Annotated in this window: 40 protein-coding genes and 2 pseudogenes (1 of these 42 running past the window's edge); 20 read left to right on the plus strand and 22 right to left on the minus strand. The window is 61.4% G+C overall.

The genetic code is table 11. The features are described from left to right. From tssM (AC09SL_RS22790) to tagH (AC09SL_RS22810), 5 genes are all read right to left on the minus strand, one after another. Positions 1-1,953: the 5' portion of a type VI secretion system membrane subunit TssM gene (gene tssM, locus AC09SL_RS22790; RefSeq protein ID WP_058542805.1), read on the minus strand. Its footprint begins 1,548 nt before the window's first position; the window shows 1,953 of its 3,501 coding nt (coding positions 1-1,953); its start codon is at positions 1,951-1,953; its stop codon lies off the left edge, out of view. Then, positions 1,950-3,260: a DotU family type VI secretion system protein gene (locus AC09SL_RS22795; protein WP_064106864.1), complete on the minus strand. Its 1,311-nt coding sequence runs from the start codon at positions 3,258-3,260 to the stop codon at positions 1,950-1,952. Before AC09SL_RS22795 ends, tssM (AC09SL_RS22790) begins: the two co-directional genes overlap by 4 nt. Before the next feature lie 6 nt (positions 3,261-3,266). Then, a complete protein-coding gene (tssK, locus tag AC09SL_RS22800) occupies positions 3,267-4,601 on the minus strand; it encodes a type VI secretion system baseplate subunit TssK (protein ID WP_058542700.1) in 1,335 nt (444 codons plus the stop codon). Positions 4,602-4,616: 15 nt separating this feature from the next. Then, positions 4,617-5,117 carry a type VI secretion system lipoprotein TssJ gene (gene tssJ / locus AC09SL_RS22805; protein ID WP_058542701.1) on the minus strand — a complete coding sequence of 167 codons (501 nt, stop codon included), beginning with the start codon at positions 5,115-5,117 and terminating at the stop codon, positions 4,617-4,619. A gap of 68 nt (positions 5,118-5,185) precedes the next feature. Next, the gene (tagH, locus tag AC09SL_RS22810) at positions 5,186-6,679 is read right to left on the minus strand and encodes a type VI secretion system-associated FHA domain protein TagH (protein WP_058542702.1); all 1,494 of its coding nucleotides are present in this window, start codon (positions 6,677-6,679) and stop codon (positions 5,186-5,188) included. A 416-nt stretch (positions 6,680-7,095) separates the two neighbouring features. Between tagH (AC09SL_RS22810) and tssA (AC09SL_RS22815) the strand changes: the two genes are divergently transcribed. The 17 genes from tssA (AC09SL_RS22815) (at position 7,096) to AC09SL_RS22895 (ending at position 31,078) form a co-directional block, all read left to right on the plus strand. Then, positions 7,096-8,133, plus strand: a complete 1,038-nt coding sequence (gene tssA / locus AC09SL_RS22815) for a type VI secretion system protein TssA (RefSeq protein ID WP_058542703.1) — start codon at positions 7,096-7,098, stop codon at positions 8,131-8,133. Between the two features lie 81 nt (positions 8,134-8,214). Then, positions 8,215-8,721 (plus strand): type VI secretion system contractile sheath small subunit, encoded by a 507-nt coding sequence (tssB, locus tag AC09SL_RS22820; RefSeq protein WP_003206923.1) that lies wholly within the window; start codon positions 8,215-8,217, stop codon positions 8,719-8,721. Positions 8,722-8,723: 2 nt separating this feature from the next. Then, positions 8,724-10,220, plus strand: coding sequence for a type VI secretion system contractile sheath large subunit (gene tssC, locus AC09SL_RS22825; RefSeq protein ID WP_058542704.1), 1,497 nt, complete (start codon positions 8,724-8,726; stop codon positions 10,218-10,220). A gap of 220 nt (positions 10,221-10,440) precedes the next feature. Continuing rightward, a complete protein-coding gene (locus AC09SL_RS22830) occupies positions 10,441-10,929 on the plus strand; it encodes an Hcp family type VI secretion system effector (RefSeq protein WP_003206927.1) in 489 nt (162 codons plus the stop codon). 81 nt (positions 10,930-11,010) lie between these two features. Further along, entirely contained in the window at positions 11,011-11,460 is a 450-nt protein-coding gene (locus AC09SL_RS22835; RefSeq protein ID WP_058542705.1) for a type VI secretion system amidase effector protein Tae4, read from the plus strand. After that, positions 11,460-11,897 (plus strand): hypothetical protein, encoded by a 438-nt coding sequence (locus tag AC09SL_RS22840; RefSeq protein ID WP_058542706.1) that lies wholly within the window; start codon positions 11,460-11,462, stop codon positions 11,895-11,897. The genes AC09SL_RS22835 and AC09SL_RS22840 overlap by 1 nt, the downstream gene beginning before the upstream one ends. Continuing rightward, positions 11,891-12,403: a type VI secretion system baseplate subunit TssE gene (gene tssE / locus AC09SL_RS22845; protein ID WP_058542707.1), complete on the plus strand. Its 513-nt coding sequence runs from the start codon at positions 11,891-11,893 to the stop codon at positions 12,401-12,403. The genes AC09SL_RS22840 and tssE (AC09SL_RS22845) overlap by 7 nt, the downstream gene beginning before the upstream one ends. Further along, positions 12,400-14,259 carry a type VI secretion system baseplate subunit TssF gene (gene tssF / locus AC09SL_RS22850; RefSeq protein ID WP_058542708.1) on the plus strand — a complete coding sequence of 620 codons (1,860 nt, stop codon included), beginning with the start codon at positions 12,400-12,402 and terminating at the stop codon, positions 14,257-14,259. Before tssE (AC09SL_RS22845) ends, tssF (AC09SL_RS22850) begins: the two co-directional genes overlap by 4 nt. Continuing rightward, positions 14,223-15,275, plus strand: a complete 1,053-nt coding sequence (gene tssG, locus AC09SL_RS22855; protein WP_058542709.1) for a type VI secretion system baseplate subunit TssG — start codon at positions 14,223-14,225, stop codon at positions 15,273-15,275. The genes tssF (AC09SL_RS22850) and tssG (AC09SL_RS22855) overlap by 37 nt, the downstream gene beginning before the upstream one ends. Further along, on the plus strand, positions 15,268-17,946 hold the full coding sequence (gene tssH / locus AC09SL_RS22860) for a type VI secretion system ATPase TssH (RefSeq protein WP_058542710.1): 2,679 nt from the start codon (positions 15,268-15,270) through the stop codon (positions 17,944-17,946). The genes tssG (AC09SL_RS22855) and tssH (AC09SL_RS22860) overlap by 8 nt, the downstream gene beginning before the upstream one ends. Before the next feature lie 160 nt (positions 17,947-18,106). Continuing rightward, positions 18,107-20,044, plus strand: a complete 1,938-nt coding sequence (locus AC09SL_RS22865; RefSeq protein WP_058545368.1) for a type VI secretion system Vgr family protein — start codon at positions 18,107-18,109, stop codon at positions 20,042-20,044. Between the two features lie 18 nt (positions 20,045-20,062). Next, positions 20,063-20,497, plus strand: a complete 435-nt coding sequence (locus tag AC09SL_RS22870; protein WP_058545367.1) for a DcrB-related protein — start codon at positions 20,063-20,065, stop codon at positions 20,495-20,497. A 12-nt stretch (positions 20,498-20,509) separates the two neighbouring features. After that, entirely contained in the window at positions 20,510-24,949 is a 4,440-nt protein-coding gene (locus AC09SL_RS22875; RefSeq protein WP_064106863.1) for an RHS repeat-associated core domain-containing protein, read from the plus strand. A gap of 1 nt (position 24,950) precedes the next feature. Further along, on the plus strand, positions 24,951-25,229 hold the full coding sequence (locus tag AC09SL_RS22880) for a hypothetical protein (RefSeq protein WP_058545366.1): 279 nt from the start codon (positions 24,951-24,953) through the stop codon (positions 25,227-25,229). A gap of 72 nt (positions 25,230-25,301) precedes the next feature. Continuing rightward, on the plus strand, positions 25,302-29,684 hold the full coding sequence (locus AC09SL_RS22885) for an RHS repeat-associated core domain-containing protein (RefSeq protein WP_081264426.1): 4,383 nt from the start codon (positions 25,302-25,304) through the stop codon (positions 29,682-29,684). Between the two features lie 14 nt (positions 29,685-29,698). Further along, entirely contained in the window at positions 29,699-30,133 is a 435-nt protein-coding gene (locus tag AC09SL_RS22890) for a tetratricopeptide repeat protein (protein ID WP_058545365.1), read from the plus strand. A 585-nt stretch (positions 30,134-30,718) separates the two neighbouring features. Continuing rightward, the gene (locus AC09SL_RS22895) at positions 30,719-31,078 is read left to right on the plus strand and encodes a DUF6124 family protein (RefSeq protein ID WP_058545364.1); all 360 of its coding nucleotides are present in this window, start codon (positions 30,719-30,721) and stop codon (positions 31,076-31,078) included. 311 nt (positions 31,079-31,389) lie between these two features. Here AC09SL_RS22895 and AC09SL_RS22900 read toward each other — a convergent pair whose 3' ends face one another. From AC09SL_RS22900 to tssA (AC09SL_RS22980), 17 genes and pseudogenes are all read right to left on the minus strand, one after another. Next, positions 31,390-31,920 (minus strand): PBECR2 nuclease fold domain-containing protein, encoded by a 531-nt coding sequence (locus AC09SL_RS22900; protein ID WP_058545363.1) that lies wholly within the window; start codon positions 31,918-31,920, stop codon positions 31,390-31,392. Positions 31,921-32,247: 327 nt separating this feature from the next. Continuing rightward, positions 32,248-33,180 (minus strand): serine/threonine-protein kinase, encoded by a 933-nt coding sequence (locus AC09SL_RS22905; RefSeq protein WP_058545362.1) that lies wholly within the window; start codon positions 33,178-33,180, stop codon positions 32,248-32,250. Next, positions 33,177-33,902 carry a PP2C family protein-serine/threonine phosphatase gene (locus AC09SL_RS22910; RefSeq protein ID WP_058545361.1) on the minus strand — a complete coding sequence of 242 codons (726 nt, stop codon included), beginning with the start codon at positions 33,900-33,902 and terminating at the stop codon, positions 33,177-33,179. Before AC09SL_RS22910 ends, AC09SL_RS22905 begins: the two co-directional genes overlap by 4 nt. Beyond that, entirely contained in the window at positions 33,899-37,342 is a 3,444-nt protein-coding gene (gene tssM, locus AC09SL_RS22915; protein ID WP_058545360.1) for a type VI secretion system membrane subunit TssM, read from the minus strand. Before tssM (AC09SL_RS22915) ends, AC09SL_RS22910 begins: the two co-directional genes overlap by 4 nt. Positions 37,343-37,355: 13 nt before the next feature. After that, positions 37,356-38,219: a type IVB secretion system protein IcmH/DotU gene (gene icmH / locus AC09SL_RS22920; RefSeq protein WP_058545359.1), complete on the minus strand. Its 864-nt coding sequence runs from the start codon at positions 38,217-38,219 to the stop codon at positions 37,356-37,358. A 5-nt stretch (positions 38,220-38,224) separates the two neighbouring features. Next, complete coding sequence (tssK, locus tag AC09SL_RS22925) at positions 38,225-39,556, minus strand: type VI secretion system baseplate subunit TssK (RefSeq protein WP_058545358.1); 1,332 nt, start codon at positions 39,554-39,556, stop codon at positions 38,225-38,227. Further along, positions 39,553-40,056 carry a type VI secretion system lipoprotein TssJ gene (gene tssJ / locus AC09SL_RS22930; RefSeq protein WP_058545357.1) on the minus strand — a complete coding sequence of 168 codons (504 nt, stop codon included), beginning with the start codon at positions 40,054-40,056 and terminating at the stop codon, positions 39,553-39,555. Before tssJ (AC09SL_RS22930) ends, tssK (AC09SL_RS22925) begins: the two co-directional genes overlap by 4 nt. 59 nt (positions 40,057-40,115) lie before the next feature. Continuing rightward, a pseudogene (gene tagH / locus AC09SL_RS22935) lies at positions 40,116-40,907 on the minus strand (type VI secretion system-associated FHA domain protein TagH); the annotation flags it as partial. 19 nt (positions 40,908-40,926) lie between these two features. Next, positions 40,927-41,067: a type VI secretion protein gene (locus tag AC09SL_RS22940; protein ID WP_081264425.1), complete on the minus strand. Its 141-nt coding sequence runs from the start codon at positions 41,065-41,067 to the stop codon at positions 40,927-40,929. A gap of 52 nt (positions 41,068-41,119) precedes the next feature. Further along, positions 41,120-42,637 carry a sigma-54 interaction domain-containing protein gene (locus AC09SL_RS22945; protein ID WP_058545355.1) on the minus strand — a complete coding sequence of 506 codons (1,518 nt, stop codon included), beginning with the start codon at positions 42,635-42,637 and terminating at the stop codon, positions 41,120-41,122. A gap of 10 nt (positions 42,638-42,647) precedes the next feature. Next, a complete protein-coding gene (gene tssH, locus AC09SL_RS22950) occupies positions 42,648-45,233 on the minus strand; it encodes a type VI secretion system ATPase TssH (protein WP_064106862.1) in 2,586 nt (861 codons plus the stop codon). A gap of 11 nt (positions 45,234-45,244) precedes the next feature. Next, positions 45,245-46,249: a type VI secretion system baseplate subunit TssG gene (tssG, locus tag AC09SL_RS22955; protein WP_058542664.1), complete on the minus strand. Its 1,005-nt coding sequence runs from the start codon at positions 46,247-46,249 to the stop codon at positions 45,245-45,247. Further along, on the minus strand, positions 46,213-48,000 hold the full coding sequence (gene tssF / locus AC09SL_RS22960; protein WP_058542665.1) for a type VI secretion system baseplate subunit TssF: 1,788 nt from the start codon (positions 47,998-48,000) through the stop codon (positions 46,213-46,215). The genes tssG (AC09SL_RS22955) and tssF (AC09SL_RS22960) overlap by 37 nt, the downstream gene beginning before the upstream one ends. Positions 48,001-48,006: 6 nt before the next feature. Continuing rightward, a complete protein-coding gene (gene tssE / locus AC09SL_RS22965) occupies positions 48,007-48,417 on the minus strand; it encodes a type VI secretion system baseplate subunit TssE (protein WP_058542666.1) in 411 nt (136 codons plus the stop codon). An 8-nt stretch (positions 48,418-48,425) separates the two neighbouring features. After that, the gene (gene tssC / locus AC09SL_RS22970) at positions 48,426-49,901 is read right to left on the minus strand and encodes a type VI secretion system contractile sheath large subunit (protein ID WP_058542667.1); all 1,476 of its coding nucleotides are present in this window, start codon (positions 49,899-49,901) and stop codon (positions 48,426-48,428) included. Positions 49,902-49,926: 25 nt separating this feature from the next. Next, complete coding sequence (gene tssB / locus AC09SL_RS22975) at positions 49,927-50,430, minus strand: type VI secretion system contractile sheath small subunit (RefSeq protein WP_058542668.1); 504 nt, start codon at positions 50,428-50,430, stop codon at positions 49,927-49,929. 32 nt (positions 50,431-50,462) lie between these two features. Continuing rightward, positions 50,463-52,019 carry a type VI secretion system protein TssA gene (tssA, locus tag AC09SL_RS22980; protein ID WP_058542669.1) on the minus strand — a complete coding sequence of 519 codons (1,557 nt, stop codon included), beginning with the start codon at positions 52,017-52,019 and terminating at the stop codon, positions 50,463-50,465. Between the two features lie 428 nt (positions 52,020-52,447). Between tssA (AC09SL_RS22980) and AC09SL_RS22985 the strand changes: the two genes are divergently transcribed. The 3 genes and pseudogenes from AC09SL_RS22985 to AC09SL_RS22995 form a co-directional block, all read left to right on the plus strand. Continuing rightward, positions 52,448-54,511, plus strand: a complete 2,064-nt coding sequence (locus AC09SL_RS22985; RefSeq protein WP_058542670.1) for a type VI secretion system Vgr family protein — start codon at positions 52,448-52,450, stop codon at positions 54,509-54,511. Beyond that, the gene (locus AC09SL_RS22990; protein ID WP_058542671.1) at positions 54,508-55,362 is read left to right on the plus strand and encodes a DUF4123 domain-containing protein; all 855 of its coding nucleotides are present in this window, start codon (positions 54,508-54,510) and stop codon (positions 55,360-55,362) included. Before AC09SL_RS22985 ends, AC09SL_RS22990 begins: the two co-directional genes overlap by 4 nt. Beyond that, a pseudogene (locus AC09SL_RS22995) lies at positions 55,359-55,626 on the plus strand (hypothetical protein); the annotation flags it as partial. The gene AC09SL_RS22990 and the pseudogene AC09SL_RS22995, both read left to right, overlap by 4 nt.

Below are 55,626 nucleotides of genomic sequence, written 5' to 3' on the forward strand. Positions count from 1 at the left end.
GATCCGGTCATAGACTCGCTGGGCCACTGGCATTTGCTGCAACTGGCGGCGCAGGTCTTCGACCAGGCGCGGGTCCAGGCGCGCGACAGGTGGACGCCGCTCGAACAGCGCCTGCAAATGCGCGGTCAGGGCCTGGCGCTGCTCGGCCGGCAAATCGCGCGGCAGGCTGCGGTCCCAATCCAGGGCGATCCAGGCCTTGATGAAGTCGGCATCGTAATGCTCGGTGTCGGCGAGCATCAGGTAGGCTTTCAAACCTTCGTAGAGGAAATCCGAATTGCCGCCGCTGTGCAGTTGCTCTTCGATGCGCGTCAGCAGGCGTGGCGCGAACACCGCGATCAGCAGCTTGCGATAGACGCTGCCGGACTCGGCTTCGAGCATGTCACCCTGGTACAGCCCGAGGCCTTCGGCCCAGTCGGGGGCGTCGCCGGCCAAGTGTTTCACGGCGTTGAGCAACGGCAACACCGCGAGGACGTCGCGTTGCGCCGGGCTGAGGTTCTGCACGGTTTGCCCCAATGGCGCGACCTTCTGGTCGACCTGGGCGATGTAGGCCTGGTTGGCGCGGTAGCTGACCCACCACAACGTGCTGACCACCAGCACCAGCACCACGGTGGAGGCCAGAACGCCGCGGGCGATCCACTTGCGCCGCCGCTCGACTTTCGGATCGACACCCACCAGCCCGCGCTCGGCAAAAGCCACGGCGGTGAAGAGTTTTTCGATGAAGTAGCTGCGCCCGGTGCCGGTCTGGCGCGCCAGGTGCTGACGGTCCAGGTTCATGCTCTGGGCCATGGAGCCGATCAGGCGATCGATCGGGCTGCCTTCCTGGGTGCCGCTGGTGAAATACACGCCGCGCAGTAACACGCGCTCTTCGAAGGCGTTGGGTTTGAACACGCCTTCGAGGAAGCTTTGCAGGCAATCTTTCAAGGCGCCGAACTGCTGTGGGAAGCCGTAGATCAGATCGCGCCGCGCCGGGTCGCGCTCTTGTTGCAGGCGTTCGACCAAGCGGTCGTTGAGGCGCTGCTCAAGGCCGGTGAATTCACTTTGCAGGTGCGCCAGTGGGCTGTCGCTGCTCTTGCCATCGTCCAGGGCGAAAGTCATGCCCCAGACCTGGGCGCGCTCTTCCTTGCTCAGGGTATCGAAATACTCCATGAACCCGGGCACCAGGTCGAGCTTGGTCAGCATCAGGTAGATCGGGAAGCGCACGCCCAGTTGGGTGTACAGCTCCTGGATCCGCAAGCGAATCGCCGCGGCATGGGCAGCGCGCTCGGCGTCGCTGCCCAGCAGCAGGTCGGACAGGCTGATGGCGATGAACGCACCGTCAATCGGGCGCCGGGCCCGCTGTTTTTTCAACAGACCCAGGAAGCCCAGCCATGCAGCCTTGTCGATGGTCGCGTCGCTGTCCTGGGTGGTGTAGCGGCCGGCGGTGTCGAGCAGGACAGCCTGGTCGGTGAACCACCAATCGCAATTGCGCGTGCCGCCCACGCCGCGTACCGCACCGGCGCCCAGTTGCGCGGCCAGTGGGAAATGCAGCCCGGAGTTGACCAGTGCGGTGGTCTTGCCCGAACCCGGCGGGCCGATGATCACATACCACGGCAGCTCGTAGAGGTTACGACGCTCATCACCGCCCAGCTTGGCTTTCTTGAGCAGGGCCAAGGCTTCGTCCATGCGCTGGCGCAGGGTTTCGAGCTCTTCGGCGGTGGCGATGCTGGTCGGGTCGGGCGGGGTTTGCGCGGCCAGGCTGCGCATCACTTCGGCAGCCTGCCGGCGGGCCTGGATGATGCGCAACAGCCGATAGGCGATCCACACCGCGAACACCAGGATGATCAAGGCCCAGCGGCGGCCTTCGGGCACCAGCCAATCGAGCAGCGGGCCCACGAACCAGATGATCAGGCTCAGGGCGATCAGCCCCAGCACCGGGATGACCCAGCGGGTCATGAAACTGAAAAACGCCTTCACTCGACCCCCTCCGCCAATACTGTGATTTCAACCCGACGATTGCGCGCACGCCCCTCTGTGGTGGCGTTGGACGCCAACGGCTCGGTGTCGCTGCGGCCTTCGGCGCTGAAGCGCTCGGGCTGGCCGGTCTTGGCCGAAAGAATGTCCAGCACCGACCTGGCCCGCGCCTCGGACAACGCCCAGTTGGACGGAAACCTGAGGGTGGCGATCGGCCGATTGTCGCTGTGGCCGGTGACCACGACTTGGCCCTTGACCTTGCGCACCGCATCGGCGATGCGCAGCATCAGCGGCTGGAAATCGTCCTTGATGCTGGCGCTGCCCGAGGCGAACAGTTCATCGCCGCGGATGGTCACCACCGAGCGGTCGACGGCGTCTTCCACGGCGATCCGGTTGGCCCGGATTTCATCGGCGAGGAAGCCGGCCAGGCGTGGGCGCTCGATCACCTTCGGCTGCACCACCGGACGGTCGATGGTCTGCACCGGGATTTCACCGAGGAAATGAATGTTCTTGAACACCGGCTCGGCATCGGACGCCAGCTTCATGCGCAGGCCGAACAGCAGCGCCAGCAACAGCGCCGCGCCGATGGCCACGGCGATCCACGGTGGCATGAATTGCGCCAGTCGATCACGAGCCACAGTGACACCGCGCCAGTGCGGCGACAGTTCGCGCTCGTAGTCGCCACGGGCGCTGCGGATGACGGCGGCGGTGCGCTCACGCAACGCTTCCAGTTGGCTGCGACCGTCGTTCATCACCCGGTAGCGCCCTTCGAAACCCAGGCACATGCACAGGTACAAAAGCTCCAGCAGGTACAGGCGCTCGCGCGGGCTTTGCAGACAATGCTCCAGCAGCTGGAACACCTTCTCGCCGCCCCAGGCTTCGTTGTGCACGGTGATCAACAGGCTTTGCTTGCCCCAATCGCTGGTGCCGCCCCACGGGGTGCTCAACACCGCTTCGTCCAGCGCGGTGCACAAGGCGTAGCGGGCCAGCAACACATCGTTGCGCACCACGCCGGCGGCCTCGGCGCGCTCTTCGAACTGGCGCAGGTAGGCCAGCAGTTGTGCGCGCAAACTGGCTGGCGCCGGGTGGGCAATGGTGCTGCGCAGGCGCGTCAGCAGGGCCAGCAGCGGGCCGGCGGCGCTTTCCAGCGGGTTGAGGCCTTGGGCCTTGCCGGTCAGGACCGGCGCGGCCGGCATCGACAGCGGTGCGGGCGCAGGCGTCGGCTGTGGGCGGCCGGCGTCCGGGCGGAAGGGATCTCCACCGCGGCCACCGGGCGTCGGCATGAACTGGGTACGATCGTCGTTACTCATCGCGGTTTATCCTCGGATCGCCCAGAAGGCCAGGTTCAGCCCCGGGAACTGGCCGGCGATGTGGAACGCAAAGCCGCCGGAGTTGCTCAACTGCTGCCAGTGATCGCTGCCCCGGTCGAGCTCGTAGTAGGTGGAGCCGGCGTGGTACGGCAACTGGCGTGGCGCCACCGGCAACGGCAGCAGGCCGATGCCCGGCAGTTGCAGGTTGACCAGGTCGCGGATGTGCTCCACCGAACCGACCTTGCTCTGCTGGCCGAAGCGGCCGCGCAGGGTTTCGGCCGGCACGTCGGCGCGCACCACCAGGATGAAACTGGCGCTGTCGAGCAGGGTCTTGTCGGCCAGCATTGCCACGTGGATACCGTAGGCTTTCTCGACAATCGGAATCGGCGTCGCCTTGCTGTCGATCAGCATCGACAGGGCTTCGCGCAGGGCCTGCATCACGGGCGCGTAGCTGAGCGCCAGATCATCGTGCTGGTAAGGCGGGTATTGCTGCGGTCGCCGCCCGGACGCGGTGAACGTGGAGAACTCCCCGGCCAGGCTCACCAGCTCGCTGTAGAAGCGCTCAGGATGCAGCGGGCTCAACTGGCTCAGGTGCTGGATCAATGGCTGGGCACGGTTGACCAGTTGCAACAGCATGAAATCGGCAATCTCCGAAGCGCCACCGGCACCGGACGCCACCACCCGCCCGGCCAGGGCTTCGCCGCGTTGATGCAACAGGCCCAGCAGTTCGCTGCGAAACGCCGCCAGCGGCTTGGAGGCGACCACATCCAGCAGCGGCGGGATGTAGACGTCGTCGAGTACCAAGGCACGGTCGGCGCGTTTTTCCTTGATGCGCACCACGCCGATCGCGGCGTAGTCGCCGATGCCATCCTGCTCGGTCAACAGCCGCAGCGCCCGGGAGCCGAGGGCCACCGGTGCGCGGTTTTCGAACGGTGCGTTGTCGTCGCGCACTTCGCACACCTGGCTCACGTAACGCGCAGCGCCGAGGTCTTCGCCTTCGTCCACGGTGTCCCGGGCGCCGGCGCGCTTGAGCGGCAAGGCCAGGTACACCAGGCCATCGCGCAGGTTGTCGTCGACGTTCAGCGGGGTTGGCGCCAGGTCATCCTGGGGAATATTGAACGGTGTGCCGTCCGGCAACAGGCCGCGCGCCGAGATGATCGCCAGCTTGCCCTGGGCCAGCAGGCCCTGGTCGATCAGCAATTCGGAAAAACCCCAGGCGCCGGCCGACAAGGGGCGGCTGCGTGCGTCGATGAGGTTTTCCAGGTAACGGTCGTGCTGTTGGAAGTGCTGCGTTCCAATGAACATGCCTTCCGACCAGACCACGCGATTGTTCCAGGACATGGGGGCTCCGATTGCTTATTGGGCAGGGCTGGATGGGGGGACGACGACGGCGCTGCGCACGGCGCGCACATCGAGGCTGATCTGGTATTCGGTGTATTCGCGCGCCGGGACATTCATCACCGTGCGCCACAGCGACTGATCCAGCTCGCGATAGCCCACCAGTATTCCGATATGCCGCGTGGCCGGGTCGAGGTCGCGTTGCAGGCTCAGTTGCTGGCCGGGCTGGACCAGCACCTCGTCCTGGTCGATCAGGTCGGCACCCAGCGTGGCCTGGGCCCGTTCGGCGAGGGCGAAATAATCGGAACGGCCGAAAGTCGCGGCATTTTTCAGTTCGAAAATGCGCACCCGGACCGGGGCCGGATGGCCGGTGGCGCCGGGGTTGAGCCCGGCGATGGCATGGAAGTGCAACTCGACGGCGGCGGTATCAGCCTCTTCGGGCTGGGTATTGGCCGCATCCTTGGCGCACGCCGTCAGCAGAAGCACGGTGGCGACTGCGAGTAAAAACCTGGGAATCATCCTGCGTCCTCAATGACGTTTGAGCTATCCGTTGTGTGCTGATCAATCTTGTTATGGGGCGGCGCCGCTTAGCGGCGTCGCTGTCGCGTACTGTGTTCCTCGTAGGCGCGGCTGAACTCGCGACCGAACAGGTCCTGGAAATCCTCTTGGGCTTCCCGGGAAATGTTGCTGTAGAGCTCGGTGAACTGCTGCCAGTACTGGGCCTGTCGCGAGCCGCTGAAAATACCCGAGAGCCCACCGGGCTTGGCCATGCGCTCTTCCAGTTGCGCCGGTTCGAAACGCGTCAGCAAATGCTTGATGGCCGCTTCCACACCGGCCATCACCGCCAGTTGGTGGGCACGCAAGTCATCGAAACTGTCACGCACCGCCGCGTCCGGGGCCATGAACGCCTGATTGCCGTGGCGCAACAGCAACAACAGGGCTTCATCGACGTTGGGAGCGAATTTGAGCGGGTTGTTTTCCACCGGCTGGATCATCGTCTGCTGGATACGGAACTCACCCTTGAGGCTGCTGCGGGCGCGCAGGACATCGATCAGGCCTTCGACCATCAACCGATAGCTGCGCCCGATGCTTTCCATCTGTGCTTCGGCCTGGGCCTTGTCCAGGCGTAACTGATCCAGCCCGGCGCCGCGCAGGAAGGCTTGCAGTAAATCGGGTTGGTTGGCCTCGACTGGAGCAACTGGAGCAACCGGCGGTGCGACCGGCGGCTCGACGTGGGTCATCGACGCTTCAGGCGCGGGTGCCGGTGCCGGTGCCGGTGGCGCTGCACTGACTTGAGCAAAGATGTCGGCGAGCGGAGCCTGCGCAACAGGCGTCGCGACCGGCTCGACCACCGGCGGTAGCGGCACCGGCTGCGGGGCTACCGCCACCGGCACGGGCTTGTCGCTGAAGGGGTCCCAGTCGTCCGGAATCACCGAGGCAGACGGCGGTATCACGGGTTCGACCACGGGCGGCGGGCTCGGCCGGGGAATGGGCGTCGGCGGGCGAAAATCGTGTTGCTCGGCCGGCACATGGTCAGGCTGGGTGGCCGGCGGGACACTGGCTGGGGTCAAGAAATCGAACAGGTCCGGCAGGGTGTCCATGGCCGACCCACCCTGGAAATGCGCGGGCGCAGCCACTTGAATCGGCGATGGCGTATGAAGCGGCGACGGCGTTTGCACGGCGGCGCCTTGGCGCCCCATCAAGGCCTCGAAACTGCTGGGCGATTCGGCAAACGGGTTGCTGTCGGTGACCGGCAGGCTGAAATCGACGCGCGCCTGGATTTCATAATCGCCGATGCGGATCACTTCGCCGTCTTGCAGTGGCTCGCTGTTGCCCTTGCGCAGGCGCACGCCGGCCTTAACCAATTCCACACCATTAGTACTGTTATCGGTTAAGTAATAACGCCCATCTTTGTATTGGATAACGCAATGTTTACCGGAAACCAGACGCTCAGGATCCGGCAATACCCAATCATTATCGGAATTACGGCCAATTGCCATCACCCCCTGATCCATGGACTTTTCCGAACACTGGCCTGGGGTAATCTTGTGATAACTAGTGATAGTCAAACACAGCGGCATCTTGCCTCCTTGCTGAATACATCCCGCGCGGGTGGGTGACGTGAGGCTCCAGGCCCTGACTACCCACCAACAACCTTGCCAACCACCGCGAAACGGCTTTTTGCCAGCATGATTGCTGATCATAACCGGCTTGCGTGACAAAAACCCCCCGTCAGTTGCCGCTTCGACCGATGAGTCGAGCAGGCTGTTAAGCGCATCACAACTGTTACATAGGGGCTACACTGGCGAAATAGCTTACCTTGACAAGCGATAAGTACTACACCAAAAATGCACAACTTCTTGAATATAGATGATGGCACTTTAAAATCATTGCAGGCCTAAAGAGCCATTACCGTCAAGGAACATGCGAAGTTTCATCCGAAACTTGCATGTGAACTGCCCGACTTCTTCAGCGGGCGATAGGGAGATCGATTCAAGTGGATGTGCCTTTGTTGCTCGCCGCCGTTTCCGCGACTTCGCCATGCGGAGAAGACCTGGAATATGACGCGGATTTCTTGCGCCTGGAGCGCGACTCCCGGGGCCAGCCCGAGCGCAGCATGGGCGATTCGATCCTGCCTGCCGAGCCTCCTGAGTGGCGCAGCATCCAGCAGCAGAGCCTGGACTTGCTGCAGCGCAGCAAAGACCTGCGCATCACCCATTTCCTGTTGCAAAGCGCCCTGGCCCTCGAAGGCCTGCCGGGCATGGCTCGGGTGCTGACGCTGATCAGCGAACTGCTCAAGCAGTACTGGGCCGAGTTGCATCCGCGCCTGGACGCCGATGACGACAACGACCCCACCGTGCGCATCAATGCCCTCGCCGGCCTGACGTCCGACGTCACCATTCGCCTGCTGCGCGAGAGCATCCTGGCCCGCTCGCGGACCTTCGGTGCCGTCAGCCTGCGCGCCGCCGCCAACGCCAGCGGCCTGCAAAGTTTCCCGGATGAAAACCTCGGCGCCGAACAGCTCGCCGGAGCCCTGCTCGACAGCGACCCCGAGCAGCTGGAAATCACCCGCGCCGCCCTGCTGGAAGCCCGCAGCGCCGCCGAGGCCATCGAACAACAAGTCAGCGACCAGGTCGGTTCCGCCCAGGGCGTGGACCTTGGCCCGCTGAAGCAACCGCTGAAGATGGCCCTGCAGATTCTCGGCCAGTTCGCCCCGCAGAGCGGCGACAGCGCCCTGTCCGATCCCGTCAACGACGACAGTACCGCGACTGCTGAATATGCCAGCGCGCCAAGCACACCGCGCAACACCAGCACGAGCGCCGTCAGCGGCGAAATCAACAACCGCGACGACGTGCTGCGCAGCCTGGACCGGATTCTCGCTTACTACACCCGTCATGAGCCCTCCAGCCCGCTGCCGGTGCTGTTGAACCGGGCCAAGAACCTGGTGCACGCCGACTTCGCGGCCATCGTGCGCAACTTGATTCCCGACGGCATGAGTCAATTTGAAAACCTGCGCGGCCCAGACAGCGAATAAAAAGCGAACGGATCACGCAGTCACGTCACCGGTACCCCCGATGACGCCAACACCGTCGCTCAAGCGACCAGGAGCAGCAACGTGGCGAAGCAAAGTTCTCAGAAATTCATCGCGCGCAACCGCGCGCCTCGAGTGCAGATCGAGTACGACGTCGAGCTCTACGGCGCCGAGAAAAAGGTCCAGTTGCCCTTCGTCATGGGCGTGATGGCCGACCTCGCCGGCAAGCCCGCCGAGCCTCTGGCAGCCGTGGCCGACCGCAAGTTCCTTGAGATCGACGTCGACAATTTCGACTCGCGCCTCAAGGCCATGCAGCCGCGCGTGGCGTTCCATGTGCCTAACGAATTGACCGGCGAAGGCAACCTGAGCCTGGACCTGACGTTCGAAAGCATGGACGACTTCAGCCCGGCGGCCGTGGCCCGCAAGGTCGACTCGCTGAACAAACTGCTCGAAGCGCGCACCCAGTTGGCCAACCTGCTGACCTACATGGACGGCAAGACCGGCGCCGAAGAAATCATCATGAAGGCGATCAAGGACCCAGCGCTGTTGCAGGCCCTGGCGAGTGCGCCGAAGCCAGCACAGGACCAATGATCATGACTGACAATACAGCCCGCGAAGGCGTGCAGAACCTGGGCGCAACGCAAGAAACCAGCGAGTTCGCGTCCCTGCTGCTGCAAGAATTCAAACCCAAGACCGAACGCGCCCGCGAAGCCGTCGAAACGGCCGTGCGCACCCTGGCCGAGCAGGCCCTGGCGCAGACCGACCTGGTGTCCAACGACGCCATCAAGTCGATCGAATCGATCATCGCCGCCATCGACGCCAAGCTCACCGCCCAGGTCAACCAGGTCATCCACCACCCCGACTTCCAGCAACTGGAAAGCGCCTGGCGTGGCCTGCACTACCTGGTCAACAACACCGAGTCCGATGAGCAGCTCAAGATCCGTGTGCTCAACATCTCCAAGACCGATCTGCACAAGACCCTGAAGAAATTCAAGGGCACCGCGTGGGACCAGAGCCCGATCTTCAAGAAGATGTACGAAGAAGAATACGGCCAGTTCGGCGGCGAACCTTACGGCTGCCTGGTGGGCGACTACTACTTCGACCAGTCGCCACCGGATGTCGAGCTGCTGGGCGAACTGTCGAAAGTCTGCGCGGCCATGCACTCGCCGTTCATCGCTGCGGCATCGCCGACCGTGATGGGCATGGGCTCGTGGCAGGAACTGTCGAACCCGCGCGACTTGACCAAAATCTTCACCACCCCGGAATACGCCGGCTGGCGCTCGCTGCGTGAATCGGAAGACTCGCGCTACATCGGCCTGACCATGCCACGCTTCCTGGCGCGCCTGCCGTACGGCGCCAAGACCGACCCGGTGGAAGCCTTCGCCTTCGAAGAAAACACCGACGGTGCCGACAGCTCCAAGTACACCTGGGCCAACGCCGCCTACGCGATGGCGGTGAACATCAACCGTTCGTTCAAACACTTCGGCTGGTGCTCGCGCATCCGTGGCGTGGAATCCGGCGGCGAAGTGGAAAACCTGCCAGCCCACACCTTCCCGACCGACGACGGTGGCGTGGACATGAAGTGCCCAACCGAAATCGCCATCTCGGACCGCCGTGAAGCGGAACTGGCGAAGAACGGTTTCATGCCGCTGTTGCACAAGAAAAACACTGACTTCGCCGCGTTCATCGGCGCCCAGTCGCTGCAGAAACCGGCCGAATACGACGACCCGGACGCCACCGCCAACGCCAACCTGGCCGCGCGCCTGCCGTACCTGTTCGCCACTTGCCGTTTCGCTCACTACCTCAAGTGCATCGTGCGCGACAAGATCGGTTCCTTCAAAGAGAAGGACGAGATGCAGCGCTGGTTGCAGGACTGGATCCTCAACTACGTCGACGGTGACCCGGCGCACTCCACCGAGACCACCAAGGCCCAGCACCCGTTGGCCGCAGCCGAAGTGATCGTCGAAGAAGTCGAAGGCAACCCGGGGTACTACAACTCCAAGTTCTACCTGCGCCCGCACTACCAGCTCGAAGGGCTGACCGTGTCGCTGCGCCTGGTATCGAAACTGCCGTCGGCCAAGGGCGCGTAAAAATTTACTGAACGGTGCAAGGCCAATGTGGGAGCGAGCTTGCTCGCGATGGCGGTGGATCAGTTGTCATGCGTACGTCTGACACTCTGCTATCGCGAGCAAGCTCGCTCCCACAGGGGATCTTCAGTGGGTTGGAGATCATTGGGTCCGTTCGGCACACATAATTTCGCAAGGTCAGCGTCAACCAAACAATGTGGTAGAGACCACACAGGGAGAAAACATGGCTGTTGATATTTTCATCAAGATCGGCGACATCAAGGGCGAGTCCATGGACAAGGCCCACAAGGACGAGATCGATGTCCTGAACTGGAGCTGGGGCATGTCCCAGTCCGGCAACATGCACGTGGGCAGCGGCGGTGGTGCGGGCAAGGTCAACGTCCAGGACCTGTCCCTGACCAAGTACGTCGACAAGGCGTCGCCGAACCTGATGATGCACTGCGCCAGCGGCAAGCACATCGACAAGGTCAAGCTGACCGTGCGCAAGGCCGGTGGTGAAAGCCAGGTCGAGTACATGATCATCAACCTGGAAGAAGTGCTGGTCACGTCCCTGAGCACCGGCGGCTCGGGCGGCGATGATCGCCTGACCGAAAACGTCACCCTGAACTTCGCCAAGGTGCTGGTGGACTACCAGCCACAGAAAGCCGACGGCACCAAGGAAGGCGGTCCGGTCAAGTTCGGCTGGAACATCCGTCAGAACGTCAAGGTGTAATCGAACACGCCCCCGGTGCCACGCGCCGGGGGTGTTTGGTGCTTGCTCGAATCCAATTCTTTCCTACGTGGTATCTGAGTCATGGCCAAGCCTTCGTTTGTCAATTTGTGGAACAGCTATCCGCCCTACCCCTCCGCCAGTCCGGTTTGCGACGGTCCCTATATCAACCAGTGCGCCATTCGTATGAGCATCGCCTTGTGCGGGGAAAAGACCTTTCCGGTCAACACTTCGACTTATACGCTGGATCCCAAATGCGCCCATGGACATGCCCGCGGCGCGGAGTCATTGGCCAACTGGCTATGGAAGAAGAACCGCCTCGGCCCGCCGAAGGTCTACACCACCAGCGTGGCAGACCGCACAACACTGATGGGCAAGACCGGGATCATCTTCTTCAAGGACTGCTACCAACAAAATAGCGACACTGCCGGCCGACCTACTGGCGATCACATCGACCTGTGGAACCGTGGCCTGACCAAGAGCGGTGATCTGTTCTCAAGATCCAAGGCCATCTGGTTCTGGGAGCTTTCGTGATGCGCAGCCCTTTGTTTCTTGCGGCGCTGGCGGCAAGCCTCGTCAGTCTAAGCGCGTGCGCCGGGCAGGAAACAGTCGCTCCGGCAGCCCCGACTCAAGCAGTTTTCGTCGGACATCCGGTGGGCCTGATCGACGTTCAAGGCCGCTGTACGCTCGTAAAACCTGACCAGGGCCACCTGACGCTCGATATGGAATGGCCTTGCCAGTTCAGCCTGGGTCCGGACAAGCAACTGCGTGTGGAGACTTTCAACCAAGTGCCGATTTTCTTGGTCGAACGCAGCGAACACATGCCCGCTCCCAGTCGCGATTGCTTGACCAAAATTCAAGCTGTACGCCTGGTCAAGGAAACATTGGAGGTCTCGGATGTGAGCCAGTTCGCCTCCTGCGGCCCTGGCCAATGGGATCAAAAAATGTATACGGCGCTCTTTCGGTGGTAACCGAAATTGCCACGCGCGATCGCCTGCAACCGTCCCTGCTGGACCGGTTGACCGACGACGATCCGACCAACCCCAAGGAAAGCGCCGACAAGCGCGTGCTCTCCCTGACCCAATTGAAAGCCTCGGTGCTGCGTGACCTGGCGTGGCTGCTCAACACCACCTCGTTGCTCGACGCGGACGCCACGCTGCATACCCCGGCGGGCACCTCGGTGGTGAATTTCGGCCTGCCGGCACTGGCCGGCAACAGCGCGTCGAACGTCGATGTCTCGGCCCTGGAAACCTTGATCCACCAGGCCATTGCCACCTTTGAACCGCGCATCCTGCGCCACACCCTGCGGGTGCGGGCCCGGGCGACAGCCGAGATGAACCACAACGCGTTGAGTTTCGAGATCGAAGGCGATCTCTGGGCCCAGCCCGTGCCGCTGCGCCTGATGCTGCAAACCGACCTGGACCTGGAAACCGGCCATGTGCGCGTGGTCAACGCCGACCAGCGGAGACGCTCATGAACCCACGCCTGCTGGAGCTGTACAACCAGGAACTGCACCACGTGCGCGAAAGCGCGGCGGAGTTCGCCAAGGAATACCCCAAGATCGCCAGTCGGCTGAGCTTGTCCGGCATGGACTGCGCCGACCCGTATGTCGAGCGCCTGCTGGAAGGCTTCGCCTATTTGACGGCGCGGGTGCAGCTCAAGCTCGACGCCGAGTATCCGACCTTCACCCACAACCTGCTGGAAATCGCCTACCCGCATTACCTGGCGCCGACGCCGTCGATGACCGTGGTGCAACTGCAGACCGACCCGGACGAAGGCTCGCTGAGCAGTGGTTTCCCGCTGCCGCGCGATACCGTCCTGCGGGCTGCCCTGGGGCGTGAAACCCAGACCTGCTGCGAGTACCGCACCGCCCACGCGGTGACGTTGTGGCCGTTGCAGGTCAGCCAGGCCGAATACTTCGGCAACCCCTCCGCGGTGCTCGGGCGCCTGGCCGCCAGCGAACCGAAAGCCAAGGCCGGGCTGCGCATCACACTGCGCACCGGCGCCGAACTGCCGTTCAACAGCCTGGCCCTGGACAACCTGCCGCTGTACTTGAGTGGCGCCGACGAACAGCCCTTCCGCCTCTACGAACAACTGCTGGGCAATGCCTGCGCGGTGTTCGCCCGCAAGCCCGGCGGCGACTGGGTGGAACGGCTGCCCCAGGATGCGTTGCGCTCGCGCGGTTTCGACGATGCCGACGCCGCGCTGCCGGTGGTGCCGCGCGCCTTCCAGGGCTATCGCCTGTTGCAGGAATACTTCGCCCTGCCCCACCGTTTCCTGTTCGTCGACTTCACCCAGTTGAGCCGTGCGGTCAAGCGTTGCGACGGCCAGGAGCTGGAGCTGATCGTGCTGTTCGACCGTCACGACCCGAGCCTGGAGGGCAGCGTCGGCGCTTCGCAGTTCCTGCCGTTCTGCACCCCGGCCATCAACCTGTTTCCCAAACGGCTGGATCGCATTCACTTGTCGGATCGGGTCAACGAGCACCACGTGATCGCCGACCGTACCCGGCCGATGGATTTCGAAGTGCATTCGCTGAGCGGCCTCACCGGCCACGGCACCGGGCCGGAGCAGCCGTTTTTGCCGTTCTACGCGGTGCGCGATCCGTCCCGTTATGGCCGCGACCAGGCCTACTACACGGTGCGGCGCGAACCGCGCGTGCTGTCCAGCGATCAACGGCGCAACGGCCCGCGCTCGACCTACATCGGCAGCGAAACCTTCGTCAGCCTGGTGGACAGCCAGCAAGCGCCCTATCGCCACGACCTGCGCCAACTGGGCGTGACCGCGCTGTGTACCAACCGCGACCTGCCGCTGTTCATGAGCGTGGGCAGCGGCAAGACCGACTTCACCCTGGCCGACAGTGCGCCGGTTGGCGCGGTTCGCTGCGTGGCAGGTCCCAGTCGCCCACGGGCCAGCCATGCCCACGACGCCAAGGCCTGGCGACTGATCAGCCAGTTGTCGCTGAACTACTTGTCGTTGAGCGAACAAGGCCAAGGCGCGGCCGCCCTGCGTGAACTGCTGCGCCTGTACGGCGACAGCAACGACGCGGCGCTGCAATTGCAGATCGAAGGCCTGCGCGAAGTCAGCAGCAAGGCCTGCACCCGGCGCTTGCCGATGCCCGGCCCGATCGTGTTCGGTCGTGGCCTGGAGATCACTCTGGAATTTGATGAAAACGCGTTTCGCGGCACCGGGGTGTTCCTGCTCGGCGCCGTGTTCGAGCGCTTCCTGGCACGCTACGTGTCGATCAACAGTTTTACCGAGACGGTGATCCGTACCACCGAACGCGGCGAGATCATGCGATGGAAAGCCAAGCCCGGACGTCGTCCGACCCTGTGAGTACCCTGGAGGCGATGCACCAGGAACCCTGGGAATACGATTTCTTCCAGGCGTTGCGGCGCATCGAGTGCGAGTCCCCCGAGCTGCCGCGCCTGGGCCATTCCCTGCGCCTGGCCGACGACCCGCTGCGCCTCGGGCAACAGGCCGAATGCACTTTCGCGCCAGCCACCCTCGCCTCGGTGCAACCGGGCAGCGACGGTGCGCCGGCACGCCTGGAGCAATTTTTCTTCGGCCTCGGCGGGCCCAACGGCCCGATGCCGCTGCACATCACCGAATACGTGCGCGAACGCCAGCGCAACAACGCCGACAGCACCAGCAAGCGCTTCCTCGATGTGTTCCACCATCGCCTGCTCAGCCTGTTTTATCGGGCCTGGGCCGAAGCGCGGCCAACGGTCAGCCATGATCGCCCGGACGATGACTATTGGTCGGCGCGCCTGGCGGCACTGAGTGGCCGGGGCATGCCGAGCCTGCTCAACCAGGGGCTGATCCCCGACACGGCGAAGCTGCACTACAGCGGCCACCTGTCGGCGCAAACCCGCTACCCCGACGGTTTGAAAGCGATCCTCAACGAGTACTTCGGCCTGCCGGTGGAGATCGAAGAATACGTCGGCCAATGGCTGGAACTGCCCGAGCGCAGCCGCGTCGGGGTCAGTGCTCATCAATTGGGCGTGGACTTCTGCCTGGGTCGCTTCGTGTGGGATCGCCAGCACAAGTTCCGCATTCGCCTGGGGCCACTCAAGCTCGTTGACTACATGGGCATGCTGCCCGGCAGCCAACCGTTCAACGAACTGGTGGCCTGGGTCGCCGAGTACCTGGGCCATGAACTGGACTGGGACCTGAACCTGGTCCTGGAGCAGCCCGAAGTCCCGGCGCTACAACTCAACGGTCGCTTCCGCCTGGGCTTCAACACCTGGCTGGGCCGCCCCGAAACAGATGCCAACGATCTAATACTGGCCAGGCATTACGCCGAACAGGCCAACACCTCACAGACCTCAAGGAGCCATGAGCATGGGTGAAATCAGTCGCGCCGCGTTGTTCGGCAAACTCAACAGCGTGGCCTACAAAGCCATCGAAGCCGCCACCGTGTTCTGCAAGTTGCGCGGTAACCCTTATGTGGAACTGGCCCACTGGTTTCACCAGTTGCTGCAACTGCAGGACTCGGACCTGCACCGCATCATCCGCCAGTTCAACATCGAGCCGGCGCGCCTGGCCCGTGACCTGACCGAAGCCCTGGATCGCCTGCCTCGGGGTTCGACGTCCATCACCGACCTGTCGTCCCACGTGGAAGAAGCCGTGGAACGCGGCTGGGTCTACGGCAGCCTGATGTTCGGCGAAAGCCAGGTGCGCACCGGTTACCTGGTGCTGGGCATCCTCAAGACGCCGAGCCTGCGCCACGCGCTGCTGGGCCTGTCGTCGGAGTTCGACAAGGTCAAGGTCGAAGCCCTGAGCGAACGGTTTGACGAATACGTCGGCGACTCGCCGGAAAACGCCCTGACCGCCAGCGACGGTTTCAACGCCGGCGCCGTGCCGGGCGAAGCCAGCGGCGCCATGGCCCCCAGCGCCATGGGCAAGCAGGAAGCCCTCAAGCGCTTTACCGTCGACCTCACCGAGCAGGCCCGCAGCGGCAAGCTCGACCCCATCGTCGGCCGTGACGAAGAGATCCGCCAACTGGTGGACATCCTCATGCGCCGCCGGCAGAACAACCCGATCCTCACCGGTGAAGCCGGCGTGGGCAAGACCGCCGTGGTCGAAGGCTTTGCCCTGCGCATTGTCGCCGGCGACGTACCGCCGGCCCTCAAGGACGTGGAACTGCGCAGCCTCGACGTTGGCTTGTTGCAGGCCGGCGCGAGCATGAAAGGCGAATTCGAACAGCGCCTGCGCCAGGTCATCGAAGACGTCCAGGCCTCGCCCAAGCCGATCATCCTGTTCATCGACGAAGCCCACACCCTGGTGGGAGCCGGTGGCGCCGCCGGCACGGGCGATGCGGCCAACCTGCTCAAGCCGGCGTTGGCCCGCGGCACCTTGCGTACCGTGGCTGCCACCACCTGGGCCGAGTACAAGAAGCACATCGAAAAAGACCCGGCCCTGACCCGGCGTTTCCAAGTGGTACAAGTGGCCGAGCCGTCGGAAGACAAGGCCCTGCTGATGATGCGCGGCGTGGCTTCGACCATGGAAAAACACCACCAGGTGCAGATCCTCGACGAAGCCCTGGAAGCCTCGGTCAAGCTGTCACACCGCTACATTCCCGCGCGCCAGCTGCCGGACAAATCCGTGAGCCTGCTGGACACCGCTTGCGCCCGCGTCGCCATCAGCCTGCACGCCGTACCGGCCGAAGTGGACGACAGCCGTCGGCGCATCGAAGCGCTGGAAACCGAGCTGCAAATCATCGCCCGCGAACACGCGATTGGCGTGGTCATCGGCACTCGCCAGACCCAGAGCGAAAACCTGCTGAGCGCCGAGCGCGAACGCCTGGCCGAACTGGAAGGTCGCTGGGCCGAAGAGAAAACCCTGGTGGACGAACTGCTCGCTACCCGCGCCACCTTGCGCGAACGCGTTGGCGTGGTGGACAGCGAGGATGGCAGCGAAACCAGCCATGAACTGCGCGAGAAACTGGTGGACCTGCAACAGCGCCTGACCGCCCTGCAAGGCGAAACCCCGCTGATCCTGCCCACCGTGGATTACCAGGCCGTGGCCTCGGTGGTCGCCGACTGGACCGGTATCCCGGTGGGCCGCATGGCCCGCAACGAACTGGAAACCGTGCTCAACCTCGACCAGCACCTGAAAAAACGCATCATCGGCCAGGACCATGCCTTGCAGATGATCGCCAAGCGCATCCAGACCTCCCGCGCCGGCCTCGACAATCCAAGCAAGCCGATTGGCGTGTTCATGCTCGCCGGCACCTCCGGCGTGGGCAAGACCGAAACCGCCCTGGCCCTGGCCGAAGCCATGTACGGCGGCGAGCAGAACGTCATCACCATCAACATGAGCGAGTTCCAGGAAGCCCACACCGTGTCGACCCTCAAGGGCGCACCGCCGGGCTACATCGGCTACGGCGAAGGCGGCGTGCTGACCGAAGCCGTGCGGCGCAAACCGTACAGCGTGGTGCTGCTGGACGAGGTGGAAAAGGCTCACCCGGACGTGCATGAGATCTTCTTCCAGGTGTTCGACAAAGGCGTGATGGAGGACGGCGAAGGCCGGGTGATCGACTTCAAGAACACCTTGATCCTGCTGACCACCAACGCCGGCACCGAGTTGATTGCCCAGGTCTGCAAAGACCCGCAGAACGTGCCCGAGCCGGAAGACATCGCCAAGGCCCTGCGCCAGCCGCTGCTGGAGATTTTCCCGCCGGCGCTGCTGGGCCGCCTGGTGACGATCCCGTACTACCCGCTCAGCGACGAGATGCTCAAGGCCATCACCCGCCTGCAACTCAACCGCATCAAGAAGCGCGTGGAGAGCACCCACAAAGTCGCCTTCGACTACGACGACGCGGTGATCGACCTGATCGTCTCGCGCTGCACCGAAACCGAAAGCGGCGGGCGCATGATCGACACCATCCTGACCAACAGCCTGCTGCCGGACATGAGCCGCGAGTTCCTGACCCGCATGCTCGAAGGCAAGGCCTTGGCCGGGGTGCGGATCAGCGCCGTGGACAACGAATTGCAGTACGACTTCAGCGACGCGGCTTGACGGTAAGGAACACTGTAAAACCCTGTGGGAGCGAGCTTGCTCGCGATAGCGCAGTCACATTCAACATCCATGTTGACTGACACACCGCCATCGCGAGCAAGCTCGCTCCCACAGTGGGTATTCAGCTCCGCCAGTTACTACAACCTGCACGAGACCCTCGATGTTATTCAACCAAGCCTCACGCCTGGCCAAGATCACCAGCCCCCTGGGACCTGAGGTACTGCTGCTCAAGGACATGGGCGGCGGCGAAGAACTGGGGCGGCTGTTCAACTACGAGTTGCAGTTGCACTCACTGGACAATGCCATCGACCTCAACCAGCTGCTCGGCAAGCCCATGTGCGTGAGCCTGCAGCTCGATGGCGGTGGCGAACGCTACTTCCATGGCATCGTCGCCCGTTGCAGTCAGAACGTCGACCAGGGCCAGTTCGCCAGCTACCAGGCCACCCTGCGCCCGTGGTTCTGGCTGCTGACCCGCACCTCCGATTGCCGGATTTTCCAGAACCTCACCATTCCGCAGATCATCAAGCAGGTGTTCCGCGACCTGGGCTTTTCCGATTTCGAAGACGCCCTGAGCAGGCCTTATCGCGAGTGGGAATACTGCGTGCAGTATCGCGAGACCAGCTTCGATTTCGTCAGTCGCCTGATGGAACAGGAAGGGATCTACTACTTCTTCCGCCATGAGCAGGGCCGCCATGTGCTGGTGCTGGCCGATGCCTATGGCGCCCACACCACGGCCCCCGGCTACGGCTCGGTGCCCTACTACCCCAAGAACGAGCAGCAGCGCGAGCGTGACCACATCCACGACTGGCACCTGGCCCAGGAAGTCCAGCCCGGCTCGCTGGAGCTCAACGACTACGACTTCCAACGCCCCAGCGCACGCATCGACGTACGCTCGGCCATGCCCCGCCCACACACGGCCGGCGACTATCCGCTATACGACTACCCCGGCACCTACGTGCAGAGCCAGGACGGCGAACACTATGCCCGCACCCGCATCGAAGCCTTGCAGACCCAGCACGAACAGGTCGAGCTGGCCGGTAACGCCCGGGGCCTGGGCTCGGGGCATCTGTTCAGCCTCACCGGCTTCAGCCGCCAGGACCAGAACCGCGAATACCTGATCGTCGGCGCCCGCTACTACCTCTCCCAGGAAAGCGGCGAAACCGGTGGCGGCGCGCCGGCCGCGCAGTTCGAAAGCAGCCTGACCTGCATCGACGCCCAGCAAAGCTATCGGCCACTGCCCATCACCCATCGCCCTATCGTCAAAGGCCCGCAGACAGCGTTGGTGGTGGGCCCCAAGGGCGAGGAAATCTGGACCGATCAGTTCGGCCGGGTGAAGGTGCACTTCTATTGGGATCGGCACGACCAGTCCAACGAAAACAGCTCGTGCTGGATTCGCGTGTCGCAGGCATGGGCCGGCAAGAATTGGGGCTCGATGCAGATCCCGCGCATTGGCCAGGAAGTGATCGTCAGTTTCCTCGAAGGCGACCCGGACCGGCCGATCATCACCGGTCGCGTCTACAACGCCGAACAGACCGTGCCCTATGACTTGCCTGCCAATGCCACCCAGAGCGGCATGAAAAGCCGTTCGAGCAAGGGCGGCACGCCAGCGAATTTCAACGAAATCCGCATGGAAGACAAGAAAGGTGCCGAGCAGCTGTACATCCATGCCGAGCGCAACCAGGACATCGTGGTCGAGGTGGATGAAAGCCACTCGGTGGGCCATGACCGCAACAAGAGCATAGGCCACAACGAGACGGTGACCATCGGCAACAACCGCCTGCGCATCGTCAAGCAGGAGGACATCCTCTGCGTCGGCCAGCGCAAGACCGACAGCATCAGCCAGAGCTATGTGATTGAAGTGGGCGAAAACCTGCGCCTGGTGTGCGGCGAAAGCATCCTGGAGCTCAACGCCAGCGGCCAGATCAACCTGACCGGCGTGCAGATCAGCTTCTACGCCAGCGGCGATGCCGAGTTCAACACCGGCGGCGTGCTGCACCTGAACAATGGTGGCGGCCCCGGTGCCACGCCGGACGGCCAGGGCGTCAAGGCCAGCATCGATGCCAACATCAACGCCGCGTTCCCGTCGCCCAAGGGCTAACCTCGAGATTTATGCGCCATGACTTATCGCCTCAATGAATTCCAGCTCCAGTTGCCGCCCAGCCAATTGCTGGACGCGACAATCAACATCCTCAAGTTCCCCGAACTGGGCACGTCCCTGATCGTCAGCCGCAGCTTGCTGGCCGACGGCGAGACCCTGCAAAGCAACCTCGACGACCAGCTCAAGCGCCTGGAAAAACAGGTCCAGGACCTGCGCTGCCAACCGGGCGCCACCGTGCGCGTGGGCGCCAACCAGGAAGTCGAAGCCATCGAACTGCGCAGCCAGTTCAACAAAGGCAATGAAAAAGTCTTCCAGTTCCAACTGGCCCTGGTACTGCCCGGGACCCGCAAAATGCTTGCCCTGAGCTATGTGAAAGCCGAGAAACTGGGCGATGCCGAAGCCGCGCATTGGGCGACGATCAAGGGGTCGCTGCTGTTCGACGTCTTGGCTTGATGAGCACCTTGCATGTCTGACGCACTTTGGGCTGCTCGACTAGGCGATGCGCTGAACCACACCTCGATGATGGCCGATATCCTCGGTGGCGTCCTGGAAGTGGCCGCGAACATTGCGATCACCGCGGTGGCGACGGCTGCCGTGGTAGCCGCCACGGGCATTACCGTTGCCACTGGCGGCTTGGGTTGCTTCCTGCTCGGCGCGGTGGTGGGCGCCGTGGTCGGCCTTGCCATGAGCAAGACCGGGGCCGACAAGGGGTTAAGCGATATCTGCGAGGGCATCGGCAACGCCCTCTTCCCGCCCACGGTGCAGGCCAACATCCTCACCGGCTCCACCAACACCTTGACCAACAACATCCCTGCCGCCCGCGCCGCCGGGGCGATCGAGTCCCATGTCGCGCCGGCCGGCACCGAACTTGAAGCACCCGAAGCCGAACCCAGCTACCTGGACATGGCCGAGAATTTCTTCTCGCAGATGTGGCGTCCCACCGTCGCCGTGCCCGCGCCCGGTGCCGTGCCCAAGCCGCTGGACATGATCACCTGCATGAAACACCCGCCAATGCCGCCGCAGTTCCTGGCCGAAGGCTCGGACAAAGTCACCATCAACGGCCAGCCCGCCGTGCGCAGCGGCGACCGCAGCACCTGCGATGCGACCGTGGTGTCGGCCGGGCTGATTTCACCTGACGTGACCATTGGCGGCGGTTCGGTGGTGGTGCGCGAGATCCGCAGCGGCAAGACCCCGGGCGTCGGGCTGGCGGTCACGGCGCTGCTGATGCTAAAGGGCGGCAAGGGTAAATTCCTCAGTAACCTGCCGTGCATGTTGGTCGGCGGTGCGGCGTCGATGGCGGTCAGTAGCGCGATGGGCGCCGCGGCCAACGCCGCGATGGGCTCCTCGAACCCCGTGCACGCCGCCACCGGGGCCAAAGTGTTGGGCGATGTCGAGGAGATGGACTTCGTCCTGCCCGGCATCTTGCCGATCGACTGGCAACGCTTCTACAACAGCCGCGACGAACGCCGCGACGGGTTGTTCGGTGCCGGTTGGAGCGTGCCCTATGAGGTACGCGTCGAAATCCTGCCCCATCCAGACGGCGGCGAAACCCTGGTTTATAGCGACGAACAGGGCCGACGCATCGACATGGGTTCCATCCCGTTGGGCGGCGCCGTGTTCAGTGCCGGTGAAGGCCTCAGCGTGCGACGGCATGCCAACGGCGAGCTGCTGATAGAGAGCGCGGACGGACTGTACCGCTTGTTCGAGCCCACGCCAGCCAATGCAGCGCTGCTGCGCCTGAACCAACTGGGTGACCGCAACGACAACCGTATCTACCTGGACTACGACGACAACGGACGCCTGGCGCAACTGCGTGACACCTTCGACCTGACCCGCATCGCACTGGCGTATGACGAGCGCTGGCCACAACGAGTCAGCCGGATCGACCGCCAATATGCCGATCAACGCCGGGAAGTGCTGATGCACTATGGCTACGACGGCCAGGGCGATCTGGCGCAGGTCCGTCAGTCCAACGATCAGGTAAAACGTCGCTACGCCTACGACGCCGGGCGGCGAATGGTGGAACACCAACTGCCTACCGGGCTTCGCTGTTTCTATGAATGGGCGTTGGTTGAAAACCTGGAATGGCGCGTGGTTCGCCACTGGACCGACGCGGGCGACGCCTACACCTTCGATTACGACCTGGCCGCCGGGACCACGCGCATCACCGACGGCTTGCAGCGCATCAGCACCCGTCGCTGGGATAGCCGCTATCAGATCATCGAAGCCACCGACGCGCTGGATCGCACCTGGACCTTCCAGTGGAACGACGAAAGCCAGTTGCTAGGGGCCACCGACCCCAACGGCGGACAACATCAGTTCAGCTATGACGAAGCGGGCAACCTCTGCGAAACCCGCGACCCGCTAGGGCGCAGTGAGTCAACCCTGTGGCTCGAACACTGGGCCCTGCCCCTGGCTGAAACCGACGCCGCGGGAAATACCTGGCAGTACCGCTATGACGCGCGGGGCAACCGCATCCGCGAAACCGACCCGCTGGGCCACGTCACCCGCTATCGCCACGACGCCCACGGCCAAGTGGTGGAGGTCATCGACGCCACCGACAAAAGCAAGACCATGCGCTGGACGGCGCTTGGGCAACTGAGCGAACACACCGATTGCTCCGGTTACACCACACGGCTGAGCTATTGCGAACGCGGGCTGTTGCTCAGCAGCACCGACGCACTGGGAGAGCGGACGCTTTTCAGCTACGACGACCAGGGGCGACTGCTGAGCAAGCAACTGCCGGACGGGCGCACCGAGCATTATCAGCGTGACGCAAGCGGACAGTTGATCGGCTATAGCGACCCGGCCGGGCACACGACAAATTTCCAACACACCCTAACCGGTCAACTGCGGGTGCGCACCGACGCCCATGGCCGTCGGGTGGAGCTGAGCTACGACAACTACGGGCGCCTGCTGGCCCTGACCAACGAAAACGGTGAGCACTACCGGTTTGCCTGGGACGCCGCCGACCGCTTGACCGCCCAACACAGCCTGGACGGCAGCCTCAAGCGCTACGCCTACGACCCGCTGGACAACGTCACCCGCGTGGAAGCGCTCGCGGTGCCCGGCAGCACCGACCTGGACCTCTCGCCCCAAGCCCCCATCATTCATGAGCTCGAGCGCGATGCGATGGGGCGACTGGTGGCGAAAGTCACCGCAGACGGGCGCACCGAGTACCGCTATGACGCGCTCGACCAGGTCAACGCGATCACCTTCACCAGCCAGACCGGTGAAGTACAAAGCCTGGGCTTGCGTTACGACGCCCTGGGGCAATTGATTACCGAGCAAGGCTGGGCGGGGAACCTCGAACATCGCTATGACGAACTGGGCAACCTGACCCAGACGCTGCTTCCCGACGGTCGTTGGCTGAACCGCCTGCACTACGGCAGCGGTCACCTGCACCAGATCAACCTCGACGGCCAGGTCATCAGCGATTTCGAGCGCGACCGCCTGCACCGCGAAGTGCTGCGCACCCAGGGGCGCCTGAGCACCCGCAGCGAATACGACCGCAGTGGCCGCCTGCGGGCCCGCCAGCGCCGGCAACAGGGTCAATCCACGCTGCTGCCGCCTGTGGCGCAATCGCTGTTTGGCTATGACGCCAGCGATCAGCGGGTGGAGCGCTTCGACAGCCAGCCCGAAGCGTCCCATCGCCAATTGCTGCACTATGACGCCACCGGCCGCATTCTCGCCAGCCAGGACAACCTTCAAGGCCAGCGTGAAAGCTTCGCCTATGACCCGGCCGCCAACCTGCTGGACGGGCTGGGCACAGGCCAGGTCGCGCATAACCGCTTGTTGACCTACCAGGACAAGCGCTACCGCTATGACGGTTTCGGTCGCATGGTGGAAAAACGCAGCGCCCGCCGTGGCGTCCAGCGTTTTCGCTACGATGCTGAACAGCGCCTGGTGGAAGTGCGCAACGATAACGGCTCGGTCGTAAAAATGACTTATGACCCGTTGGGTCGACGCATCGAAAAAGCCGAGTACGACCGCCACGCCACGCTGCTCAACCGCACCCGTTTCACCTGGGATGCGCTGCAACTTTTGCAGGAACACCGCGACAGCCAGACCAGCCTCTACATCTACGCCGACGACAGCCACGAACCCCTGGCGAGGGTCGACGGCCTGGGCGATCAGCAGAAGGTCCGCTACTACCACAACGACTTCAACGGCCTGCCCGAACAGCTCTCGGAAGCCGACGGCCACACACTCTGGCGAGCCCGTTACCAAGTGTGGGGCAACACCGCCGAAGAGCTGCGCGAACCGTATTACATCGAAGAGCAGAACCTGCGCTTCCAAGGCCAATACCTGGACCGCGAAACCGGGCTGCACTACAACACCCTGCGTTTCTACGACCCGGACATCGGCCGCTTCACCACACCGGACCCGATCGGTTTGGCCGGTGGGCTGAACCTCTACCAGTACGCGCCGAACCCGGTGAGTTGGATCGACCCCTTCGGGCTGATGAAATGCTCGACGCCGCCCAAGGGGCGCAAGGTCAACCGAACGGTGTATCGCTTTGAAGAGCCAGGGCGGATCAGCACGACGTGGACAGCGCACAAGTGGAACGTCGCCTCCAGACACCGTTACACCGCCCCCGGCCTGGGTGGCGTCTATGGCGCCAACTCACGCAAGACCGCCATGGGCGAAGTCAATCACTGGGGCGTGGACCTGTCCACACGGGTGCTGGTGAGCAAGAAAGTGCAGCTCAACAACGTCCTGGACCTGACCCGGGCCGATGTTCGCAAGCAATTGGGGGTTTCCCTCAAGAGCATTACCGGCAACAAATACACCCAGACCCATCAAATCGGCGCCTGGGCCAAGGCTAATGGCTATGATGGGATCCTGGCACCGTCGGCGCGAAACCCGACCGGCAGCAACTTGATTTCCTTTGCAGGTTTTTAGAATGGGACTGGAAGACGAATACGTTGGTGACGCCGATTGGCAGACGTTCGTGCAGCTGTACGCAGAGGACTACCTCGACGACAACGCCCGCACGCTGGCCAAGGCCATGAACGACCACCTCGACATGGCCGTGGTGCTCTACGGCAAAAGAGGGCTCAAGGAAGGCTTATGGTGGCTGGAACAGACCGTGCCCGCCCTGGGCAACAAACGCCCGGCCGATTGCCTCAAGACCCCGAAACTGATCAAGCGCCTGAGAATGGCCTTGATGAGCATGCCGTAACCGACCAGGAAAAATAGCCAATGGAAGGCCTCGCATCACGTAGGCGCGCAGCCGCTTGCATGAGTATTCGGCATGTCTGACGCGCTCTGGGCGGCCCGCCTGGGCGATGCACTCAACCACACTTCGATGATGGCCGACATCCTCGGCGGCGTATTGGAGGTGGCGGCCAACATCGCGATCACCGCCCTGGCGACCGCCGCCGTGGTCGCGGCCACGGGCATCACCGTTGCCACTGGCGGCCTGGGTTGCTTCGTCCTGGGCCTGGTGGTGGGCACCATCGTCGGCCTGGCCATGAGCAAGACCGGGGCCGACAAAGGCCTGAGCAATTTATGCGAGGGCATCGGCAACGCCCTCTTTCCGCCCACGGTGCAGGCCAACATCCTCACCGGATCCAAGGACACCTTCACCAACAACATCCCCTCGGCCCGCGCCGCCGGCGCTGTTGTTTCCCATGTCGCACCGGCCGGCACCGAACTGGAAATGCCCGAGCCGGAAGAAGAACCCAGTTACCTGGACATGGCCGGGAATTTCTTCTCGCAGATGTGGCGCCCCACTGTCGCCTCGCCCGCCCCCGGTACGCAGACCCGACCGGAAGACCTGGTGATCTGCACCAAGCACCCACCCATGCCACCGCAGTTCATGGCCGAAGGCTCGGACAAGGTCACCATCAACGGCCAGCCCGCCGTGCGCAGCGGCGACCGCAGCACCTGCGATGCGACGGTAGTGTCGGCCGGGCTGATCTCGCCCAACGTGACCATCGGCGGCGGCTCGGTGGTGGTGCGCGAGATTCGCAGCGGCAAGACACCCGGCGTGGGCCTGGCGGTCACCGCACTGCTGATGCTCAAGGGCGGCAAGGGCAAGTTCTTCAGCAAACTGCCGTGCATGCTGGTGGGCGGCGCGGTATCCATGGCCGCCAGCAGTGCGGCGAACGCGGCCGCCAACGCCGCCATGGGTTCGTCGAACCCGGTGCATGCCGCCACGGGCGCCAAAGTATTGGGCGGTGACGAGGACCTGGATTTCGTCTTGCCCGGCATCCTGCCGATTGACTGGCAGCGCGTGTACAACAGCCGCGACGAACGCCACGACAGCCTGTTCGGCGCCGGCTGGAGCGTCGCCTACGAAGTCCAGGTGCAAATCCTGCCCCACCCCGAGGGCGGCGAAACCCTGGTCTACACCGACGAACAAGGCCGGCCCATCGACATGGGTTCCATCCCCTTGGGCGGCGCGGTATTCAGTGCCGGCGAAGGCCTGGCCGTGCGTCGCCACGTGAACGGGCAATTGCTGATCGAAAGCGACGACGGCCTATACCGCTTGTTCCAACCTTCGCCAGCCAACCCTTCGCACCTGCGCCTGAGCCAACTGGGCGACCGCAACGACAACCGCATCCACCTCGACTACGACGACGCCGGACGCCTGGTGCGGCTGCGCGACACCTTCGACCTGGTGCAAGTCGAGCTGATCCGCGCAGGCGAATGCGTCACCCACATCGAACGCCTCTACCCCGACCAATCGCGGGAAGTGCTGGTCAGCTACGCCTACGACGCGGCGAACACCCTCGCCGAAGTGCGCGACGCCACCGGCCAGGTGCAACGGCGCTTCAGCTACGACGCCGGGCAGCGGATGGTCGAGCACCAGTTGCCCAGCGGCCTGCATTGCTTCTACGAATGGGCCCTGATCGACGACCAGGAATGGCGCGTGGTCCGCCACTGGACCGACGAAGGCGACGCCTACCAGTTCGACTATGACCTCAAGGCTGGCATCACCCGCATCAGCGACAGCCTGCAACGCGTCAGCACCCGGCACTGGAACAGCCAGCACCAGATCACCCAGTTCACTGACAACCTCGGCCAGACGTGGTTGTTCGAATGGAACGATGAGCGCCAGTTGCTCAGCGCCACCGATCCACAGGGCGGCCAGTACACATTCAGCTACGACGAAGCCGGCAACCTCATCAGCGAAACCGACCCGTTGGGCCGTAGCGAATCCACCCTCTGGCTCGAACACTGGGCCCTGCCGCTGGTGGACACCGACGCCGCCGGCCACAGCTGGAAATACCGCTACGATCAACGCGGCAACTGCACCGCCGAAACCGACCCGCTGGGCCACATCACCCGCTACCGCTACGACACCCACGGCCAGGTCGTGGAAATCATCGACGCCACCGGCAAGAGCAAAAAACTGCGCTGGAACCCGTTCGGGCAATTGGTGGAACATGTGGATTGCTCGGGTTACCCGACGCGTTTCAGCTACGACGCGCGCGGTTACCTGCACACCATCACCGACGCCCTCGGCGAGCGCACCCAATTCAGCTACGACGCCCAGGGGCGCCTGCTCAGCAGCCAATTGCCGGACGGTCGCACCGAGCACTACCAGCGCGACACCGCCGGCCAACTCACCGGCTACACCGACCCGGCCGGGCACACCACGCTCTACCAACACAACCGCCGCGGACAGGTCCGCCAACGCACCGACGCCCAGGGCCGGCAAGTGCAGTTCGCCTATGACAGCTTCGGCCGGCTGCAAGCGCTGACCAACGAGAATGGCGAGAGCTACCGGTTTGCCTGGGATGCCGGGGATCGGTTGACCGAACAACAAGACCTGGATGGCAGCGCCAAACGCTACGACTACGACCGCCTCGACAACGTCGCGGCGGTGACGGCGATGCCTGCGCCGTACGGCACGGGCCTGGCACTCATTCCCGAAACACCGCCGGCGCCCATCGTCCATCGCCTGGAACGCGACGCCGTGGGCCGCCTGATCGCCAAAGTCACCGACGACGGCCGCACCGAATACCGCTACGACCCGCTGGACCAACTCACCGCCGTCACTTTCACCGACCTGCAGGGCAACGCGCAAACCCTGAGCTTCGCCTACGATGCCACCGGCCAGCTGCTCGCCGAAAACAGCGCCGCCGGCAGCCTGCAACACCACTACGACGAACTCGGCAACCTGATCCAGACCCAACTGCCCGATGGCCGCTGGGTCAACCGCCTGTACTACGGCAGCGGCCACCTGCACCAGATCAACCTCGACGGCCAGGTCATCAGCGACTTCGAACGCGACCGCCTGCACCGCGAAGTGCTGCGCACCCAAGGGCAGCTCAGCACCCGCAGCGAATACGACCGCAGCGGTCGCCTGCGCGCACGGCAACGCCGTCACAGCAGCCAACCCTCGCTGTTGCCGGCGGCGGTGCAAAAACACTTCGAGTACGACCCCGCCGACAACCTCATCGGCAAACTCGACCAACAACCCGCCGCACAACAGCGCCAGCTCCTGCACTACGACGCCACCGGCCGCATCATCGCCACCCAGGACAGCCTGCACGGCCAGCGCGAAACCTTCACCTACGACGCCGCCGCCAACCTGCTGGACGGCCCGGCCCCCGGCGTAGGATTGGTGGTGCACAACAAACTGCTGACCTACCAGGACAAGCGCTACCGCTACGACGCCTTCGGCCGGATGATCGAAAAACGCAGCGCCAAACGTGGCGTGCAGCACTTCGCCTACGACGCCGAAAGCCGCTTGATCGAGGTGCGCAACGACAACGGCAGCGTGGTGAAAATGGCCTACGACCCGCTGGGCCGGCGCATCGAAAAAACCGAACACGACAGCAATGGTTACCCGCTGGGCGAAACTCGCTTCACCTGGGACGGCCTGCGCCTGTTGCAGGAACACCGCCACCAGCAAACCAGCCTGTACCTCTACGAAGACGACGGCTACGAACCCCTGGCCCGCGTCGACGGCAGCGGCCCGCTGCAAAAGATCCGCTACTACCACAACGACCTCAACGGCCTGCCGGAACAACTCACCGAAGCCGACGGACACAATGTGTGGCAGGCGACGTATCGGGTGTGGGGCAATACGCTGGAGGAAGTGCGCGAGCCGTATTACATCGAAGAGCAGAATCTGCGGTTCCAGGGGCAGTACCTGGACCGGGAAACCGGGCTGCATTTCAATACGTTCAGGTTTTATGATCCGGATGTGGGGCGGTTTACTACGCCGGATCCGATTGGGTTGAACGGTGGTCTGAATTTTTACGCCTACAGTCCCAACCCCTTTGGATGGATCGATCCATTGGGTCTATCTTGTCGCCTGAACTCTGTAGGCAGAACCCCTGGGAAGAGCAGCCGTACCGGCAAAGCGGTGATCGCGCGGATGAGAGCCGAAGGTAAAATAATCGGCACCGGGAAAAACATGAGATTCCAGAGCACCGACAAGAAATGGTATTCCATTAAAGACGCCGACATGGCCCATAAAACGGATGCCGTTAAATACTGGAACTCCAAAGGCGGTTTCCATGGGGCTAAAACCAAAGAAGTGAGGGGATGGATGCGCGACCCTGACAATTATGAGCTGGAATATTATTCCCATAACCGCTCCAAAGGCGCGCTCCTGACGGATCGATATAGGGACCCCGGCGATTTTATTGGTCCCGCAGAAAAGCCCATTTACTAGTAAAGGAACGTCATATGAAAGACTTGGCAGATAAAAGCCCGACGCTGGCAGACGAAATAATGCGCATCATGGCGTCGGGTAATGAGCTCGATGAGCAAAACAAAAAAAATGAAGCTCAAGCCCTGTACCAAAAAGCTTGGGAATTGCTTCCTGAACCGAAGCTGGAATGGACACCTTTGTCAGCCTGGGTCACAGGTTCTTTTTTCAACCTGCATTTTGACAATGGGGATTTCGAGGCTGCTAAAGACTGGGCACAAAAGACCTTGAATGGCCGGGAATCGGATATCGATACAGGGCCGCTGATTAACCTGGGAATGGTCTATTTTGAGCTGGGAGACCACGCGCAGGCTTATAGGTACTTTGATGACGCCTACAGCTTCGGCAAAGCTCGAGCCTTTCAAGAAAGACCCAAAAAATATCTGAAGTTTTACTTGGAAAAAAAGGCCTGACCAAAGCATGGCTCTAGAGCCCTCGGTTTCTAGCCCGGACAAGCTTTGACATTTATATGCCGATCGAGCCAACACCACAGGGCCTGATCCAAAACACAGATCCCGTGGCGAGGGAGCTTGCTCCCGCTGGGCGGCGAAGCCGCCCCAAAAAGGCCGGCGCATTCCTACAGAAAAACCGCTGCGCCACCGAGCAAGAGCACGCTTCCTCGCCCCGAATCCTGGGCATTACGAAGGCTTGTTTATTCTCCCTCCGCAACGCTTCCACCAAGCTACGCATCCTTGCGCCATTGCCTACAACTACGCCAGAATTCACCCGCTTGTGCGCCTTGCTCATGGGTTCTATCGTTTCCCTGCCACTGCCCATCAGTGGTCGGGCTTGGCGGCCCGGTACACGAAAGGCGCAACAGCCCCCAATATGATTGCAATGCCTCTGGCATTTGGCACTCCTATGTTATGGCGGGTGCGCAAGGATCCCTTCGGGGATGCCGGGTTCCTTTCGTTCCGGTCCGCCAACCTTGCGTAACCCGTCACCCCACCTGCTTGGCGGCAGACGGTGATGGTTCCTCTTACGAAAGGAGCTGCACCATGTTCAAAATTACACCGAATCCCCCCGAAGCAGAGCGCACCTCTGCGTCCACTCAATCCAAAACGAAGAAACAAGACGAAGCAGAAAAGCGCGCCTTGGATTACTACCTGCTACCGAAACCGGAAAAGTCCGAAGATGCATCCAAACCGGACCAGCTCTTCACCGTGGCAAAAAACGCCGACAACGAATGCCTGCTCGCCAACCTCAGCGAAAACCTGGCATCCGCTGACGCGATGATCAGCAACCTCGCCTTCGACCTGGAAGGCCCCCGCCGCCACATTGCCCTCGGCATCCAGCAACTGATCGAACTGAGTTCAATGCTGGCCAGCCGTGTGCTGGATAACGTCGACCCACGATAGCCACCAGGGCAGTTCGCAATAGCTCGGTTTGAGCGCATTAAAGGGCGCTCGCGAGTTAAGAAAAAATCCGCATAGCCCAGAAAAACACGGCCATTCATCAAGTTTGATTGACGGTACGCTCAAAGGCGAATAGCCTTATCCCTGAGCGCGAAACCAGTTGCCTCCCAGCGGCTATAACTGGCGTAGGAACCCCGTCGATGGTTGGGACATCAGCGTAGGGTGAGACCTCCACACCCCTGCTTGAGGGTGTGTATATGAATATCAAGCTTAAAATTCGAGGGCTACTGTCAAGTAGCCCTTTTCTTTGCCTGTCACAAAAGCGTGTAGCGCTTGTACAGCAGCTCGCCATGGCGGTGCTTGTTGAGCGACTTCGCGTCAGTGTGCATGAAGTTCCACAGCATTTGCCCCTCGAAGAACACAACGCTTACTAACATCTGCCGCTTTGACTCATACGCGCCGATGAACGCCAGACGATCAGTGCCGTCAGTAAAGGCCACTTTCCACACTTCCAATGGCCCTGTGAGCGTATCTAGAGCAAGCCTCACGTAGCGCTCACGGGCATCCAGCCGCTTTTCGACAATGTGATAAATGCTGCTACGCAGAATGGTCACGTCGCCCAAGGGCGTCTCGACGGTTAGGGACAAGATCGCTGGGTCAATAAACCCCAGGTACTGAGCCGTCACCTCGATGGCGTCCTCATGGTTGGTCGCCGCAATCACTTCCTCAAGGGCATGTGTACGCAACTCACGCGCCAGGGTACGCAAGTCGGGGAGATTGCTATCACCCCAAGTGGGCTGGCCTTTTACTTCAGAAATTTTAGGTAGAAGAGTGTCCGTGCTCAAACGTCGTCGCTCAATCTTGGCGGTGGTTAGGTCACCGTTGTGCCATGCCCAGAGAAAGATGTTCGCAACAGTCCGGCGCCACCGATAAGGGCCAGATGGGCCGGGTAGGTGATACACGGCCCACGCTGAGAGGAAACGCAAAACTGTCGCAACCTACGCAGTTCATCGTCACATCGCCATGCGGGGCTGCGCCCGTAGCTGTCGAGTGCAACGAGGCGGCGATCTTTCTCCAGACACTTAAGCCGCAAGCGAACGATCAAAAAATCGCAGGCTTCGCCAGCTCCTACAGAGCCGAGCGGGAGCAAGCTCGCTCCCACAGAGAAAATGTCACCACCAGGACGACACACCCCCTAAGGCATCACGTAACCGAGCCGCCCCCATACGCCGCTGCCCCGGATCAAATGCCAACGCCATCCGCAGCGCCGGCCAGCAACGCCTGGGCAGGTTGCGCGGTGCCTTGAGCGCGCGTTCCAACCGGGCATCGCGAGCCTGGGTGGAAGGTAGCCGTCGGAACGGGTGTTGGCCGCTCGCCAGTTCATACAGCACGCAAGCCACAGCGTAGACATCGGCACCCGCTGACAGGGGCGCACCTTCAAGCAGTTCAGGCGCCGCGTAACCTGGGGTCCAGGCGTTGAGGCACTCACGGTTCAGGTTGGGCAGATGCTGAGAAGGCCCTTCCTCGGCCCGGCCCAAACCGAAATCGAACAGGCGCAGGCCTTCTTCGCTCAACATGATGTTGCTTGGCTTCATGTCGCCGTGCAGTACGCCACGGCTGTGGGCATACGCCAGGGCATCGAGCAGCGGCACGGCGATAGCCTTGAGCTCAGGCCAAGGCAACCCGCGGGGGCGTTCGCAAAGCAGTTTGTCCAAGGTCAGGCCACGCATCAGCTCCATGGTGATGAAGGCCCGTTGTTGAGCGGTATCCACTTCGAAGGTGTAGGGGCGCAAAATATTCGGGTGGTGCAATCGCCGCATCAGGGCGAACTCGCTGTAGAGCAGCGCACTCGCATCGGGTGACGCGTCGAATGCCTCGCTGAGCATCTTCAAGGCAAGGTACGGATCGGGGTCAGCGAATTGTTCGTGCAGCAGATCCCGCGCGCGGTAGACAACACCCATGCCACCCGCCCCAAGCAAGCGTTCAAGGCGATAGCGTCCTGCGAGTATGTCCGGTGTTTCGCTGACGCAACGCTGGCTGGATGTCACAGCAGGCGCAGCGTTGGCGAAGGTGGAATAGGTGGGATGGCCGCCCTCTGCATTCATGGGCGGACCACTACGGCCGTCAGGTTATCCCGCGCCGGGCCACGCAGAACATCGTCGAAAAGATGCTCCAACGCCAGGCTTGGCGAAGCCAGGCCCAGGGCATTGCCAAGGGCTTGCGCGCCAAGGCCTTGGTACAGGCCGTCACTGCACAACAAGAACGTATCGCCCGGGTGAACCTCCAGCTCCAGCACCTCCAGCGTCAACTCTGGGGCGGCACCGACCGCGCGAGTCAGCGCCTTGGCCGCAGGATGGGCACAGGCCTCATCGCGACTGATGTGTTGTGTGTCGATCAGTTGCTGTTGCAGTGAGTGGTCCTTGGTCAGTTGGTACAGTCGCCGACCGCGCCACAGGTAACAACGGCTGTCGCCCGCCCAGATGCAGACCCCGCGATTTCCTTCCAACAACAGCGCCACCACAGTACTGCCAATAATGCCGGGATGATCTTCGGTGACGGTAAGCTCCTGGCTAAGTCGTCGGTTGGTCCAGCGCAGGCATTGGCGCACCGCTTTCGAACGTTCAGCCAAGTCCCGGTACAACGGCAGTTCCGTCAGGTTGGCAACGATCAACTGACTGGCAATGTCCCCCCCCCAGTGGCCCCCCATGCCGTCGGCCACCGCCCACACCCCCTGTTGCGGGCAGTCGAGAAATGCATCCTCATTACGTGGCCGGGTCTTGCCAGGGTCCGTGCGCGCGGCGCTGTACCAGGGGCCGGCCTCCATCAAAGCTGCACCGGCAGGCGAAATGTGCGCAGCACACTCATGTCGAAAGGGTTCGGCGTGCGCTGGCTCGTCAGCAGATAGTTGGCGCGCAGGCCACCCAAGTCCGCCTTCAATACGCGTACATCGCGCCCGGTCAGGTATTCACTCTGCATCAGGTCGAACAACCGAAACAGCGACCACGGCCCGGTATTTTTCTCGATGCCCACGCCTCGTCCAACCATTTTGTCAAGCACCAGGGCGGTTCGGCCATTCTGCGCGTCGCTTGGCCAGGTAAACGCCACCGGCAGGATCGGACCGTGGCGGTATTCAAGCATCTGGTCACCGAAACGGAATTCAGCCCGGCTTACCGCCGGGTCCAGGGTGTACGGCTCCAGCTTGAACAGCACTTGCGGCTCGGTCGGGTTTTCGGCAAAAAAGCTTCGGCGAATGGTGTGCGCGGTTGCCATCTGATCGAGATAGACCCGGGACATCGGCAAGCTCTGACCGTCGATGCTGCGCAGACGGTAGTGTCCCGCAGGACCGCTGACGAAGGGCTGCAGGTAATTGTCGAAGAATCGATCGACGATGCCCTGGTCCTTGAAGAATTCCCGGAAGTCATTGAGCGCGACGTCGCTGGCACTGTGGGCGCTGAACGGGTAACGCTTGTTGATTGCCTTGCCGTAAAAGCTGTACAGCTCGCTCTGATAACGCTGGTTCAGGTAACGATAAGAATCATTGAGCACCAAACGCCAGCTGTCCTCGGCCAGCACGTTGAACCACGTACCGACCGGCCGCGGCAGGCGGGCAGACGCACTGCGCAGGTGACTCAACGCATCGCGCTGACCGCTCATTCGGTGCCTGGCCAGCTCGAACGCCGCTTGTTCCGGTGCACTGGCGCGGGCCAGGTTCGCCAGTTGCAATTGCACCTCATCAAGGGCTCGCAAGGCCTGGACCAGATCAGCCGTCGGAGCATTGTCCGGGTCCAGCAGGCGATGCAGGGGTTCGAAACGCCGTCGCAAGGATTTTTGCGCGGTGTCCGGCAGATTTTCGGTCAAGGACACAGCGACTTTCCCAGCCACGGCGGCGAGTTTTGCAACGGCATGTCCACCGTTCCCTGGCGCTTGTGTCAAGTCGTCGATTTGCTCGGCAGCAGCCTGGATTCGAGTGTGTTCGCGCACTTGCACCAGCATTCGCAGAATCGGCGAGTGAGCCGAGGTCAGCCCCGCGAGTTGCTCGGCGCCCTCACCTGCCTTGCTGATGGTTTGCAGGGCGACCTGGCCGATCGCTTCGCTCCAGTGGTCGGCATAATCACGAAAATACAGCTGTTGGAGTTCGACCATCAGGCGACGCATGTCCATGCCGCTGAGGCCCTCACCTTCACCCAATACCCAGTTGTCCCGCAGCAATTCGGTGACCAGGGCCGCGCCTTGAACCGAAAAATAGCGTTCGTAACCCTGACGGGTATAGAAACCGGGAATCACATGATCGGTGCCGACCAACAACGCACCTTGCGAGCCCAGGTGCTGGCTGAGGCGGTATTGCGGCAAATGGCTGGCCTGTTCGTGCAGCATTCTGTACACGACAGCCGCCAGGGATTCGCGGCGCAAGGCTTCCCGGGCCTGGGCCACCAGCGGTTCGTTGAGCGTATGGATAAAGGGCAGCTCCAACAGGCGCTCGAAGTGGGCATTCAGGCCCTCCTGTAGCGCCGTGTTGCCGGGGTAACGAAGCGACCCATCGTTGGCCAGCCAATCCTTGAGCCAGGCAATATCGCGACGCTCTTGCAAGCCCAGCATCAAGTACGCGCGCAGGCTGTTGAGCAGTTGCTCACGGTCATTCCAGTTGTTGCGGACATGCGCTTCCAGCCTCTGCGCAACCTTCGGCAGCAGTTGCGCCTGCAATTCACGCTCGTAGGCGTCGGTCACCGCAGGGTTGCTCGCGTCGCCCTGGTACAGACCGACGCGTTCATGCAAAGGCACCGCCCTGTCGGGAGGGAAAACCTGGGTGGCCTTAAAACGGATATCCAGGGATTCGAGCATCGCGGTCCAGTCATCCGCCGTCATCTGGGTCGATTGCTGCTGATCCCAGCGTTGCGCCAACGTACGCAAGTTGTCCAGACGCTCGTGGTTGGCCGAAAAACCAACCGCCCACAACACCCCACACAAGCCAATGACCGTCAGCGCTCCGGAATATAAGGCTCGCTGCCCCCAATGGAGACGACGGCGCTCGCGCTGAACGAGGTCAGTCAGATCGGCTTCCGGAAAAATCACCCGGCTGATCAAGTGATGAATGAACCGCGAGCGCCCGCCAGGCGCGGTATGGGTTCGGCCCGGCGGCGCTGCGCTAGTCAAATAGAAACCACGCAACGTACCGACGTTGCCGGTAAACGCCTGCTCGACCAGCAGACACAGGCCGGCGCCCAGTTGTCCCAGTTGGTGAGGGAAATCAAGCATGCAGCTACGACGCAGCGGGTCGCGCTCCTGATGCATGCGCATGATCACCTGGCTGTTGAGGCGATGCAGCAGCGCCTCGAACTCGGCACGTAGCACGGCCACATCACTGCCGCGCTGGTCTCGACTGAAACTTGCACCCAATACCTGGTCGTTTTCTTCGCGAGTCAGCGAATCAAAGAACTCATTGAAACCTGGCACGCCGTCCGCTTTGCTCAGGACCAGGTAGATCGGGACATCGATGTGCAGTCGTCTTTGCAGTTCCTGCAGGCGGCCACGAATCTGGCAGGCCAGCGTGGTCACTTCGTCCTCGCTGCCCAGCAACAGGACCTCGGTCGGCACCGTCACCAGTACGCCGCTCAACGGACGAGTGCGCCGACGCTTGCGCAGACGTTCGAGCAATACGGCCCAGGCGCTGCTGTCGACATCACTGTCCGTTTGGGTCAGGTAGCGCCCGGCAGTGTCGATCAGCACAGCGTGCTCGGCAAAATACCAATCGCAATGACGGGTACCCGATGTGTCGCCGATTGGCTTGCGCTCCAGCCTGTCGAGAGCGAACTCCAGGCCCGAGCAATCCAGCAGGCGGGTCTTGCCGCTGGCAGGCGGGCCGATCAGCAGATACCACGGCAGATCGTTGCGCCAGCGTTCGCTGCGGCCGGGATAAAGGCTCGATGACCTTAGCGTGGTTAACGCCTGCTTGAAGCGCGAGCGCACTTCGCGCTGCTCATCATCAATGCTGGCCTGATGCAAGGTCCGAGCCTGCTCGGGGGTGTGTTGCTGGGGATTCGCGCTTGAACCGGCGCGCCCATGGACGAAAACCATGGCCAGGCCCCAGCCCAGCAGAAGCACGCTGACGGTCAACAACCGCGCCGTCGGGCTTGCCCAGAACTTGTAGTCATTGACGGCCAGGAGTGGCCCGGCGAACCACACCAGCAACGCGATACAAAGCACCGCCAGCAGCGTCCAAATCCACGTCTGGCGCACCCAGGCACCGGCTTTCCTGAAAAGCAATTTCATGACACGTCCCTGTTTACGGCAGCGGCTGAGCGGCGACCGGCTCTGACAGTTGATAAGGTTGCAGTACGCTTCGGCGTTGCTCGTCCAATACCCAGGCGAAACTCGAGTACATCACCCCCAGGCAGACCAGCGTAAAAACCGTCACCGTCCAGGCCGGGACAATGCGCACCGGGCTGCGTCGCGCGCCTTCGAAGCCTTCCCAGTGGGGCGACAGTTCACGAGGGGTGTCGCCGCGTGTCTGACAAATCAGCCGGTACAGGGCGTCGCGCAGGCTTTCGAGCTCGACCATCCCACGGGTCTGCACCCGATACTTGCCCTCGAAGCCCAGGGACAGGCACAGATACAACAATTCAAGCATCGACAGGTGCTTGATGGGGTTTTTCGACAAGCGCTCAATCAATTGAAAAACCTTCTCGCCGCCGAAGGTTTCGTTGTGGAAAGTGCTGAGCAGGCTTATCTGTGACCAGCCACCGCCATAGCCCCACGGCGTGGTGACGATCGCCTCGTCGATCGCTGAGCAGAGCACGTAGCGCGCTGCAATCAACTGACTGTTTTCAACACCATCCTGCAAGGCACAGGCTTCGAACTGCTCCAGACCTCGCCTCAGTTCGCTTTTTAGGGCATGCAGGTCCCCCCGTTCGCGGCCGTGCTTGAGCTGCACCATTTGCGACAACAATCCAGACGCCGCCGCGACCAGCGGATTGAGACTGACATTGAGGGTCTGGGACCGCGGCAGGTGCGCCGCGTAGATCATTCGCTCTTGCAACTGTTCGAAACGCGGCGGCGCAGCCGCGTCGGTCAAGGGCCCGGAAGCAGGACGTTGCCCATGGTGGTCGAGCAGGACGGTCGTTTCGTCCTGGGGATTTTCCTTATCCATTTCGTTCAATTCCTGATGGCCCAAAAGTTCAGTTCAAGCTCGGAGAAATCACCGCACACATGGAACGCGAAGCCCGCCGAGCGCTTCAGTTGCGCCAGGTCTTCGGCGCTGGGCTCCAAAATGAAATAGGTTTTGTTGGCATGGAATGCGATCTGCCGCGGAGCCACGGGCAGAGGCCTGATCTTGATACCGGGCAGATGCAGGTTGACCAACTGGCGGATGCGCTCCACCGAGCCAACCTTGAGGTTCGACGGCAGTCGATGACGCAGTTCTTCGCTGTCACAGTTGGCACTCGCCGCCAGTACGAATGACGCCGTATCCAGCAGGGTGAGGTCCTGCATCGGCGAGACGGTGATTCCATATTGGCGCGGCTGCAATGGCAGCTCGATAGCGTGCTGCTCGAGCACCATCGACAGCACCTGGCGGATCGCTTGCATCAGGCTTCGAAAACATGCGCCCTGGTCGCTGTGCTGGTAGCGGTTGGTGAGTGGTGGGCGCTTGCTGTCACTGGAGAACGTCGCCAGCTCACCCAACAGGGCCAGTAGCGTTCGGTAGAGCGTTTCGGGATGAACTTGCTCCAGGTCCAGGTAATGACGCAGCAACAGTTCGCTACGGTTGATCAGTTGCAACATCATGAAATCGCCGACTTGCGCACCACCTGCCTTGCCATTGAAACGGATCCGCTCGGCAAGGCTTTCACCCCGATGGGCAAGCATGCCGATGATCTCCTTGAGGCACGACAGCAAATAATGGGATGAGCGGGCCTGGATGAAGGTCGGCACAAAGTCCGGATCGAGCCTGATCACCCCATCGGCCGTGGTATCGAGCACCTCACAGAGCTTGAGCTTCACAAACGCATGGTCGCTCTGTTGCTCGCCCAATAGCAGGCGCAGGTCCGGTCGGCCGCAACTGATCTGGCTCCCGCCGGAATCACCGGCGTTGGAATCGGTCACCTGCGCGTCGTAGATGGTGTAGCGCGCCAGTACGTCGGATTGCTCGGGACGACGGGACTCGATGTGATTGCCAGTCACCAATGGCAGCGCGAGGTAGATCGGTGTATTGCTGGTATTGGACGGCACTTCCAGGGCCAACGGCTCGCGGTTGCCACCGAGTTCGAACAGACTGCCGTCCGGCAGGACCCCACTGGCCTGGCTGACCACCAGTTGGCCCATGTTGAGAAATTGCAGATCGATTTCCAGCGCCAGCAATCCCCAGGCGTAACTGGCCAGCAAGCGGGTACGAACCTTCAACTGGTGGTCGAAGTAACGATCGTTGTGTTGCAGATGTTGCGGACGCAACAACATGCCTTCTTGCCAGATGACTTTATCGTGATTCATCGGTCATCTACCTTGGCCTGTCTTTCAAGCGTGTTGGCGATCCCATCCTGGTCGAGGGTCAGGTTCGCTTCGGTCAACTGCGTCGCAGCCACTGGCAGTGTGTAGCGCCAGCGGGCGTGTGGCAGGTCTCGGTACGCCGCGAGTATGCCGACGTAACGGCCATCCCCAGTGATACCGAGCCTGAGCTCGACGGTTTCACCTGGGCGCAATTCCAGCTCTTCGCTGGAAACCAGATCAGGGGCCAGTGTTTCCCTCGCGCGCTCATAGAGGCTGAAGAAATCCGAGTTTTCAAAGGCTACTGGATGCCTGAGTTCGAACAACCGCACCACCACTGGCGATGGTCGCCCATTGAGATCAGGGTTGAGCCGATCACTGGCCGTCAGGGCAAGGTTGAGCTTGGTCATCGTCGAAAAGGGTGACAGCGTGGTGCAACCGCCCAACAACAGGGTCGTGGCCAGCGCCGTCAACGTCTTGAATAAGTGCATCGTGCAGTGCGACATGGACGTCATCCGTGGTGATCGATTTGCAGGCTGGCAATCAGACGAACCTGTTCTTCATAGGTCTGGGCCAGGCGCGGTTCGCCTTTCAACCCCGAGCGAATGCGCACGCTCTGCTGCAAACCATGGATGCTTTGCTTGAGCAGCTGCGCGGCGTTGATCGCCAGGGTTTCGCGGGCTTCGCTATCAAGGCTTTCGGGATCCATGCCCAAGGCCATAGCAAAGCGCTCCCAAAAACCTTCGCGCGGGTGATCCATAACGTCGGCGGGCAGGATGGGCGCAGGCCTTGGTTCAACGAGCTCTTCGACCAACTCCGGCACCAGCAGGCTTTCCATGTCGATACGCGCATAATCTGGGCGCCCAAGGGCGTCTGGCGGTACGGCAGTGGGATTTATCAACTCATCGATGTCCAGCAAGACCCGCTCCTGTTGGTCCAGCGCTTTCAGCGGGTCGAGTTCCAGAAAGGCATCGTCCGGAATGAGACTGTCGACCGGCATCGAGCGACCGGCTTCGGCAATGCTTTTCGACGGCCCGCCGACCAACCGCGCCAGGACCTCGAATTCGCCCATGATGTAGGCATCTCCGTCCTGTATCCGTACCGGCTCGCCCTTGGGCAGGCGTGCGCCGCTTTCGCGGTGGGTTGTACCGTTGCCACTGGTATCAGTCAGGAAAAACGCACCCTCACGGAAGCTGACCTGCGCGTGGCACTTGGACAACAGGCGATCGCGGTCAGGAATCATCCAGTGGCAACCTTCGCCCCGCCCAATCACTCCGCCGGCCGGTCCGAAGGTCTTGTGACACAGCCGTACCGGGACGAACTGGTTGGCGTTCAGCATTTCGAATACGAGATCCATCTATTAAAGGCTCCTTGGGTCACTTACCGCGACTGACCGCCTGTGGATCACCCAGAGGGCGATAATCACTGTCATTGAATTTGTAGTTACCACTACAACCGCCGAGGGCAAATGACACGAGGAGCGTCAGCAGGACGGCTCGCCAGGCAAAAACAGGCATCGAAATTTCTCCAGAAATGACCGGGCTGGAAGGGCTACGAACAAGGTGAGGATCAATCATTGAAATCACTACGCTGTACCTTCAGGCGCGCAAGGCGATAGACCAGCGTGCGCAACGGCAGGCCAAGTTCTCGGGCGGCACGCGCCTTGTTGCCCGATGTCTCGCGCAGGCAATCGATCAGCAAGCCACGTTCGATCTGCTCCATCCGTTCACGCAAGCTCACGCGACCACGCTCGGCTGGGGTCTGTATGTGCAGTGAAAAATGCTCGACGAGCAGTTCGCCGCTCTCACACAAGAGCACGGCCCTTTCTACGATGCTCTTGAGTTCACGCACGTTTCCCGGGAAGTCGTAGGCAGCCAGGTGATCGAGCGCCGCGTCTGACCAGCGCACCGGATCGCGCTGCAGGAGCGTGCAAGCCTTGTCGGCAAAATGCCGCGCCAGCTCAATGATGTCGCCGTCGCGCTGGCGCAACGCCGGTAACGGAATGGGGAACTGCGCAAGGCGGTAATACAGGTCTTCGCGGAACTTGCCCTCCTCCATCAGTTGCTTCAGGTCACGGTGAGTGGCGGCAATGATGCGCACGTCGACATGGTGAGTGTCGTTGGACCCCAACGGCCGGATTTCACCTTCCTGCAACACTCGCAACAACTTGGCTTGCAGGGATAACGGCATGTCGCCGATTTCATCGAGCAACAGCGTGCCGCCATTGGCCGCGTCGAACAGTCCGGCACGGTCCCGGTCGGCACCGGTGAACGCCCCCTTGCGATAGCCGAAAAGCTCACTTTCCAGCAGGTTCTCGGGAACCGCCGCGCAGTTCTGCACGACAAACGCCTTGGATCGACGCGGGCCGTATTCATGGAGGACCCGGGCCACCACCTCCTTGCCGGTACCGGTCTCACCCCGCAGCAGGACGGTATAGGGGCTGTGCAGCACTTTACTGAGCAATGAGCAGGTCTTGCGCATGGCCATGCTCTTGCCGATCAGGCCGTAACTGATGCCGCTTGGCAGGCTTGTGGTATCAGGCACCGACCCGTCGACAGGGCCGCGCAGGCGCTGCAACCGATGCATCTGGCCAAGCGCGAAGATACCAAGATGCCCCAAGGACTCGGCGACCCCATGCAAGTCGAGGTGCTGAATACTGGCGCAAAGCAACAAGCCCCTGACTCCGTCCTGCGGGTTGGCCAGTGGGATACAAAGCAGCGACTGCCAGGGCGCGGCGCGCGCTGGCAGGAAACGGGTTTCATGCACGCTGTCGCTTAACGCGCCGAGGCACACCACACGGTTCTGGCACAGGGAAAATTGCAACAACTGCTCAGCGTGATAATCGGAGGGCAGGCTTTGCGGGTCACGAAATTGCAACTGGCCTTCCAGGCACTCGGTGTTCATTTCCAGGCGGGTGCGAGTGGCATCGAGCAGGTACAACTGCACTAGTTCACAGCCACTGAGGCGTGCTGCACCCTGGACGAAACTCCCCACCAGCTCAGCACCGTCCGTCAAACGTGAAAGGTTGGAAAACTGCGCCAGAAGTGCTTCGGCATACTCCAACGGTTGCGAGAGTTTCTTGAACATGGCGCCCACCTCAGGAGAACTCACAAGCGACGCCGGCATCGCCGTTGAGCACGGCGTGTACATGCCGTAGCTGTTCACCACCGGCCATGGCCGCGAGCAACCGGTCGGTAACCAGCGGCATCAGGTGCAGGTCAAGCAATTGGTCAATCAGTCGCGCGCCACGATCGTTACGACGGCAACGCTCGACCAGGTGGTTCACAAGATGTCCGCAATAACTGAAGCCCAATTGACGACGGCGCAGCCTCTCGCCCAGGCGGTCGAGTTTGATTTCCACCAGCTCACGCAACACCGGCCCGCTGACCGGGTAATACGGCACCACGCACATGCGGGCCAACAGCGCGGGTTTGAAATGTTGGCTGAGTATTGGGCGAATGGATTCTTCAAGGTATTCGGCACTGGGTGTTGCGCCGTTTTTGCACAACTCGTCGATGCGTTCGCTGCCCAGGTTCGACGTCATCAGGATCAGGGTGTTACGAAAATCAATCTGCCGCCCTTCTCCGTCGTTGGCCAGGCCCTTGTCGAATATCTGGTAAAACAGATTCAACACATCCGGGTCGGCTTTTTCGACTTCATCGAGCAACACCACGCAATAGGGCTTTTGCCGCACGGCTTCGGTGAGCATGCCGCCTTCGCCAAAACCGACGTAGCCCGGCGGCGCGCCGATCAGCCGGGAAACCGTATGTTTCTCCTGGAACTCAGTCATGTTGAGCGTGGTGATAAAACGATCACCGCCATAGAGCAGGTCGGCCAGGGCATGCGCCGTCTCAGTCTTGCCGACGCCGCTGGGCCCTACCAACAGAAACACGCCCACCGGGGCGTCGGGTTTGTTCAGGCCCGCAGCGGCAGCACGCATCGCGCGATCAAGCGCCTGCACAGCAGGCTCCTGACCCCGAATACGAGCACGCAGGTCCGTCGCGAAACTGGCGACTTTCAAATTGTGCTCTCGCGCCAGTTGCGCCAGCGGTACACCGGTCCAGGCATTGATGACTTCGGCGACCAGTCGTGGGCAAACTTCGAAGCTGACCAGGCGTTCCTGGGCTTGCATAGCCACCAATGTACGGTGTGTTTCATGCAACGCCGCTTCCAGGGTTTCAACGCTGAGGGGGTGATCCACCGCGGTTTCCCGCGCCTTGGCCAATTGCTGGCGAAGCGACAAAAGGCGCTCGGCAAGAATGCGTTGCTCGGTCCATTGGATTTCCAGCGTTCGGCGCTCGTTTTCGATGGCCTCCAGGCGTGCCTCCAGCGCTTGCAGCGCCTGAAGATCAATCGATAGGCCGGCCTGCGCATCACGACGCAGCGCTTGGCGCTGGCGCTCGCCTTCGGCCAACTCGCCGCGCAATCGCTCCAGGCTTTGCGGCGCAGCGGCCAGGCTGATGCGCACACGGGCGCAGGCAGTGTCCAGCACATCCACAGCCTTGTCTGGCAACTGACGACCCGCCAGGTAGCGGGCCGACAATTGCGCCGCCGCGACCACCGCATCGTCACGCACGTAAATGCCGTGACTGTTTTCGTAGACCCGGGCCAGGCCACGCAGGATGGTCACTGCCTCGCTGACGGTCGGCTCGTGCAATTGCACCGGCTGGAAACGACGGGCCAGGGCCGGGTCTTTCTCGAAATATTTTTTGTACTCGGTCCAGGTGGTGGCCGCGATAGTACGCAACTCGCCCCGGGCCAAGGCTGGCTTGAGCAGGTTGGCCGCATCGGCGCCCCCGGCGTTGCCACCCGCGCCAACCAAGGTGTGGGCCTCATCGATGAACAGGATGATGGATTTTGGCGATGCCTGGACCTCATCGATCACCCCCTTGAGGCGACGCTCGAATTCACCTTTTATGCTGGCGCCGGCCTGCAGGAGCCCCATATCCAGCGAAAGTAACTCGATTCCTTCGAGTGCTGACGGTACTTCCCCGGCGGCGATGCGCAACGCCAGCCCCTCGACAAGGGCGGTCTTGCCCACCCCGGCTTCACCGACCACGATTGGATTGTTTTTGCGGCGACGAACGAGGATATCGATCATCTGCCTGATTTCGCCGTCGCGACAAAGCACCGGATCGAGTTGGCCTTCGCGGGCCTGCCGGGTCAGGTCCTGGGTAAAACGCGCCAGCAGGGAGTCGCCCGGCTTGGCGGACTGATCGGCGACCGGTTGGGTCTGTTGCGACAAGGCGAAATCTTTCAACCGATCGACATTCAGTCGGGTGAGCAGCGCCTGGTAAGCACTTCCTGCATAGCGAAGCGGGTTGCGCAGCAATGCCAGGATCAACGCGGCCTGTCCGACCTGGCTGCAGCCCAGCTCGAGATTGGCCACCAGCAGTGCATCCTGCAACCACTGCACCAGCTCTGGGGCGAATACCGGGTTGCGTGAGGCGCTGTGCCCCATTCGTGGCTGCAGGGCGGCGCTCAGTTCGCCTGCGCTTACCTGGGCATCGTGCAAGGCTCGCGCGAACAGCCCTTGCGGACGTTCCAGCAAGCCCAGCAGCAAGTCTTCCACCAGGACTTTGTCTGCGCCACGGGCGACGCATTGCTCGGCCGAGCGCTCCAGATCGCTTCTGGTTTCGGCGTCCAACGCCTGAATCAGTTGCTGAAGGTCTACGTTGATCATGTCATTCATTCCTAATGAATTTTGCTGCCGAGGGTCACCACGCCATCGGCGCGCTCGTGTCCCAACCAGCTGGTCCATCCCAGGCGGCAGGTATTCTGTTCCCCGATGCACAGCTCACGAATGTCCTGCCGGCGCAGGACCAGGCGAATGTCATATTCGAGGGGATCACGCAGGGTAAAGCGCACCAGCGAGCACAACGGCTGGTAACCGCTGCCGATAGGCAGGAATTCGTGAAAACGCTGCCAGTCCAGTTCGCTGATATGGATCCGGAACTTGCCGCTGCGGTCGCGCACTTGTTCACCCAGCACCAGGTCTTGGCTCAGCAGGCTATTGGCGCTTCCCAGGCGATTGCGCTGTTCCCCAAGGATCTCCACACGTCGCTCGATGCACTGCTCGAGGTTCAGTTCGGCATGCTTGAAGTAATAGCGCAGCACGGCCTCGATCAGAGCCGCCGAATGAGCACGAAGACTCAGCAGGCCCAAGTACGGCAGCAGACGTTTCCAGTTCAGTTGACTGGCCTTGCGAATGTCTTCGCCACCCAGGCCAATCAGCGCAAACAGCTGTTCGGAAAACGGGTCTTGCGCGCCGCTCTGAAAACTTGCGCAGTAACGATACTTGCGCCAGATCGGTAGCATCAGCCGTTGAAGACGGTGGTGAAAGACGTCGAGGAAGTCGCGCGTTGGATTGCCATCCTCCTCCCCCAGGGCCTGTTCACCATAGAACGCAGGTAGCGGCGACCCTCCCCCTACCAGGCTGATCAGGTTCATGCCCAGGCGCGCCCGCATCTGGCCGTGTTCTTCGAAAAACTCCACACGATCGATGTCACTGGCGGGGAACCCCAGGCTTGGGTTGGCCTGGAACTCCAGCCGGTCATACAACGCCTCATCATCCAGGTCTGGGTGAGCCTCGCGCAGCCGATCAACGACCAACAACACGGCCTGAAATAGCGAGTACTCGCGTATCCCTCGCGTCAGCACGCTTATAGAAGCGGTTGCTGGCCCATGCGGGGTGTCCATTGATAGACCTCTCCTTGTGTGCTGTTCACCCGCAGTTCGTGGTACGAATTGAGGCTGGCATAAAGCGCGAAGAATTCGTTGAGGACCGAAGCGAAGACGAACAGGTCGCCCTCGCCGATGTAACCCTGGGGGTCGATGGTCAGCTCGGTGCGCAAACCACGAACCGGCAAGCCTCGATGCAGGCGGTCGACATGCTGGTGCCTGATCGACTTGAGCCCGTCCAGCAAACGCTTGCTGACCTTCTCTGTCTGCTCGTCGTAGTAGCGCGGAAAATCATAGGTTTCGAGAATCACCTTGAGTGCATTGACGTCCGCCAGCGACAGGTAGTTGAGTGACATGTTGCTGATCAGCTTCCAGAGGACATCGCGATTGAGCGGGGGAGCGAAGCTCGAAGTGACCGGCCCGATGTTGCGGAAACTCAGCGACTCGGGGCTTTTTTCACCGGGCTGGTCGATGTCACCCGGCTTGAGCTGGCGCGGCAGGTTCTGGTTGGTGCACATCAACTCGATCGACAAGGTTTCATGGGGGTGAGTGTGCCGGACGCCGAAGCTCAGGCAGGTATCCAGGCCACCGTGCAGCAATGAAGGGCGCTGGCGAACGCTGTAGTAGGGTCGGCTGTGGGGCACATCGAAGCTTGAATCGTGCTCGAAGGATTCGAACGGCACATAGGCCTGATAACCCAGGCCGCCCGGGTTCCAGCCAGTGACGCTTTCGACCGAGAACACGCCGCAGTGCTCCTGGTCATAATCGGCCGGCAGCAACAGGTATTCGTCCTGTTTGCTGTCCAGGCGGATTGGCTGGCCGTCATGCTTGAACAGATTGACGATCGGCGTGCAGTACAGCTTTATGTTATCCAGTGTCGGACGCATCGGCTGGATACCGCTTTTACCGATATCGAAGCGCAGTTCCAGGCCTCGCATCTGTTCGACGCTGCTGGGGGGCGCAGTCTTGATCACGTCCAGGCCATTGACGTCGACGAACAGGAACTTGTCCTGGAAAGCGAAATATTCCTGCAGGTAGCGATAGCCGCGAAAGGTATTCAGCGGATACGGGATCAGCGCTTCCTCTTCGGCAAACCCTACTGGCTGGACGCGATCGGCTGGGATCCTGAACATCATGGGGCTGCCATCTGCAGCCCTTAGGGCCCCGCCGGCAGCGTCCAGCGGGATCAGCTCGATACCTTCAAGGTTGTGCAAAAGGCTGAGATAGAGCATCTGGCTGATGTAACGCTCGCCGGTCAAGTGCAGACGCAATTGGCTCAGTTGCAGTTCGCCCAAATGACCGTCGCAACACATTTCCAGGCGCAGGCTCAACAGCGACCCTTCCCCTTTCACTGAATAACTCAACCTGGTCAGATCAAGTGCCAGCACCTCGGTTGGGTAGCACGTCAGGAAACGGCAACGCACCTGCTGCACAGGTTTGCTTTCGACTGGTGTATCACGTTCCACTCGCAGTGCCGGGCCGGACCGCTGCAGCGGATCGAACTGCAAGATGCTGAAGGCCGGCAGCGGCCGCATGTAGTTTGGCCACAACAGTTGCATCAGCGAATGGCTCAGCTCCGGCAATTGGTCATCGAGCTTCTGGCGCAGCCGCCCGGTCAGGAATGCAAACCCCTCCAGCAGCCGCTCCACATCCGGGTCCCGTCCGGGCTGCCCCAGAAAGGGGGCCAACGCCGGGTTACGCTCAGCGAAACGTCGACCCAGCTGGCGGAGCGCCGTCAGCTCGCTCTGGTAGTAATGATTGAACGACATGTATGGCTATCCTTGTCTGACCTTGACCTGACCGCTGGCGTCCAGGCACGCGGAAAAACTGACCTGCCGCCTGATCCCCTCCACATCCAGCAACGCATCGATGCTGAAGGACAGGCGAAGCTGATCGGCATGACCGGGCATTGAAACGACACAGACATTCCTGAGGCGTGGCTCGTAGGCCTTGATGAAGGTCTCGATCGCCTTGCGGGCCTGGCTCCCCGCGTCGTGCAGGCTCAGGCGCATGTCATTGAGATCCGGTAGCCCATAATCGGCTAGCGTCTGCACGCTACCCGCCCGGGTGCTGAGCATCCTGGCCAGATGCGCAGCCACCGATGTCACGACACACACCTCGCGGCTCAAACCCGCGCGCTTTTCTGAATCACCGGCCAGGCGTTCGAAAAGGCTGCCATAAGTCATGAGCGCGCCTACGCCTTGTCCAGCTTGCCAACCAGGGACAGCGTGAAATCGGCCCCCATGTACTTGAAGTGAGGCCGTACGTTCAGGCCTACGCGATACCAGCCCGGCTCACCTTCCACGTCGCTGACAACGATCTTCGCTGCACGCAGCGGACGGCGGCCACGCACTTCGGCGCTCGGGTTCTCCTGGTCGGCCACGTACTGGCGGATCCAGTTGTTGAGCTCTCGCTCCAGGTCCGTGCGCTCTTTCCATGACCCCAATTGCTCGCGCTGCAGGACCTTCAAGTAGTGAGCCAGCCGATTGACGATCATCATGTAGGGCAACTGAGTGCCAAGCTTGTAGTTCAGCTCTGCATGCTTGTCCTCGGCGCCGTTACCAAAGAACTTCGGCTTCTGCACGGAACTGGCGGAGAAGAACGCGGCGTTGTCGCTGCCTTTGCGCATGGTTAGGGAGATGAAGCCTTCCTCGGCCAATTCGTATTCGCGTCGGTCGGACACCAACACTTCGGTCGGGATCTTGGTTTCAATCTCACCCATGCTTTCGAAGTGATGTAACGGCAGGTCTTCAACCGCGCCACCGCTTTGAGGACCGACGATGTTCGGGCACCAGCGGAATTTGGCAAAGCTGTCGGTCAGCCTTGTACCGAACGCATATGCCGTGTTGCCCCACAGGTAGTGCTCGTGGTTGTTGGAAACTGTTTCCTTGTAGACGAATGACTTGACCGGGTTCTCTTGCGGATCGTAGGGGGTGCGCAACAGGAAGCGCGGTACGGTCAAACCAAAATAGCGAGCATCTTCCGATTGACGGAAGCTTTGCCACTTGGCGAATTGCGGACCTTCGAAGTGGTCTTTCAGGTCCTTGAGGTCCGGCAGGCCGGTGAAGCTTTCCAGGCCAAAGAACTTCGGACCGGCCGCTGCGATGAACGGCGCATGGGACATGCAGGCGACACTGGACACGTACTGCATCAATTTCACGTCCGGCGAGCTTGGCGACATGAAGTAGTTGGCGATGACCGCCCCTACCGGCTGCCCACCGAACTGACCGTATTCAGCGGTGTAGATATGCTTGTACAGGCCCGACTGCATGACTTCTGGCGAATCCTCGAAGTCGTCCAGCAAATCGTTCTTGGAAACGTTGAGCATTTCTATCTTGATGTTTTCGCGGAAGTCGGTGCGATCCACCAGCAACTGCAAACCGCGCCATGCCGACTCCAAGGCCTGGAATTGCGGGTGGTGGAGGATTTCGTCCACCTGGCGACTGAGCTTGGCATCGATCTCGGCGATCATGCGGTCAACCATGGCTTTCTTGACTGGCTCGCCGCTGTTTTGCGGCTTGAGCAACTCTTCGATGAACGCAGAGACGCCTCGCCTGGCAATGTCGTAGGCGTCATCGTCCGGGGTCAGGCGAGTCTGGGCGATGATGCTCTCAAGAATGCTGTAATCGGCGTTGTCCTGGCTTTGCTGCTGTACGGCATGGGTACTCATGTTTCGGCTTCCTTGGCTGAAAGAATCAAGCGCTCTTCGCTGTGGTGTTCAGACCCAGCTCATCCAATACGCGGCGGCGGGAATCGTCATTGCCGAGTACACCTTCGATGGCCTTGCGAAACGCTGGCGCGTTACCCAATGGCCCTTTGAGCGCCATCAGGGCGTCGCGCAGCTCCATCAGCTTGCTGAGCTCCGGCACTTGCTCGACCAGGCTCGCCGGGTTGAAATCCTTCATCGAGTTCACACGCAGCTGTACAGCCAACTCTTGCGTTTCACTTTCCTCCTGGAGACGATTCGGTACGCTCAGGGTCAGGTTCAGCTCTTGCTTGGCCAACACTTCGTCGAAGGTCATCTTGTCGATGCCAATCGGCTTGCGGTCCTCGATCTTGCGTTCATCCCTGCGGTGGGTGTAATCACCGATCGCCAATAGTTTCAACGGCAGTTCAATTTCTTCCTGGGCACCGCCGGTGGCAGGTTTGAAGGTGACGTTGATGCGTTCCTTGGGGGCGATCGAGCCTTCTTTGGCCATGACTTTCTCCTTACGATTTTGGACCCGGAGGTCTATTCAATGACCCGTTCCAGGTCGAGGTGACACAACCTGCGATAGGTCTCTTCCTTGCACTCGCGTACGACGTGGTTCTGAGGCAATAACTCGCAGCAGTTGTGCAACAAATGCAGTACCTGCAACTCCAGGCTGGGCTCCCAGGTATTCAAGCCTGCGTGTTGCAGCGTTCGATCGAGGGCTTCCAGCTGGACTTTGGCGAGTTCGTACTTCCTCGCCGAGAAGCACAAGCGAGCCATCGCGAAGCGCCAGAGAAAACAATCGCGTGCCCCAAAAGCGTTTTGCATGCCTTGCCTGAGTAACTGGACGGCGGGTTTGAGGCCATCCTTGGGCAGGATCGACTGGGCCTCTTCCAGCGTCAGCTCCCAAGGCGCATCGTTGTGGGCGGTATCGATTTCTGGCGCCATGCCGGGGTTTTGCAGGTGAGGCATGACCTGGGACGCGATCCAGGCGCGGGTGGCGGGATCGGCGAACGGCGCACCGTCATGCCAACGCAACTCGATGATGCCCGGCAGGCGTTGGATGAATAGCGCGAAATGGACCTCCACTTCACGCATGGCCAACTCGGCGTTCAACCCTTGCAGGCACTCCCAGGCAAGCCTCTGGCCATCGAACCAGAAGGGTGCCTTCGCCAGGCTGGCCTCGATCTCCACCAGCAGGTTCGCGTAATCATCCTGGTGGAGACGGTCCTGGTAAGCCTTGAGTTTGTCCGCCGGCAGTCCACGCAACTGCGTGATCTGCTCGGCATTGCGCTCGGGCATGGTGTCAATGTTCAGCCACGTCAAAGTTCGATTCAGGCGCAGGGCCCGAACGTCGGTTGCTTTTTGTTTGAGCCACCAGATGCATAACGGCCCCGCGCTTTCCTGCTGGGCGCGCAGGGCCTTGTAGGCTTCTTTTTCGTTTTCGATCGGAGCGCCGGGCGTGAGCAGTTGGGTGGCAACTTGCTTCACTTGGGCCACGACCGTCCCAATGGCACCCGCCTGCGGCAGGTTGTCTGCGGCACGCTGGATCATCGTGTTGAGGCGCCGACACAATGGGAGCAGCAGAGGCGCGTCATCACCCAGGTGGGCGGTGCAAGCGGTATCGAGTCCTTCGAGTTGTTCCGTCAGATGGCGGAACAGCGGCAACTGCTCCTTGATCGCAACGTCATCGCCCAACGCCTGCTCCAGGCGAGGCAACAACCAATTGATGGCGGCGGCACGGGTTCGATTTTTAGCCGGATGAATGTCAGGCCAATGGTTTTTACACAACTGGTGCAAAAGACAGAGACCTGCCAGCAACCCTTGGAAAGATTCACGCTGATACAGCGCCCAAACCAGCCAGGCCGCCACCCGCAAGTCCTTCGACTGGGTACGCAACAGCGCTTCACTTCCTTCACGGATCTTCAGCCAGTCGACCTGGCCGCTTTCGTGCATCGACTGGGCTTTGCCCAGCTCGCTTTCCAACGCCTCGTATTCATTCGAAAAACGCACGTCCGCACCCGCAAAACCCTCTTTGGAGATGGGCGTTTTGGCGAGAGCCAGATAATGGGCGGACAGTTTTCCGGAATACGACATTCACGACCCCGTTAAGAAAATTCAGTTTGTGACATGGCAGTTTTGGCGACATGGTTATTCAAGGTAAATATTCGGTTTCACTTGTAGGAAGTTTCGCCAAATACAATCAAGCCCCCCAATAACTCACGCCGTCCCCTCCCAGCGGAACGCAGCGAAGAATGCCAAGGTTTTAAAAATAAAAAAGTAGGACTTTTCTTTTTTTTAAAAAAATTTACCCCATCCGAAACCTCAAAGCTGATTTTTTTCTGTCAATATCGAGCCTCCATCTAGCCAACTTAAAATCACTTCAAATTATTTCATTCTCAGTTCCTACTTGCCGCAAAGAGAACTCCTACATCCTTTTCTTTTTTTACGCGCCTCTGCGCGTTTCCTCATCAAGACTGCTTCAATGTGATCAGGAGTCAAAGCCAACGCCCAAGGACCCGCGAATGTTCCACACCCCTGATTTGTGCAACTTTCATCTCATCATTCCTGACCTCGAACATGACCTCCAAGTGATGGCCTTCGAAGGCTGCGAAGCCGTCAGCACGCCTTATTCGTTCGATATCGAGCTCGTCAGCGAACAAAGCGATATGGATTTGGAGTACTTGCTAAACCAGCAGGCATTTCTTGCATTCAACAAACAGGGGAGCGGTGTTCACGGGCTGATCTATCGTGTTGTACAAGGCGACACAGGCAAACGCTTGACGCATTACAAGATAAGACTGGTTCCACGATTGGCTTACTTGGAACACCGTACCAACCAGCGCATTTTCCAACACGTCAGTGTTGCGCAGATCATTACGTCGATCCTCAAGGAGCACGGCATTCTCACCGATGCCCATCGCTTCCAGTTGAGTGCAAGTTATTCGCCACGGGACTACTGCGTGCAGTATCGCGAATCCGACTTGCACTTCATCGAGCGCCTGTGTCACGAAGAAGGCCTGCATTATCACTTCCAGCACAGTCAGTCGGGCCATCATCTGGTATTTGGTGATGACCAGACCGTATTCCCCCGGCTTGAGCACCGCACCGTTTATAAACTCGGCAGCGGCATGGTTGACGACGAGCCGGTCATCCATCGATTTGGCCTGCGACTGGAGACCCGGACCAGCCGCGTCACGCGCCGTGATTACGATTTCGAGAAGACGACATTCCTACTGGAGACCAGCTGTCAGCCCGGCGTCGAAAAGATCCAACCAGACCTGGAGGCCTATGATTATCCGGGCGACTTTACCCAGGAAAAACGCGGCAGGTTATTGAGCCGGCGGGCCTTGGAACGTCATCGCGCCGACTACTGCCAGGCCGAAGGAAAGAGTGATCAGCCGGCACTGAGGACGGGGCACTTCCTGACATTGAGCGGGCACCCTCGCCAGGAATGGAATGATCTATGGCTCCTGACCGAAGTGCATCACGAAGGCAAACAACCGCAGGTGCTGGAGGAAATCACCCCCAGCGACACGGGCAGGACTGAAGATCACTTCAAGCAGGGCTATCGCAATCACTTCGTTGCCACGCCTTGGGATGCAATCTTTCGTTCGCAGCGGGTTTACCCAAAACCACGCGTATCGGGCAGCCAGACGGCGATCGTCACGGGGCCCAAGGGTGAAGAGATCCACTGCGACCCGTATGGCCGGGTCAAGGTCAGGTTTTTCTGGGATCGGGCGGGACACTTCGACGATGGCAGCAGCTGTTGGTTGCGAGTCGCCTCCAATTGGGCGGGCAACAGCTACGGGGGCGTGACCATCCCGCGGGTGGGCATGGAGGTGTTGGTGACCTTCATGGAAGGCGATCCCGACAAACCCCTGATCAGTGGATGCCTGACCAACAGCGCCAACGCTGTGCCCTACCCGTTGCCTGCGCACAAGACCCGCACCGTGTTTCGCTCTTGCAGCTCGCCGGGCAGCAAAGGTTTCAATGAGCTGCACCTGGAAGACCGCGCCGGTCAGGAGCTGATCTATCTACGGGCCCAGCGTGACATGCAACAGAAGATCGAAAACGACAGCCGACTGGAGATTGGCAACGAGCGGCGGGAGACCATCAGGGGCAACAGCATTACCGTTCTGCACGCCGAGGAACATCGGACCACCGCCGCCGATCGTACGGTCCAGGTCGAAGGCAATGACTACCTGCGCGTCGCCAACCGCCACACCCGTGTCGATCAGACACTGGCTGTCGAGGCCGGGCAGCAAATACATATCAAGGCAGGTGCCCATGTGGTCCTTGAAGCAGGCGCAACCCTCAGTTTGAAAGCCGGGGGCCAGCACATCCTGATCGACCACAGCGGTATCTACAGCAGCAGTGAAATCCAGCTCGGTGGCGCCCCCATGGCCGGCGCCACCGCTTCATCATTCACACCCGGTTTGACGGATCCCTTGGCGGCTCCAGCCCCAGTACTCGCCCCCACTCAACGCGCGCTGATAACAGCCAGCAAAGCAGCGGGATTGGACTTTTGTCCGATCTGCGAGGCCTGCCGCGAGGGTCTCTGCCCAACGGAAGTCGCCGCCGCATGACTCGCTCACTCCCCCATCAATGGTTGATCGAACAGCAACGCCTCGGCCATGCCCTGTGTCTCACCCTCGACTCAGAAAATGAGCGTCACACGCGCCAGGCATTGCTCAAGAACAGTCGTCCCGACCAGTACCTGAGCGTATACGGTCAAACACTGGTTGCTGACCTCGCTGACGCCGGCCCCTTTGTCTTCACCTTCGATCGGCCCGGCGACGAACACATCAATGAATTGCTCGACCGACCGGACAGCCACTGGGGGTGGCTTGCCAGCCTTCCCAAAGGGGAGCTGCCTACGCTGGTGGAGCACTGGCGTGAACGGCTGATCATCGGAGAACGCCCCCATCAGGCGTTGTACCGTTTCCATGACAACCGTGTCCTGGCCCGCGCGCTCAAACACCTGCCCGTTGAAGCCTATCCGGCCTACCTCGGGCCAGCGATAAGTGTCTGCTATTGGCAGGGCACTCGCTGGGCAAGCACCTACAACCCGGCCCCTGGGACATACCCGGTGCCCGATTCGCCTCTTTGGCTGCAGGTGCCTGTGGCCCCGCAGCAAGCGATGCAAACGCGCCTCCTCAATGCCCGTCGCTTCCTGTTGGCCGAGCATGTCCAAGCCTTCGCCACACTGGCCGAGCAACAGGACCCGGAGGCGTGGTTGCGTGCCACGCTCGATCAGGCCGAGGCCTGGCACTGGCAGGCGCCCGAACAGTTGGAGTTTTTACTGACCCAGCACCTGCAAGCACCCGCCCAGGCGCTGGCGCCGTACTGGCAAGTACGTTCAGCTGAAAGCCCCGACGAGCATTTTGAACGGGTGCGCCTGATGGCGGCGTTCTGGAAAGGGGATACGCCGCTATGAAATATGCCCTGCGCATTGCAAGTTTGAGCGGCCTGGCGATGACGGCAGGTTGCGCCAACACACAGCCGAACACGTTTATTTTTACGGCAGATTTACCGCCAGACTTTGCCTACCAGGCCGTTGCGGTGTACGTGCCCGCAAAAGGGCAGGCCTGCACCGTACCGGGCGGCAGAAATACAGAGGTCGGGTACAACCTGCAATGGCGGAAAAGTTACCAGCCGAATTCAGCAATAGACCTGTACAGAACCGTCAGCGGCTGCCCGT

Source organism: Pseudomonas sp. PF05 (assembly GCF_056521845.1).

What these genes read in the sequence shown, in the direction of transcription:
- AC09SL_RS22795 (WP_064106864.1), bottom strand. Translation starts at nt 3,260, where the DNA reads ATGAGTAACGACGATCGTACCCAGTTCATGCCGACGCCCGGTGGCCGC.
- tssK (WP_058542700.1), bottom strand. Translation starts at nt 4,601, where the DNA reads ATGTCCTGGAACAATCGCGTGGTCTGGTCGGAAGGCATGTTCATTGGA.
- tssJ (WP_058542701.1), bottom strand. Translation starts at nt 5,117, where the DNA reads ATGATTCCCAGGTTTTTACTCGCAGTCGCCACCGTGCTTCTGCTGACG.
- tagH (WP_058542702.1), bottom strand. Translation starts at nt 6,679, where the DNA reads ATGCCGCTGTGTTTGACTATCACTAGTTATCACAAGATTACCCCAGGC.
- tssC (WP_058542704.1), top strand. Translation starts at nt 8,724, where the DNA reads ATGACTGACAATACAGCCCGCGAAGGCGTGCAGAACCTGGGCGCAACG.
- AC09SL_RS22830 (WP_003206927.1), top strand. Translation starts at nt 10,441, where the DNA reads ATGGCTGTTGATATTTTCATCAAGATCGGCGACATCAAGGGCGAGTCC.
- AC09SL_RS22835 (WP_058542705.1), top strand. Translation starts at nt 11,011, where the DNA reads ATGGCCAAGCCTTCGTTTGTCAATTTGTGGAACAGCTATCCGCCCTAC.
- AC09SL_RS22840 (WP_058542706.1), top strand. Translation starts at nt 11,460, where the DNA reads ATGCGCAGCCCTTTGTTTCTTGCGGCGCTGGCGGCAAGCCTCGTCAGT.
- tssF (WP_058542708.1), top strand. Translation starts at nt 12,400, where the DNA reads ATGAACCCACGCCTGCTGGAGCTGTACAACCAGGAACTGCACCACGTG.
- tssG (WP_058542709.1), top strand. Translation starts at nt 14,223, where the DNA reads ATGGAAAGCCAAGCCCGGACGTCGTCCGACCCTGTGAGTACCCTGGAG.
- tssH (WP_058542710.1), top strand. Translation starts at nt 15,268, where the DNA reads ATGGGTGAAATCAGTCGCGCCGCGTTGTTCGGCAAACTCAACAGCGTG.
- AC09SL_RS22865 (WP_058545368.1), top strand. Translation starts at nt 18,107, where the DNA reads ATGTTATTCAACCAAGCCTCACGCCTGGCCAAGATCACCAGCCCCCTG.
- AC09SL_RS22870 (WP_058545367.1), top strand. Translation starts at nt 20,063, where the DNA reads ATGACTTATCGCCTCAATGAATTCCAGCTCCAGTTGCCGCCCAGCCAA.
- AC09SL_RS22875 (WP_064106863.1), top strand. Translation starts at nt 20,510, where the DNA reads ATGTCTGACGCACTTTGGGCTGCTCGACTAGGCGATGCGCTGAACCAC.
- AC09SL_RS22880 (WP_058545366.1), top strand. Translation starts at nt 24,951, where the DNA reads ATGGGACTGGAAGACGAATACGTTGGTGACGCCGATTGGCAGACGTTC.
- AC09SL_RS22885 (WP_081264426.1), top strand. Translation starts at nt 25,302, where the DNA reads ATGTCTGACGCGCTCTGGGCGGCCCGCCTGGGCGATGCACTCAACCAC.
- AC09SL_RS22890 (WP_058545365.1), top strand. Translation starts at nt 29,699, where the DNA reads ATGAAAGACTTGGCAGATAAAAGCCCGACGCTGGCAGACGAAATAATG.
- AC09SL_RS22895 (WP_058545364.1), top strand. Translation starts at nt 30,719, where the DNA reads ATGTTCAAAATTACACCGAATCCCCCCGAAGCAGAGCGCACCTCTGCG.
- AC09SL_RS22905 (WP_058545362.1), bottom strand. Translation starts at nt 33,180, where the DNA reads ATGAATGCAGAGGGCGGCCATCCCACCTATTCCACCTTCGCCAACGCT.
- tssM (WP_058545360.1), bottom strand. Translation starts at nt 37,342, where the DNA reads ATGAAATTGCTTTTCAGGAAAGCCGGTGCCTGGGTGCGCCAGACGTGG.
- icmH (WP_058545359.1), bottom strand. Translation starts at nt 38,219, where the DNA reads ATGGATAAGGAAAATCCCCAGGACGAAACGACCGTCCTGCTCGACCAC.
- tssK (WP_058545358.1), bottom strand. Translation starts at nt 39,556, where the DNA reads ATGAATCACGATAAAGTCATCTGGCAAGAAGGCATGTTGTTGCGTCCG.
- tssJ (WP_058545357.1), bottom strand. Translation starts at nt 40,056, where the DNA reads ATGTCGCACTGCACGATGCACTTATTCAAGACGTTGACGGCGCTGGCC.
- AC09SL_RS22940 (WP_081264425.1), bottom strand. Translation starts at nt 41,067, where the DNA reads ATGCCTGTTTTTGCCTGGCGAGCCGTCCTGCTGACGCTCCTCGTGTCA.
- AC09SL_RS22945 (WP_058545355.1), bottom strand. Translation starts at nt 42,637, where the DNA reads ATGTTCAAGAAACTCTCGCAACCGTTGGAGTATGCCGAAGCACTTCTG.
- tssH (WP_064106862.1), bottom strand. Translation starts at nt 45,233, where the DNA reads ATGATCAACGTAGACCTTCAGCAACTGATTCAGGCGTTGGACGCCGAA.
- tssG (WP_058542664.1), bottom strand. Translation starts at nt 46,249, where the DNA reads ATGGACACCCCGCATGGGCCAGCAACCGCTTCTATAAGCGTGCTGACG.
- tssF (WP_058542665.1), bottom strand. Translation starts at nt 48,000, where the DNA reads ATGTCGTTCAATCATTACTACCAGAGCGAGCTGACGGCGCTCCGCCAG.
- tssE (WP_058542666.1), bottom strand. Translation starts at nt 48,417, where the DNA reads ATGACTTATGGCAGCCTTTTCGAACGCCTGGCCGGTGATTCAGAAAAG.
- tssC (WP_058542667.1), bottom strand. Translation starts at nt 49,901, where the DNA reads ATGAGTACCCATGCCGTACAGCAGCAAAGCCAGGACAACGCCGATTAC.
- tssB (WP_058542668.1), bottom strand. Translation starts at nt 50,430, where the DNA reads ATGGCCAAAGAAGGCTCGATCGCCCCCAAGGAACGCATCAACGTCACC.
- tssA (WP_058542669.1), bottom strand. Translation starts at nt 52,019, where the DNA reads ATGTCGTATTCCGGAAAACTGTCCGCCCATTATCTGGCTCTCGCCAAA.
- AC09SL_RS22985 (WP_058542670.1), top strand. Translation starts at nt 52,448, where the DNA reads ATGTTCCACACCCCTGATTTGTGCAACTTTCATCTCATCATTCCTGAC.
- AC09SL_RS22990 (WP_058542671.1), top strand. Translation starts at nt 54,508, where the DNA reads ATGACTCGCTCACTCCCCCATCAATGGTTGATCGAACAGCAACGCCTC.